The organism is Rahnella sp. ATs2, assembly GCF_051851855.1.
GTDB classification, from domain to species: Bacteria; Pseudomonadota; Gammaproteobacteria; order Enterobacterales; family Enterobacteriaceae; genus Rahnella; species Rahnella variigena.
Genome location: NZ_JBLYPL010000016.1, coordinates 1 through 55,892, shown reverse-complemented (window position 1 = coordinate 55,892; position 55,892 = coordinate 1). Strand labels below are relative to the sequence as shown.

At 52.6% G+C, this 55,892-nt stretch carries 55 protein-coding genes (1 of these 55 running past the window's edge); 19 read left to right on the top strand and 36 right to left on the bottom strand.

The window, feature by feature from the left end; all coding sequences use genetic code 11:
- The 6 genes from ACJY2G_RS17440 to ACJY2G_RS17415 form a co-directional block, all read right to left on the bottom strand.
- Nucleotides 1-281, bottom strand: partial view of a LuxR family transcriptional regulator gene (locus tag ACJY2G_RS17440; protein ID WP_430319378.1) — the start only. The gene continues 469 nt to the left of window position 1, outside the view; only the first 281 of its 750 coding nucleotides appear in the window; the start codon lies at nt 279-281; its stop codon lies off the left edge, out of view.
- Nucleotides 282-633: 352 nt separating this feature from the next.
- The gene (locus ACJY2G_RS17435) at nt 634-3,708 is read right to left on the bottom strand and encodes an efflux RND transporter permease subunit (RefSeq protein ID WP_430319379.1); all 3,075 of its coding nucleotides are present in this window, start codon (nt 3,706-3,708) and stop codon (nt 634-636) included.
- Entirely contained in the window at nt 3,705-4,805 is a 1,101-nt protein-coding gene (locus ACJY2G_RS17430) for an efflux RND transporter periplasmic adaptor subunit (protein WP_430319380.1), read from the bottom strand. Before ACJY2G_RS17430 ends, ACJY2G_RS17435 begins: the two co-directional genes overlap by 4 nt.
- Before the next feature lie 72 nt (nt 4,806-4,877).
- Nucleotides 4,878-5,492 carry a TetR/AcrR family transcriptional regulator gene (locus tag ACJY2G_RS17425; RefSeq protein WP_439291964.1) on the bottom strand — a complete coding sequence of 205 codons (615 nt, stop codon included), beginning with the start codon at nt 5,490-5,492 and terminating at the stop codon, nt 4,878-4,880.
- Nucleotides 5,493-5,740: 248 nt separating this feature from the next.
- On the bottom strand, nt 5,741-6,265 hold the full coding sequence (locus ACJY2G_RS17420; protein WP_430319382.1) for a phenolic acid decarboxylase: 525 nt from the start codon (nt 6,263-6,265) through the stop codon (nt 5,741-5,743).
- 180 nt (nt 6,266-6,445) lie between these two features.
- Nucleotides 6,446-7,303 (bottom strand): MBL fold metallo-hydrolase, encoded by an 858-nt coding sequence (locus tag ACJY2G_RS17415; protein ID WP_430319383.1) that lies wholly within the window; start codon nt 7,301-7,303, stop codon nt 6,446-6,448.
- Nucleotides 7,304-7,396: 93 nt separating this feature from the next.
- On the opposite strand from ACJY2G_RS17415, the gene ACJY2G_RS17410 reads away from it, so the two are divergent.
- The 3 genes from ACJY2G_RS17410 to ACJY2G_RS17400 all read left to right on the top strand — a co-directional run bounded on the left by ACJY2G_RS17410 (nt 7,397) and on the right by ACJY2G_RS17400 (nt 8,967).
- Nucleotides 7,397-7,801, top strand: a complete 405-nt coding sequence (locus ACJY2G_RS17410) for a winged helix-turn-helix transcriptional regulator (RefSeq protein WP_430319384.1) — start codon at nt 7,397-7,399, stop codon at nt 7,799-7,801.
- A 195-nt stretch (nt 7,802-7,996) separates the two neighbouring features.
- The gene (locus tag ACJY2G_RS17405; RefSeq protein WP_120163285.1) at nt 7,997-8,464 is read left to right on the top strand and encodes a DUF3237 domain-containing protein; all 468 of its coding nucleotides are present in this window, start codon (nt 7,997-7,999) and stop codon (nt 8,462-8,464) included.
- Nucleotides 8,465-8,490: 26 nt separating this feature from the next.
- Nucleotides 8,491-8,967, top strand: coding sequence for a glutathione peroxidase (locus tag ACJY2G_RS17400; RefSeq protein WP_430319385.1), 477 nt, complete (start codon nt 8,491-8,493; stop codon nt 8,965-8,967).
- 89 nt (nt 8,968-9,056) lie between these two features.
- Here ACJY2G_RS17400 and ACJY2G_RS17395 read toward each other — a convergent pair whose 3' ends face one another.
- The 7 genes from ACJY2G_RS17395 to yihU all read right to left on the bottom strand — a co-directional run bounded on the left by ACJY2G_RS17395 (nt 9,057) and on the right by yihU (nt 17,657).
- Nucleotides 9,057-9,500, bottom strand: a complete 444-nt coding sequence (locus ACJY2G_RS17395; RefSeq protein ID WP_112289631.1) for a PACE efflux transporter — start codon at nt 9,498-9,500, stop codon at nt 9,057-9,059.
- A 141-nt stretch (nt 9,501-9,641) separates the two neighbouring features.
- Complete coding sequence (locus tag ACJY2G_RS17390; protein ID WP_439291963.1) at nt 9,642-11,060, bottom strand: MFS transporter; 1,419 nt, start codon at nt 11,058-11,060, stop codon at nt 9,642-9,644.
- A 46-nt stretch (nt 11,061-11,106) separates the two neighbouring features.
- Nucleotides 11,107-12,492 carry an MFS transporter gene (locus tag ACJY2G_RS17385; RefSeq protein ID WP_439291962.1) on the bottom strand — a complete coding sequence of 462 codons (1,386 nt, stop codon included), beginning with the start codon at nt 12,490-12,492 and terminating at the stop codon, nt 11,107-11,109.
- Between the two features lie 56 nt (nt 12,493-12,548).
- Entirely contained in the window at nt 12,549-14,585 is a 2,037-nt protein-coding gene (locus ACJY2G_RS17380; protein WP_430319387.1) for an alpha-glucosidase, read from the bottom strand.
- Between the two features lie 17 nt (nt 14,586-14,602).
- Nucleotides 14,603-15,844 (bottom strand): sulfoquinovose isomerase, encoded by a 1,242-nt coding sequence (gene yihS, locus ACJY2G_RS17375; RefSeq protein ID WP_430319388.1) that lies wholly within the window; start codon nt 15,842-15,844, stop codon nt 14,603-14,605.
- 15 nt (nt 15,845-15,859) lie between these two features.
- Nucleotides 15,860-16,738, bottom strand: a complete 879-nt coding sequence (gene yihT / locus ACJY2G_RS17370; protein ID WP_430319389.1) for a sulfofructosephosphate aldolase — start codon at nt 16,736-16,738, stop codon at nt 15,860-15,862.
- A gap of 22 nt (nt 16,739-16,760) precedes the next feature.
- Nucleotides 16,761-17,657: a sulfolactaldehyde 3-reductase gene (gene yihU, locus ACJY2G_RS17365; RefSeq protein ID WP_430319390.1), complete on the bottom strand. Its 897-nt coding sequence runs from the start codon at nt 17,655-17,657 to the stop codon at nt 16,761-16,763.
- Between the two features lie 172 nt (nt 17,658-17,829).
- On the opposite strand from yihU, the gene ACJY2G_RS17360 reads away from it, so the two are divergent.
- From ACJY2G_RS17360 to ACJY2G_RS17350, 3 genes are read left to right on the top strand one after another with little or no spacing between them, the layout of a single operon-like run.
- Nucleotides 17,830-18,726 (top strand): sugar kinase, encoded by an 897-nt coding sequence (locus ACJY2G_RS17360; RefSeq protein WP_430319391.1) that lies wholly within the window; start codon nt 17,830-17,832, stop codon nt 18,724-18,726.
- A 36-nt stretch (nt 18,727-18,762) separates the two neighbouring features.
- Nucleotides 18,763-19,548, top strand: a complete 786-nt coding sequence (locus ACJY2G_RS17355) for a DeoR/GlpR family DNA-binding transcription regulator (RefSeq protein WP_430319392.1) — start codon at nt 18,763-18,765, stop codon at nt 19,546-19,548.
- 48 nt (nt 19,549-19,596) lie between these two features.
- Complete coding sequence (locus tag ACJY2G_RS17350) at nt 19,597-20,388, top strand: spermidine synthase (protein WP_430319393.1); 792 nt, start codon at nt 19,597-19,599, stop codon at nt 20,386-20,388.
- A gap of 59 nt (nt 20,389-20,447) precedes the next feature.
- On the opposite strand, the gene chbG is transcribed toward ACJY2G_RS17350, so the two are convergent.
- The 6 genes from chbG to ACJY2G_RS17320 form a co-directional block, all read right to left on the bottom strand.
- Complete coding sequence (gene chbG, locus ACJY2G_RS17345) at nt 20,448-21,206, bottom strand: chitin disaccharide deacetylase (RefSeq protein ID WP_430319394.1); 759 nt, start codon at nt 21,204-21,206, stop codon at nt 20,448-20,450.
- Nucleotides 21,207-21,250: 44 nt separating this feature from the next.
- Nucleotides 21,251-22,594, bottom strand: coding sequence for a 6-phospho-beta-glucosidase (locus tag ACJY2G_RS17340; protein ID WP_112289616.1), 1,344 nt, complete (start codon nt 22,592-22,594; stop codon nt 21,251-21,253).
- A gap of 65 nt (nt 22,595-22,659) precedes the next feature.
- The gene (gene chbR, locus ACJY2G_RS17335; RefSeq protein ID WP_147412497.1) at nt 22,660-23,496 is read right to left on the bottom strand and encodes a transcriptional regulator ChbR; all 837 of its coding nucleotides are present in this window, start codon (nt 23,494-23,496) and stop codon (nt 22,660-22,662) included.
- A gap of 14 nt (nt 23,497-23,510) precedes the next feature.
- The gene (chbA, locus tag ACJY2G_RS17330) at nt 23,511-23,858 is read right to left on the bottom strand and encodes a PTS N,N'-diacetylchitobiose transporter subunit IIA (RefSeq protein ID WP_113876517.1); all 348 of its coding nucleotides are present in this window, start codon (nt 23,856-23,858) and stop codon (nt 23,511-23,513) included.
- A gap of 63 nt (nt 23,859-23,921) precedes the next feature.
- Entirely contained in the window at nt 23,922-25,280 is a 1,359-nt protein-coding gene (chbC, locus tag ACJY2G_RS17325; RefSeq protein ID WP_439291960.1) for a PTS N,N'-diacetylchitobiose transporter subunit IIC, read from the bottom strand.
- 127 nt (nt 25,281-25,407) lie between these two features.
- Entirely contained in the window at nt 25,408-25,731 is a 324-nt protein-coding gene (locus ACJY2G_RS17320; protein ID WP_279630537.1) for a PTS sugar transporter subunit IIB, read from the bottom strand.
- Between the two features lie 344 nt (nt 25,732-26,075).
- On the opposite strand from ACJY2G_RS17320, the gene ACJY2G_RS17315 reads away from it, so the two are divergent.
- Complete coding sequence (locus tag ACJY2G_RS17315; RefSeq protein WP_120163301.1) at nt 26,076-27,110, top strand: LacI family DNA-binding transcriptional regulator; 1,035 nt, start codon at nt 26,076-26,078, stop codon at nt 27,108-27,110.
- Here the strand turns inward: ACJY2G_RS17315 and ACJY2G_RS17310 are convergent.
- On the bottom strand, nt 27,102-27,860 hold the full coding sequence (locus ACJY2G_RS17310; protein WP_430319395.1) for an AraC family transcriptional regulator: 759 nt from the start codon (nt 27,858-27,860) through the stop codon (nt 27,102-27,104). The genes ACJY2G_RS17315 and ACJY2G_RS17310 overlap by 9 nt on opposite strands.
- A 94-nt stretch (nt 27,861-27,954) precedes the next feature.
- Here ACJY2G_RS17310 and ACJY2G_RS17305 point away from each other — a divergent pair, with 94 nt between their 5' ends.
- Nucleotides 27,955-28,347: a nuclear transport factor 2 family protein gene (locus ACJY2G_RS17305; RefSeq protein WP_430319396.1), complete on the top strand. Its 393-nt coding sequence runs from the start codon at nt 27,955-27,957 to the stop codon at nt 28,345-28,347.
- A gap of 93 nt (nt 28,348-28,440) precedes the next feature.
- Here the strand turns inward: ACJY2G_RS17305 and ACJY2G_RS17300 are convergent, their stop codons facing one another.
- Complete coding sequence (locus tag ACJY2G_RS17300) at nt 28,441-29,643, bottom strand: MFS transporter (RefSeq protein ID WP_430319397.1); 1,203 nt, start codon at nt 29,641-29,643, stop codon at nt 28,441-28,443.
- Nucleotides 29,644-29,704: 61 nt separating this feature from the next.
- Between ACJY2G_RS17300 and ACJY2G_RS17295 the strand changes: the two genes are divergently transcribed.
- A complete protein-coding gene (locus ACJY2G_RS17295) occupies nt 29,705-30,748 on the top strand; it encodes an AraC family transcriptional regulator (RefSeq protein ID WP_430319398.1) in 1,044 nt (347 codons plus the stop codon).
- A gap of 55 nt (nt 30,749-30,803) precedes the next feature.
- Here ACJY2G_RS17295 and ACJY2G_RS17290 read toward each other — a convergent pair whose 3' ends face one another.
- The 3 genes from ACJY2G_RS17290 to ACJY2G_RS17280 are packed head-to-tail and all read right to left on the bottom strand — an operon-like array spanning nt 30,804 to nt 35,302.
- On the bottom strand, nt 30,804-32,174 hold the full coding sequence (locus tag ACJY2G_RS17290; protein ID WP_430319399.1) for a TolC family protein: 1,371 nt from the start codon (nt 32,172-32,174) through the stop codon (nt 30,804-30,806).
- A gap of 3 nt (nt 32,175-32,177) precedes the next feature.
- The gene (locus ACJY2G_RS17285) at nt 32,178-34,118 is read right to left on the bottom strand and encodes a MacB family efflux pump subunit (protein ID WP_430319400.1); all 1,941 of its coding nucleotides are present in this window, start codon (nt 34,116-34,118) and stop codon (nt 32,178-32,180) included.
- Nucleotides 34,115-35,302, bottom strand: a complete 1,188-nt coding sequence (locus ACJY2G_RS17280) for an efflux RND transporter periplasmic adaptor subunit (RefSeq protein WP_120163343.1) — start codon at nt 35,300-35,302, stop codon at nt 34,115-34,117. Before ACJY2G_RS17280 ends, ACJY2G_RS17285 begins: the two co-directional genes overlap by 4 nt.
- Nucleotides 35,303-35,931: 629 nt before the next feature.
- On the opposite strand from ACJY2G_RS17280, the gene ACJY2G_RS17275 reads away from it, so the two are divergent.
- Genes ACJY2G_RS17275 through ACJY2G_RS17265 form a run of 3 tightly spaced genes read left to right on the top strand, consistent with a single transcriptional unit; the run spans nt 35,932 to nt 39,760 of the window.
- Nucleotides 35,932-36,657 (top strand): gluconate 2-dehydrogenase subunit 3 family protein, encoded by a 726-nt coding sequence (locus tag ACJY2G_RS17275; RefSeq protein WP_120163306.1) that lies wholly within the window; start codon nt 35,932-35,934, stop codon nt 36,655-36,657.
- Nucleotides 36,658-36,703: 46 nt separating this feature from the next.
- Entirely contained in the window at nt 36,704-38,473 is a 1,770-nt protein-coding gene (locus ACJY2G_RS17270) for a GMC family oxidoreductase (protein WP_095925350.1), read from the top strand.
- A gap of 15 nt (nt 38,474-38,488) precedes the next feature.
- Nucleotides 38,489-39,760 (top strand): c-type cytochrome, encoded by a 1,272-nt coding sequence (locus ACJY2G_RS17265; RefSeq protein ID WP_430319402.1) that lies wholly within the window; start codon nt 38,489-38,491, stop codon nt 39,758-39,760.
- 56 nt (nt 39,761-39,816) lie between these two features.
- Here ACJY2G_RS17265 and ACJY2G_RS17260 read toward each other — a convergent pair whose 3' ends face one another.
- Together ACJY2G_RS17260 and ACJY2G_RS17255 are read right to left on the bottom strand one after the other, a co-directional pair.
- Nucleotides 39,817-40,206, bottom strand: a complete 390-nt coding sequence (locus ACJY2G_RS17260; protein WP_120163308.1) for a DUF4440 domain-containing protein — start codon at nt 40,204-40,206, stop codon at nt 39,817-39,819.
- Entirely contained in the window at nt 40,203-41,591 is a 1,389-nt protein-coding gene (locus tag ACJY2G_RS17255) for an MFS transporter (RefSeq protein WP_430319403.1), read from the bottom strand. Before ACJY2G_RS17255 ends, ACJY2G_RS17260 begins: the two co-directional genes overlap by 4 nt.
- A 114-nt stretch (nt 41,592-41,705) precedes the next feature.
- Between ACJY2G_RS17255 and ACJY2G_RS17250 the strand changes: the two genes are divergently transcribed.
- Nucleotides 41,706-42,629 (top strand): LysR family transcriptional regulator, encoded by a 924-nt coding sequence (locus tag ACJY2G_RS17250; RefSeq protein WP_430319404.1) that lies wholly within the window; start codon nt 41,706-41,708, stop codon nt 42,627-42,629.
- 19 nt (nt 42,630-42,648) lie between these two features.
- Nucleotides 42,649-43,176 carry a GNAT family N-acetyltransferase gene (locus ACJY2G_RS17245; protein ID WP_113876530.1) on the top strand — a complete coding sequence of 176 codons (528 nt, stop codon included), beginning with the start codon at nt 42,649-42,651 and terminating at the stop codon, nt 43,174-43,176.
- 9 nt (nt 43,177-43,185) lie between these two features.
- Here ACJY2G_RS17245 and ACJY2G_RS17240 read toward each other — a convergent pair whose 3' ends face one another.
- The gene (locus ACJY2G_RS17240; protein ID WP_120163311.1) at nt 43,186-43,815 is read right to left on the bottom strand and encodes a Vat family streptogramin A O-acetyltransferase; all 630 of its coding nucleotides are present in this window, start codon (nt 43,813-43,815) and stop codon (nt 43,186-43,188) included.
- Between the two features lie 123 nt (nt 43,816-43,938).
- Between ACJY2G_RS17240 and tehB the strand changes: the two genes are divergently transcribed.
- Nucleotides 43,939-44,538: a tellurite resistance methyltransferase TehB gene (tehB, locus tag ACJY2G_RS17235; protein ID WP_430319405.1), complete on the top strand. Its 600-nt coding sequence runs from the start codon at nt 43,939-43,941 to the stop codon at nt 44,536-44,538.
- A 56-nt stretch (nt 44,539-44,594) separates the two neighbouring features.
- On the opposite strand, the gene ACJY2G_RS17230 is transcribed toward tehB, so the two are convergent.
- From ACJY2G_RS17230 to ACJY2G_RS17200, 7 genes are all read right to left on the bottom strand, one after another.
- The gene (locus ACJY2G_RS17230; RefSeq protein ID WP_430319406.1) at nt 44,595-46,013 is read right to left on the bottom strand and encodes a gamma-aminobutyraldehyde dehydrogenase; all 1,419 of its coding nucleotides are present in this window, start codon (nt 46,011-46,013) and stop codon (nt 44,595-44,597) included.
- 13 nt (nt 46,014-46,026) lie between these two features.
- Nucleotides 46,027-46,833, bottom strand: coding sequence for an ABC transporter permease (locus ACJY2G_RS17225; protein WP_112289587.1), 807 nt, complete (start codon nt 46,831-46,833; stop codon nt 46,027-46,029).
- Complete coding sequence (locus ACJY2G_RS17220; protein WP_430319647.1) at nt 46,823-47,755, bottom strand: ABC transporter permease; 933 nt, start codon at nt 47,753-47,755, stop codon at nt 46,823-46,825. The genes ACJY2G_RS17225 and ACJY2G_RS17220 overlap by 11 nt, the downstream gene beginning before the upstream one ends.
- A gap of 15 nt (nt 47,756-47,770) precedes the next feature.
- Complete coding sequence (locus ACJY2G_RS17215; RefSeq protein ID WP_430319408.1) at nt 47,771-48,793, bottom strand: ABC transporter ATP-binding protein; 1,023 nt, start codon at nt 48,791-48,793, stop codon at nt 47,771-47,773.
- Between the two features lie 156 nt (nt 48,794-48,949).
- Nucleotides 48,950-50,107, bottom strand: a complete 1,158-nt coding sequence (gene ydcS / locus ACJY2G_RS17210; protein WP_113876534.1) for a putative ABC transporter substrate-binding protein YdcS — start codon at nt 50,105-50,107, stop codon at nt 48,950-48,952.
- Nucleotides 50,108-50,142: 35 nt separating this feature from the next.
- The gene (locus ACJY2G_RS17205) at nt 50,143-51,606 is read right to left on the bottom strand and encodes a gamma-aminobutyraldehyde dehydrogenase (RefSeq protein ID WP_430319409.1); all 1,464 of its coding nucleotides are present in this window, start codon (nt 51,604-51,606) and stop codon (nt 50,143-50,145) included.
- A 149-nt stretch (nt 51,607-51,755) separates the two neighbouring features.
- The gene (locus ACJY2G_RS17200; RefSeq protein ID WP_439291959.1) at nt 51,756-52,664 is read right to left on the bottom strand and encodes a LysR substrate-binding domain-containing protein; all 909 of its coding nucleotides are present in this window, start codon (nt 52,662-52,664) and stop codon (nt 51,756-51,758) included.
- 205 nt (nt 52,665-52,869) lie between these two features.
- Here ACJY2G_RS17200 and ACJY2G_RS17195 point away from each other — a divergent pair, with 205 nt between their 5' ends.
- Complete coding sequence (locus ACJY2G_RS17195; protein ID WP_112289578.1) at nt 52,870-53,103, top strand: type II toxin-antitoxin system Phd/YefM family antitoxin; 234 nt, start codon at nt 52,870-52,872, stop codon at nt 53,101-53,103.
- 37 nt (nt 53,104-53,140) lie between these two features.
- Entirely contained in the window at nt 53,141-53,488 is a 348-nt protein-coding gene (locus ACJY2G_RS17190; protein ID WP_120163317.1) for a type II toxin-antitoxin system RelE/ParE family toxin, read from the top strand.
- Nucleotides 53,489-53,546: 58 nt separating this feature from the next.
- On the opposite strand, the gene ACJY2G_RS17185 is transcribed toward ACJY2G_RS17190, so the two are convergent.
- Nucleotides 53,547-53,978 carry an OsmC family protein gene (locus ACJY2G_RS17185; protein ID WP_439291958.1) on the bottom strand — a complete coding sequence of 144 codons (432 nt, stop codon included), beginning with the start codon at nt 53,976-53,978 and terminating at the stop codon, nt 53,547-53,549.
- 133 nt (nt 53,979-54,111) lie between these two features.
- Here ACJY2G_RS17185 and ACJY2G_RS17180 point away from each other — a divergent pair, with 133 nt between their 5' ends.
- Together ACJY2G_RS17180 and ACJY2G_RS17175 are read left to right on the top strand one after the other, a co-directional pair.
- Nucleotides 54,112-54,291 carry a DUF2158 domain-containing protein gene (locus ACJY2G_RS17180; protein WP_113876646.1) on the top strand — a complete coding sequence of 60 codons (180 nt, stop codon included), beginning with the start codon at nt 54,112-54,114 and terminating at the stop codon, nt 54,289-54,291.
- 215 nt (nt 54,292-54,506) lie between these two features.
- Nucleotides 54,507-54,866 carry a hypothetical protein gene (locus ACJY2G_RS17175; RefSeq protein ID WP_120163318.1) on the top strand — a complete coding sequence of 120 codons (360 nt, stop codon included), beginning with the start codon at nt 54,507-54,509 and terminating at the stop codon, nt 54,864-54,866.
- A gap of 71 nt (nt 54,867-54,937) precedes the next feature.
- On the opposite strand, the gene metQ is transcribed toward ACJY2G_RS17175, so the two are convergent.
- A complete protein-coding gene (metQ, locus tag ACJY2G_RS17170) occupies nt 54,938-55,750 on the bottom strand; it encodes a methionine ABC transporter substrate-binding lipoprotein MetQ (protein ID WP_430319412.1) in 813 nt (270 codons plus the stop codon).
- Between the last annotated feature and the right edge of the window lie 142 nt (nt 55,751-55,892).

Here is a 55,892-nt window from a genome sequence, read left to right as displayed (position 1 = left end):
AATTTCAGTTCAGACATCAGCGTGATGTTTTCATCCCACGCAAAGGGAGAGGTTCTTTTGAATGCGGTGAGTATTACCGGGTCGGTAAGCTGAAGATTATTGGCCCGATAGAGATTGACCCACTCATCAGGATAACTGGAGATGATCAGGACTTCTGCAGGGTTTTTTTTCCTCACAACGGTATAGGCGTAGTCGGGACTGCCTAGTGGACACAGCTTACGGTCGATATAATCTTTCAATGTTTCAGTGATCGTGTGATTTTGTTCAAAAGCACTAAACATACTGACTCCCTGAGGGCTGCTTATCCCTTAATGCCGACATCTATACTTAAGTACAGGTTTTTTCAGGACTTAAGTACAACTTACGCCCCATTATAATGAATGGTACCTTCTTTAACGAAAAAGAAACCTCACACACTGCTCCGAACAATGTGTGAGGAGGCCAATGGACGGCCAACACCAGGGAAACACTCGTACTAAAAACCATAATAAATTAAATTTTAAGAATATAAAATTTTTTTGATAAAAGCGCCCATTGGGTGCTTTTTTTTTGCCCGATTAAGTCGGCTAAAAGACCGGCAGAACCGGCCATTATGCGGGCAGGTGATGCAAAACCTTTTTGCCTGCCCGACATTCATTCAGAAACCTTCTCACCGTCAGGTCGGATCCTGAACCAGATCGCATACATTGCAGGCAAAAACACGAGAGTAATAATTGTGCCGCCGAAAGTTCCGCCAATCAGCGTATATGCCAGTGTTCCCCAAAAAACCGAGTGTGTCAGGGGAATAAAGGCCAGAATCGCTGCCAATGCCGTCAGTAAGACGGGTCGCGCGCGTTGAACGGTGGCTTCCACAATGGCATGGAAAGGGCTAAGGCCTTCCTGCTCATTGTGGTGAATTTGACCTATCAGGATCAGCGTGTTACGCATCAGAATGCCGGACAATGCGATTAGACCCACCAGTGCGTTGATGCCAAAGGGTTGCTGGAAGAGAAGCAGCGTAGGCACTACCCCGACCAGCCCCAGCGGCGCCGTCATAAACACCATGACCATTGCCGTCATCGACCGCACCTGCACGATGATAATGAGCAGCGTAAGGGCAATCATTATCGGGAATAGCGGCAGCATTGCCTGGGTGGCCTTGCCCGACTCCTCGATGGCCCCCGCCTGCTCAATGTGATACCCCGGCGGCAGGGAGGCGATGACCGGCTGAAGTTCGCGCGTGATCGACGCCGACACATCCGGGGGCTGCAAGCCGTCGGCGATATCACCACGCACGGTAATCGTCGGCATTCTGTCGCGACGACGCAGCAGCGGATCTTCCATGCGAACTTCGGTTTCACCCAGTTGCGAAAGAGGAATGCGCTGCCCCTCAGCGCCAGCAAGCGTCAGTGCGCCAAGCTGAGCCGGATCGAGACGCACCTCCCCCGCCGCCCTGCCCGTGACTTCCACAGAACGAATATCTTCACGGACCGCAGTGACCGGTGCACCACTGAGCAGAAATTGCAACTGCCGGGCTGCGTCGGCGGGTGTCAGTCCCATAGCCTGCAGCCGGTCCTGATTTAACGCGAAATGTATCACCGGTACCCGTGAACCCCAGTCGGTATTAACCGTACGCATCATCGGGCTGGCCTGCATCAGCGCTTTCACTTTGGTGGCAAGCTGGCGAAGGACGTCAGGATCAGGTCCCGTTACCCGATAAGCAACCGGGTATGGGGAATACGGGCCAAACACCAGCTGGGTAACACGCACCTGTGCCTCAGGCGCGAGCCCGTCAGCCACGATGTCACGCAGGCGTTGTTTAAGCGCATCGCGTTCATGCTCACTTCTGGTGAGGACCACGATTTTCGCGAAAGATGGATCCGGCATCTCTGGCGCCATAGCCAGATAGAAGCGCGGCGCGCCCTGGCCGATATACGCGGTTACCGTCTGCGTCTCTTTTTGCTCACGCAGCCAGCGTTCAATCCGGGCAGACGTCATACTGGTCTGTTCAATTGAGGTGCCGTAAGGCATCTGGACTTCAACCAAAACTTCCGGTCGATCGGAGGTGGGGAAAAATTGTTTCTTCACCAGCCCCATACCCAGTATGGCGATGATAAAGCAGCCAATCACCGCGCCGGCTACCCACCACTTACGCCTGATGACCAGAGTCAGCCATTGTCTGAAGCGATTATAATGACGGGTGTTGTAAATCGCCGCGTGACCGCCTTCTATTGGCTTAATGTCAGGCAGCATTTTCACACCGAGATACGGGGTAAAGACCACTGCAACGACCCAGGAGGTGATCAGCGCAATCCCCACAATCCAGAACATGTTGCTGGTGTATTCGCCTGCGGTCGACTGCGCAAATCCGTTGGGCATAAATCCGACAGCAGTGACCAGCGTACCCGCGAGCATGGGGGCAGCCGTATGGCTCCAGGCATAGGCCGAGGCCTTGATACGGTCGTAACCCTCCTCCATTTTGACCACCATCATCTCCAGCGCAATGATGGCGTCATCAACCAGCAGTCCCAGCGCGAGGATGAGCGAGCCAAGCGTTATGCGATCGAAATTTTTACCGGTGGCGGCCATCACGACGAAAACCACGGCGAGGGTTAGCGGCACGGCGGCGGCGACTACAATGCCAACCCGCCAGCCCATGCTGACGAAACACACGACCATCACCACCAGCAGCGCCACAAAGAACTTGATCATGAACTCATCGACAGCAGCACTGATATTGACGGCCTGATCGGAAACGTTAGTCAGCGTCATGCCCAGCGGCATCCCTTCATTAATCGTACTGACTTCTTGTTTTAGTGCTTTACCCAGTTCGAGGCCGTTCCAGCCCTCACGCATCACCACGCTCAGCATTAGCGCGGGCTCCCCATCATTACGAATAAGAAAATCCGGGGGATCGATATAACCGCGCTCTACCTTGGCGATATCCGCCAGCCGTAAAGTATGATTACCGGCAACAACGGGGGTATTACGAATTTTCTCCAGCGTATCCAGCGCACCGTCAAGACGGATAAAGATTTCAGGTCCGCGCGTCTGTATCGAACCTGCGGGCGACAGAACGTTCTGTGCATTAAGCGCAGTAAAAATTTGTTCCGGTGAAATACCGAGTGTGGCCAGCCGGTCATGGGAGAAAGAGACATAAATACGCTCGGCCTGCTCACCAGTAATGGTGACTTTTTTCACGCCGGGCACATGGAGAAGTTGTTGACGAAGCTTCTCGGCGTCACGCGTCAGAAAGCGCTGCGGCTCCCCTTTTGCCTTAAGGGCATACAGCGCGAACACCACATCGGAAAATTCATCGTTAACCATCGGCCCGATCGCCCCCGCGGGCAGATTACGCGCCTCATCACTGAGCTTTTTACGCGCCTGATAAAACTGCTCCTGCACTTCTGACGGCGGAGTACTGTCCTTCAGGGAAACCATGGTGTAAGCCATTCCCGGACGGGTATAAGTCTCGGTACGGTCGTACCATTTCAGTTCCTGCAGGCGCTTCTCAAGAGGTTCCGCCACCAGGTCCTGCATCTCCTGTGAGGTAGCACCGGGCCACGCGGTGATCACCGTCAGCTGTTTGACAGTAAACGGGGGATCCTCAGCCCTGCCCAGTCCGAGAAAAGCCATTACCCCGGCCACGGCTATCAGGATTATCAGGAACAACGTGATTGCCCGTTCGCGCACGGCCAGCGCCGACAAATTAAAGCGATGGTGACTCATGGTGCGATCCCCTCAGGGCCAGCCATCGCCGTTCGCACGGTTTCGCCTTCATGAAGCAGATGCGCCCCCAGGGCTGCCACCTGCTCTCCGGCGGTAAATGCCCCTGAAACGCGCGCGCTGTCGTCGCTGATGCCGAGTATCGTTACCGCATGCCATTTCACTTTGGCGGGTTTGCCTTCCACCACCCATACGCCAGAACCCCGTCCGGCATCCCATATGGCACTGAGCGGCACCGACAACGAGGGTGAGGTCGCCGAAGATTCCGGGATATGCAGGGTCACGGTCGAGCCTAAGGGGGCACGGGCTGCCGCGCCGCTCAGCACATAGCGCGCCTCAAAGGTACGTGTCGCGTTATCCGCAGAATCCGACAGTTCCCGCAATCTGGCTTCACTGACACTCTGACTACCGTACATGACGGCAGACGCGACCGATCCGACTGGCGGACGCAATGTCTCCGGGAGACTCACCATCGCCTCGCGCTGTCCGGCACGCGCAAGACGCACTACCGTTTGTCCCGCGCTGACGACCTGCCCGGGATCTGCGAGTGTATCCACAACCACGCCATCAGCATCTGCGCTAAGCACGACGTACTGAGACGCGTTAAGGGCTACGCGCGCCTGCGCCTGAGCGGCACTCAGCTCGGCGCGTGCCGAGTCTGCCGCAGCACGCACCTGACTGTAAGCCGAAGCGGAAATCGCACCGCCACCCACCAGACTACGATAGCGTTTTTCATCCTCGCCGGTCTGACGGGCGCGAGCCTGGGCGACGGTCACTGCATCCTGAGCCGCGCGTGCCTGTAGCGCCAGGTCTGCGGGATCCAGCCGAAGCAGCGGCTGGCCTCGCGTGACGCTTTGCCCTTTATCCACCATCCGTTCAAGCACTTTACCTGATACGCGAAAACCGAGATCTCCCTGAAAACGCGCGGCCACAATGCCGTTAAAAACGCGTGATTGTTCCTGAGCAGGTTTGACCTCCGCCGTCCTGATAAGCGGTGGCCGGGTACGCGGATCGTCAGCTGCACTTGAAGGATCACCGCAAGCGGTCAGCAGGAGCGGAAGCAGACAGGTGGCGGACAAAAAGAGAGTGTGCCGGAGCATGGGTTGCCTTACTTAAAAAAAGTATGAGCCGCCATTCTCTGACTAGTGACCAATTATGTCAATGGTCACTAGTTAAGGTTTCAGGCTCCTGAGCACCACTGCTGTCAGCAGTGCGGCATCAGCTTCTGCGGTATCAAGATAGATTTGCAACTGAATCGGATCGGCGAAGGGTCTTAGCACCAGATAAACAGCGGCAGCCGTTTCATCGAGCGGTGTTATCTGCTCAAACTCACCGGCACTTCGTCCTTCCTGCAAAATATCGACCACGGTTTTGCGCAATCCGGCCTCATAATCAACCGCCGCAGCCCAGCGGTCACGGGATGAGACGGCGGCGATGTCATACAAACGCCTTTCGCGGAAAAACAGCTCAGTGCCGCCCAGCGCAATCACCTGAAAAAGGGTGCGAATTTTCTCTGTGGCGGAGGATGAAGCCGCCAGCGCGGCCTCCAGACGGCGGGCAATCTCCGTAAGGCAATTAGTGCAGATCACTTCTCCGATTTCCTGTTTGGAACTGAAAAATTTGTAGATATATGCCTTTGAAAATCCGATGGATCTGGCGAGGTCTGAAACGGTTGTTTTTTCAAAGCCATAATGGCTGAAGTACTTCATTGCGGCATCCACAATCTGATCACGGATAGTGTGATCAGACGGTCCTCGTGTTGTGGTGGACATTTTTTTATCGGTCATTTTTCAGCCTGGAATTTGGTTAATTACACAGATAGCTTGTGACCCTATTATATTTTGGTCACAAGTAAAAATCGTTAAAGTGTTTTTTATTTTCTTTATCGCTGAGAAGTGGTGATGAAGTGACAGGGGAATGGAACAGAAATACGTCGGGGGTGTTTCTCAAAATCAGGGGCGCATTCACTATCATTGGGGCGCACCGCGCCCCGGTTTAACAGTCAATACGCGCCAGTCAGGCATCGCTATGAAGATTACTTACCCTCAAAAAAGTCTGAAGGAAGTTGTCCCGGCGGCATATTGATCACCTGGTCATTATCCGGACCTTCATTTTTCATGTAGGTCACTTTGGCAAACTCAGGGATGACTACATAAGGATAAGCGGGGCCTTCATCGCGGAAACGGTGCATATCTTCAATAAACTCATTCTGATAACAGATGGTTTTCTCAGGATGCTGACCCTCCCCGGCTATCCACTGAGGGAAGAAAATGGTCCCGTGGATCACTTTTCTTCGAATATCAAACAGCAGGCTAACGCAGGTGCCCGTAGGTTCGTGCCAGTCGACTTTAAAAATGCCAGGCGCAAATTGCACCGCATTCATCTTCTGATTCGTGACCCAGCGTCCGCCAACTAACCCCTGATGAATTCGATAATCGCAGGTGTTGTCGTTGCGCGCATACCATTCATACTTCCAGCCATTGTCATAGGTATACACGAAGTGTGTACCGACAAACTCTGATAAATCACTCGCAAAATCTTTATCCGGGATTGTGTTCATGACATCTCCTTTCAGCGCTGTTGAATATTAAAAGTAAGAGAAAACGTCTGAGTTCGCCAGTCTGATTGTGTTGAATATCCTGCTCTTTGCCACACCCGTGAGCAAAACGCGCTGCCTGAGGGTATGCCTGCGGTAAGCAAAAAAACGCCGCGCCGCGCACGGCTGAATGAACACAATCGTTCAGAAGCCAGAAGGCATGTTTCTCAGAGAAAGTGGCCAGTCGCCGGGCCAAACGTATTTGTCTTTGAGGATCCTTGCGCTGTATTCAAGACAGATACGAACCGGATAGTCAGGATAAATACGATCCATCGCGTCTGTCAGCTGTTGTGCATTTTCACTGCGATTCAGCTGGCAGATAAAGTCCTTAATATACTGTCGGGTATAGCTGATAGCGCCGGGATGGAGTGTCAAAGCACGGGAGGAGTGTCCCGGAATAACGACTTTAGCTTCAAGAGCCTCGAGTTTGTCGAGAGTTTCAAACCATTTTTCCAAAAGTTCCGGCGTACGCATGTCTGCAATCCAGACATGACAGTCTGCGAACACCAAATCGGACGCAATCAGAGTGCGGCTTGAGGGGATCCATAACGGCGCAATATCAATACAATCCCCGGACATTAACCCGAGGATCTTGATAGTTTCCCCTTCCAGTATCAGTTCATCTTCACACCATTTTTCTATATCGAATTTAATATTCGCACCATTATTTTTGAGAACAGTATTTCCCCAATACTCAATCTTAAAATCATAGGCGTCATTAATATCTACAGCTGCTTTTTTATACGCAATGACCCTGGCGTCAGGGTAATGTTGTTTGATGACTTCAAGCCCCAGATAATGATCAGGATGAAGATGAGTAATGAAGATAAATCTGAGATTACGGTTAAGCTCAATAAGTTCCGCAAGTAACCTGTGGGCATTTGCGATGGTGAACTGAGCATCAACAAGAATTGCATCATTATCACCATAAATGATTGTCGAAGTGACGCCAAAGCCATCATTTTTATCGCTGCTTAAAAAAACTTTAGTATTAAGTGCCATGTTAATTCCTCCTGGTATTGATATTCCTGAAACTCTATATAATGGCCAGGAAATCATATTGTAAAGCAGATACCAGAAAGGAAGTTAGTATCCATGAAGAAACCCATACAAGATAAAAAAATAGATTATTCAATAAGTAATGATGCCAACAGCCCTCAAAAATTTCTTTTTGAGAGGCTGGCAAATAAGTGGTATCTGATGATTATATGTGATGTGGAGTTCGAATCGGGGCGGTTTAACCAGATACTAAAACGTAACGGAGAGATTTCACAAAAAATGCTTTCTCAAACTTTAAAAAACCTTGAAGAAGATGGCATGGTAAGCCGGAAGGTAAATGGGCAGAAGATGCCTGTCGAGGTGGTTTACAGTATTACAGATTTTGGCGCTGAATTGATTAAGGTAATAAGACCCCTTATTGGCTGGTCAAATGAGAATTTCAGCAGAGTAACCCAATGTCGCAAAGAATACAGGAAGAAGTACGGCATTGAGAATACCTGACCTGAGAGATATCTTAAACATTATGAGGCATCAAATTGACCATGATAATGCCTTATTGTGGTGACCATTCACATCTCTCCTGACAGGAGCACTGTGCCTAAAAATATATTCATTCAAAAATCCGATGAAATTCATTGATATTTTGCGTTTTTCAGATCCTCCCTGATGAACTATCCTTTTATTAAGGAGATTAATATGCAACCAAAACTAGAATTTAGCTTCAGCATTAGCGTTGTCGTCGACAAACCCATTGTGGTTTCTAATTCAGCGCGGTCTGGCAAGCGACAATTAATCCCCATTCTGGGCGGTCGGGTGTCCGGTGCACTCACTGGTGAAGTTTTGCCTGGTGGCGTAGACAGTCAGATTATTGAACCTGATGGCGTCTGCAGGCTCTCAGCAAGATATGCCTTACGTGTCAATGAGGGCACGATATACATTGAGAACAATGGCATCCGGCGTGTACCAGAAGCCTTTACAAATAAACTTTTCACTGATGATATGAGCTTCTTTGATCAGCTTTCTCCATCCGATATCTACTTCAAAACAGTTCCCGTTTTCGAAGTAGATACTTCCGAACTCATGTGGCTGACAAATTCTATCTTTCTCTGCTCCGCTACCCGTACTGAAGCGGGTGTGAAGCTTGATTTTTATCGCGTTGCTTAAGCGTCTGTCGACGTGAGGATCCCGATATGACCACTTTTTATCAACTTTCGGCCACCAGTCTCGAGGGTCAACCTGTCTCTATGGCTGACTACGCCGGCAAGCTGGTTCTGGTGGTTAATACCGCCAGCCATTGTGGTTTCACACCACAATACGCAGGCCTTGAAACTCTCTACAAGAAATACGCGACCCGGGGTTTTGTCGTGCTGGGTTTCCCCTGCAACCAGTTCGGTAAACAGGAACCCGGCGGGGCCGACGAAATCGCGCAAACTTGCCACATCAACTACGGTGTGAGCTTTCCGATGTTCGGGAAAGTGGAGGTTAACGGCGAAGCAGCGCACCCGGTGTTCCGTTACCTTAAGGATGAATTGCCCGGCGCTCTGGGCGGAAGGATCCAATGGAACTTCACCAAGTTTCTGATCGGACGCGACGGCAAACCCCTTAAGCGTTTTGCACCGATCACGACCCCGGAGAAAATGGAAGCGACAATCCTTGCTGCACTTTAAGCAATTTTTGGTTTCGGACTTCTCTTCACGAAATCTAATCCCGGAGCCCTGTTGTTCTTCATGATTTTGCCTTTAATAAAATCAGAATATCATTGCGCCGAAGCTTTATTGGCTACAAAACGCCAGCGGATATAATCATAAGTCCAGTTAAAGACTAACGTATAAGGAAGGAAGACAAATATTAACCCTATTTCGACCATGAAAGCCTTAGCTAATGACAAATCGAGTAAAAACATAGCGACTGGCGTCAGAGAAAGTACCAGTACAATTTCAAAAATCACGGCATGAAGAATTCTTACTGTAAAATTCCGTTCGAATGCAAAACGCCTTTGAATTGCGTCAAAAATCTTATTGAAGATATAGTTCCAGATTGTTGCGGTAATCGCGGAGATAACAGAAAGTTTACCAGACTGTAATAAAGAAACTTTCAGAACAGTAGAAATAAAAATGGCGATGACGACATTCCCAAGCAATTCGAAAAGCACAGCATGGAAAATCCTCTCGGCTGTGCTTTTATTCAACTCCACTTTCATCTTACCCGACTCCCGTTTACCGTAAATGACCTGACGTTAAACGTTGTAACCTAAACCAATACAAAACACAGCCTTAATCTATCCGATCATTAGCCCATTATCGCTGAACCGGCTTTAACGACCCTTGTTGTTATTATTTTGTTATTGTTGTGTAACAACAATAACACTGGTTTTTTCAGTTCCCAATTCGGTCGAATTCATTTTCTTTCTGGTATGGATTTCCTCAATAATTTTGGCGAAGCGTTCTTCATTAAGTTTATAAAACACCCCCATAATCACAGCCGCCATCACAGCCAGTACGCAGGGCCAGATAAAAATTAGCTGCCGTAAGCCGAGTAATGTCGCATTGCTTTGCACCACGTTAGGAATATAACCAATTTGCGTCAGCATAATTCCTGGCAGAAAACCCGCCAGCGCGGCGGAGATTTTGCGCGAAAAGGTGTAACCGGTATACACCGAGCCTTCAGCGCGGATGCCGGTTTTCCATTCGCCGTAATCCACGGTATCCGGCACCAGCGCCCAGTTCAGGCTGTTAACAAAGGCGGTGCCAAAGAACGCCATGCAGGAAAACAGCACAAAACTTAACGAGCTGTTTCCCCAGAGAAAATTGAAAATATCGCCGGTCGCCCACAACAGTAATCCGCCCAGATATACCTGCTTTTTGCCAAAACGTTTCACGCAACCGGGCACCAGAAAAACGCCGAGCAGAATACAGCCCATACTGAAAAAGCCCATCCACGACAGCAGATGAATATCATTGAGGACGTACTGCGTGTAATACACCTGGATCGCCAGTTTGATATTAAACGCCGCCAGCGTACAGAGGTTGGCCAGACACAAAACCAGCAACGGCGGATTGCGAAATATGGCGCGAAACGACCGCAGAATGCCGGATTTATGCCCCGCTGGCGTGAGTTCAACGTAACGTTCCCGGACGCCGCGATAACACCAGCCCATGCACAGAATGCCGCAGGTGGCGAAAATCAGCGCAGCGGAGAAATATCCCACCGGGGGAGAGTGACCCAATAACGCCTGCACCGGCATAAACCCCACGGTACACAGCAGTAACCCAAGCGTGGCACCGCCCTGACGCCAGGCCGCAAGTTGTGCCCTTTCATGCGGATTTTTGGTGATGGCGGGCACCATCGCACCGTACGAACAGTTCATCAGGCTGAAGAACAGGCCGAACAGCATAAACAGTACAGTGGCGAGCGCCGTTTTCACCGGCAGGCCAAAATCATTCGCCATAAACTGCGCAGTCGCCACCAGTCCCACCGGCACCGAGGCATACAGAATAAACGGCCTGAACTTGCCCCGCGCGCCGATATGGCGGCGGGAATCGAGCAATACGCCGGTCAGCATATCGGTGAAGGCGGTGAAAAACTTCGCCACCAGAAAGATGATGCCGCCATAAAACGCCGGCATGCCCAGTTCATCGGTATAAAACTTCAGCAGGTACAGCGTCCCGATACACAACATCAGGTTCGAGCCAAAATCGCCCATTCCATAGGCGCACTTCTCACGCAGGGTCAGCGGATCAGGGTGATGTAAATCCTTCATAGTCGATCCTCACAGCACCCCGCAGGGCGCTGACACAGTAAATGCCTTATGCCGTCTGCTTGCGCTGCTCGATTTCCGCCACGATGCGCACGTACATTTTCTCGTTAAGGTTATAAAAACAGCCCATCGCCAAGATAGTGATCGCTGCCAGCGCACTGGGATAAATGAAGATCAGCTGACGCAACCCTTCCTGCGTACCCGCCGACTGCACCACGTTAGGCACATAGCCGATTTGCGTCAGCATCAGGCCGGGGAAGAACCCTGCCAGTGCCTGCGAGACTTTACGAAAGAAGGTGAAACCGGTGTAGACCGTACCTTCTGAACGCACGCCGGTGCGCCATTCGCCGTATTCCACCGTATCGGACACCAGCGCCCAGTTCAGGCTGTTGACGAATGCCGAACCGAAGAACGCCAGGCAGGAGAACGCGACAAAACTGACCGATCCGCTGCCGTAGAAGTAGTTAAGAATGTCGCCGACAATCCACAGCGCCAGACCGCCGATATAGACTTTTTTCTTGCCGAAGCGGCGCACGGCGGCGGGCATCAGGAACACGCCGATGAAAATGCAGCCCATGCTGAAAAAGCCCATGTAGGAAAGCAGGATCGGATCGTTAAGCACGTACTGCGTGTAATACACCTGAATCGCCAGTTTGACGTTGAACGCGCCGAGCGTGCAGAGGTTCGCGATGCACAGGATGAACAGCGGACGGTTACCGGCGATCGCGCGAAACGACTGCAACAACCCCGGCTTTTGCGCAGGATCCTGCGGCTGCGCTTCGACATAACGCTCTTTCACACCGGCATAACACAGCCACATAAACAGCAAGCCCACCAGTGAGAACAGCGTCGCGGCAAAAATATAACCGCGCTGCGAACTGCCTTCGAGCAGATTCATTACCGGCACAAACCCGACGGTACACAACAACAGCCCCAGCGTGGCACCGCCCTGTCGCCACGCCGCGAGTGAGGCGCGTTCGTCGGGATTTTTAGTGATGGCGGGCACCATCGCGCCATATGAGCAATTCATCATGCTGAAGAATAAGCCGTACAGCATAAAGAGCAGCGTCGCCACCACGGTATTACCGGTAATCTCCAGTGGAGTGCCGACGAAATTGGCGACGGCCAGCAACGTCACCGGAAATGCAGCGTATAACACGAAGGGGCGAAATTTACCTTTCGGCCCGATTTTGCGGCGCGAATCCAGCATGATGCCGGTGCCCATATCGGTAAACGCGGTAAAGAATTTGGCGATCAAAAAGATAATGCCGCCGTAAGTTCCCGGCAGACCGAGTACGTCAGTGTAGAATTTCAGCAGATACAGCGTGCCGATATCGAGCAGGATATTGGAGCCTAAATCCCCCATGCCGTAGGCCAATTTTTCCCTGAAAGGCAGCCGCAGGGTCGCAGGGTTTTCCGGTGTTGTCTGACTCATTATTATTCTCCTTCACCTGCCGGAGCGATGTCCTGAACCCCGGCGGGTGAGCCTTATCAGAGGTAACGTAATTCGCCGAACAGCGCTGCCCACTCGCTGTCTGCACGATAAAAGACCGGTGGTTTTCCCAACGGCGCAACCACGGTGACATCGCCGCCATGATGAGTTTCGCCTGTCCAGGCGTTGATCCAGGTATCCTGCGGCAGATACAGCGACCACTCGCTGCGCCCTTCTTCATGCACCGGTGCCACCAGCAGATCGCGGCCAAACAGGTACTGGTATTTCAGCGTGTAAGTGCGGGCATCGTCTTCGTAATGCAGGAACAGCGGCCGCATCACCGGCACACCGCTCTGGCTGTTATGCTTCACGGCCTGTCTGATGTAAGGCTTGAGATGAGTGAACACGCCGGTCATGCGGGCGAAATGCGCGATGGTTTCGGCATCGCCGTCAAACTGCCAGTTGTCGCCCGGACGGTTGCCTTCGTGGGTGCGCATCATCGGCGTGAAAGCGCTGAAATCGCACCAGCGCAGCAGCAGTTCTTTGCTGCGTTTCATGTCGAACAGCGTGGTGTAACCGCCGATATCGCTGTGATGCAGACCGTGGCCGCTCATCGCCAGCGATAATGCCGCCGGGATCACCGAGGCCAGCCCGTCGTCCAGGCTCCAGTCAACGTTCTGATCGCCTGCCCACATCATGGTCGAGTATTTCTGGCTGCCGGTGTAACCAGCGCGCATAAAGAACAGCACCTCGCCGAGCTTGCCGGTTTCCTGCAAGGCTTCGTAGTTGCACTTCGCCCACAGCGCGGGCCAGGCGTTATGCATGATTTCCGCGCTGACGCCGTTATGCAGAAAAGTATCGGTTGGCAGATATTCGCCAAAATCCGCCATCCAGCCGCCGCAGCCCAGTTCAATCAGGTTCTTCTTGATGACGTTTTTAAACCACTCATAGGCCGCGGGATGGGTCAGATCGACCACGCCTGCGTAAAACTCACCGAACTCAACGTGGTAATCCGCGCCGCTGGCATCTTTGGTCAGATAGCCGTGTTCTGATGCTTCTGCGCACAAATCACGATCGCTGGCGACGTACGGATTGATGTAAGAAAGAAACTGCACGCCCTCTTCTTTCCACTGAGCGATACGTTCGTCGAGTTGCGGATACAGCTCGCGGTTCCACTTCCAGTTCCACATCACGCGTTTGCCGAACGAGGTCATGCGGATACCTGACCAGTCCTGCGCCCAGATGCCATTGACTTTCACACCGCCCTGGCGCATCACGTCGAGTTTTTGCTGGCAGATTTCCGTGCCGCCCTGAACGCCCAGCGTCACGCCGTCGTATACCCAGTCCGGCAATTCCGGCTGGCGACCTAACAAGGCGGTGAGTTTTTCCAGCAGACTGATATAGCTGTCGGCGCATTCAAAACGCAGTGTGGCGTTATCTTCCCAGAAGGCCAGTTCGTGATAGTCCGGCGCACTGAAATCGAAATTCATATAGCCGCTGTTTTCAACGTGGCAGTAAAACTTCTGCGTGCTGACAAAGGTTGGCTGCGGGAAGAACGTCCAGTAATAGTCGCCGCCTGCGTTCTCTTTGCAGTCGGCCTGCCAGGTGACATAGGTTTGTTTGTTACGCCCGACGCCCTGCTCGCTGGTCCACAACGGGAAGGGTTTGCCGCGCAAATCAAAGTAAGAAAACTGTTCACCGCAGCCGTAAATATGATCTTGCGGTTCTGCCGCCAGTCGCAGCCAGATGCGGTTATGCGCGCGGTCGTCGTTTTGCAGGTTAAGCTGTAAACGCCCGCTGTCATCCGTGGTGATCGCAATCCTCGCGCTGAGCGTATCGCCCCGGCTGAAATGCAGATCCCATCCGGCAGGATGCGCGGTGATTTTTACGTCCGTCAGGGCGACCTTTTCATTCAGGCGGTCTTTAATGCTGAAATTGCCACGGAACATGTCGATATCCGCCTCGCCAGCGCCAATCCATAAACAGGGCGCTTGCGCGGTATGACGTAAAATCTGGCGCTGCTGATAAATCAGCGAAAATTCATTATTACCGGCGATAAATTCAATCTGAGTATTTTTATTTTGTAGGGTACTCATGATGGTCTCCGTGATTTTTATTTTGCATTGATGTCCAGCAGACCGGCGGCCACGGCAGGTGCCAGCCCCGGCGCCAGCGGCAGACGCGGGATCACCAGGCAATGCAGAAGATGATAAATATCCTGTTTACCGTCCCAGACTTTGGTGGTCACTTTGTTGTCAGTATCCAGCTCCTGCCACCACGAGCCATTTTCGAAGTCCATCAGGTATTTCACGCAGTATTCCCACCAGGTCTGATACCAGGTTTCGTATTGCGCTTCGCCGGTCAGGCAATGCAACGCATACGCGGTACCCATCGCCTCCACAATGGGCCAGCGCACGCGTTCGCGCACGATAGGCTGCCCGTCCCAGTCAACGGAATAAACAAAACCGTCTGCGCCGTCCGGTGCCCAGGCATCGCGGATCGTGGCGTGGAACAGCCCTTTGGCATCTTCCAGCAACCAGTCCGGTGGCGTTTCAAAACGAGCCTCGAGCGCGGCGTGAAGGTGTAGCATCAGGCGCCCCCATTCGATCCAGTGCCCCGGCGTGCCGCCGTAAGCGCGGAAACGGTGCGCAGGATTGTCTTTGTTGTAATCGCGGATCGGCTTCCACTGCGTATCAAAATGCTCATTTACGCGATACTCGCCGCGACGGGCGACGTCATGAATGATCACCGAGGCGATTCTCAGTGCGCGATCCAGCCATTTGCGCTCATGCGTGACGTCGTAAACGATCAGGAAAGCTTCAACCGCGTGCATATTGGCGTTACCGCCGCGATAGGCTTCGGTTTCGGTGAAGGCTTCATCCCACGACTCGAGACACATCTGTTCGTCTTCACTCCAGAAGTACTTTTCGATCACGCCGATGGCCTGATCGAGTAATTTTCTGGCCTCAGGATGGCCGGTAGTGACGGCGCTGGCAGCGCCAAGCAGCACAAAGAAATGCTGATAGCCCTGTTTTGAAGCATCCACTACGCCTTCATCATTCACGCAGGCGTACCAGCCGCCGTGCTGTTTATCCGCCAGCGCGCCATTTAGCGCACGGATACCGTGATCGACCAGCGAATACGCGCCGGGACGCCCCATACCTGCGGCAACGGAATAGACGTGCAGCATGCGGGCGGTGATCCACAAATGCGTGCCCATATCCGGCCGCACTTGTCCGTTATTGCCCAGCCAGCCGAAGCCGGTGGGCACGGCGGCATTTTTGCCAAAATCGAAAATCCGGTCGGTTTCCTGCTCAAGCCAGCGGTGGTGGCTCATGGTGTTAAACCATTTCATTTTCCACTCCTTTCGTTAACGGCGGCGCGCCATCATTTCGTCCACAATGTCGCCCAGACGCTGCAATTTCGGCGCGGAAATATCCCTGAGCATGAGTTCGGTATCAGGTAAACCGACCACAGATGACCAGACCGCACGGCCTGCGAGAAAACCGGATGCGCCCGCCGTCATGGCGACGCTGACCGCACGCGGAAAAAGTTTTTCATCAACGCCGGAGGAGAGGATCACCCACGGCATATGAATATGTTCATTGAGGTGTTGCGAGGCGCGCAGCAGTTCAGCCTGCGTGCCGCGCCCGCTGAGGGGCATTTCGACTTTATAAAGGTCAGCGCCGCTGTCACCGAGTTCTTTCGCGGCATCAATAATCGCCTGTTCGCGGTCAAATTTATCGCCACGACGCGGCGGCCTGACGACCGGCTCGATAATGCTCAGCAATCCGTGCGCATGGCAGCGCTGATTGAATTCTTTCACCTTCTCAAGACGCTGTTGCGGGTCTTCATCGCTGCGCCACAACACCAGCAGTTTCAGCGCCTTGCCGCCGTTTTCCCTGACCTGCTGCGGATCCACATTTTTGTCGATCTCCACGCTGTCCACCGGAATGCCATTGCCCGGAATAAATTCGTCTGCCGCGACAATCATCGCGCAGTTCTTTGCAATGGCCTGCTGCTCAACAATCTGGCGGTAACAGAACTGCTGATCGACCAGAATCGCTGAGGCGTACGGTGATAGAATCCGTGCGGCATTGACTTTAAAATCAGTAAGAACCTGATCGGCGACCGGCGCTTTCGCACCCGCGGCCACGAACATTAAGCGCATCGCTTCGCGCTGATCGACCGCCAGCATGGCGAAACCGCCGGAAGGACGGGTGATATCGTTAAGGCTGTATTGAGTCATTTAACTTTCCTTGGTTAATGCGTTACGGATGTGTTTTCTGAGTCAGACCGGCGCTGGTGCGCACCTGCTCAAGAATGGCGGTCCAGTCCTGACGTCCGCGCCCGGCGGCACGCGCCTGGTTGTAGACTTCGCGGGAAGCCGCACCGAGCGGCATTGGCACATGCAACTGATTGGCGACGTCCAGCGCGATACCGAGATCTTTATGGGCGAGGTCAATCATGAAGGCCGGCGACAAATCGCCTTTCAGCACTTTGTTTGGCCATGAAGTGGTGAAGTGACCTTTTCCGGCAGGTGTTCCGCTCATGACCTGCAACGCCACTTCGAAAGAGAGATCCAGTGCTTCGCACAGCACGGCGGCTTCGGCGGAGAGCGCATTCAGGGCGATGCTCATGTAGTTATTGATCAGCTTGACGCGGATGCCTTTGCCCGGCCCGCCCGCATTAATCAGTTCAGATCCCATCGCCATCAGCACCGGCGTCGCCCGCTCAACCTGTTCCTGCGTACCACCCGCCAGCAGCAGTAAAGTCCCTGCTACAGCGTGATCCGAGGTTCTGCCGACCGGCACGTCTATCAGGCTGAAACCTTTTTCGTGCATCTGCGTGATCAGCTTGTCAGTTTGCAACGGATGAATGGTCGACATGTCGATAACCAGCGCCGACGGGCTCAGGGTTTCGCAGATACCGTCGCGGCCAAATAACACATCGCGCACCAGATCGCCGTTGGGCAGCATGGTGATGACAAATTCTGCGCCCTCCGCTGCCTCTGCCGCGCTCTTGCTGCCCGTTGCTCCCTGCTGCACCAGCGCTGCCACAGCCTGCGGATTAAGATCGAACACCGCTAACCGGTGTTCCTGTTTAATCAGGTTGGCCGCCATCGGAGCGCCCATTTGCCCCAGACCAATAAATGCCACATTTGCCATGCGTCTCTCCTTTGTGCTGATCAGCCATGTCACTTTTTGATAATCAGCGCTGTCTTTGTTTGTCGTTTTTTGATCGTATTTGTAATTTCAGGTCAAAAAATTGACAGCCATCACTTTTTTAACAATTCGCTTAATTAAAATAACCTCATCAAAACACGCTTAAGGAACAGCCATGATTCGCATTGCCTGTGTCGGGATCACCGTGATGGACCGGATCTATTACGTGAATGAATTACCTGCGGAAGGAGGGAAATATGTCGCTGAAAAATATCATGAAGTGGGTGGAGGTCCAGCAGCCACTGCCGCAGTGGCTGCGGCGAAACTGGGCGCAGAGGTGGACTTTATTGGCCGCGTGGGCGATGACGATACCGGCAACCGGCTGCTCGCGGAGCTGGGATCCCTGGGGGTAAATACCCGCTACGTCCGTCGCATTGATCAGGCCCGTTCTTCGCAATCTGCCATTCTGGTGGATCAACACGGTGAGCGGATTATCATCAATTATCCCAGCCCGGATTTACACGTTTGCGCCACGTGGCTACAGGCCATCGACTTTTCGCAGTGGGATGTGGTGCTGGCGGACGTGCGCTGGCACGACGGCGCGAAACAAGCGTTCACACTGGCGCGTCAGGCCGGTGTGCTCACCGTGCTGGATGCCGATGTAACACCGCAGGATATCGCCGATCTGGTGGCGTTAAGCGATCACAGCGCATTCTCTGCCCCTGGTTTGCAGCGGCTGACCGGAAAAACTGACGCCGGTGCTGCGTTAATTAACGCACAAACGCTCACAAAGGGTCATGTGTATGTCACGCAAGGCGGACAAGGTTGTCTGTGGCTGGAAAATGGCAGTCTGCATCATCAGCCCGGGTTTGCCGTCAGCGTGGTAGACACGACCGGCGCGGGGGATGTTTTTCACGGCGCGCTGGCCGTCAGTCTGGCCCAGGGCGCGGATTGTGGGGAAGCCGTGCGTTTTGCCAGTGGTGTGGCCGCCCTGAAATGCACAAAGCCAGGTGGCCGTGCCGGAATTCCCGACTGTGATCAGACACGGTCTTTTTTGTCACTTTCTGTATAGAATACGACTCAGACGCTCATTTTTAGAGGTATGCCCATGAGTCTTACTGAACTGACTGGGAATCCGCGCCACGATCAGCTGCTCGGGCTGATTGGTGAAAACGGGTATATGAACATTGAAGAACTGGCAGCCTTACTTGATGTCTCGACGCAAACCGTACGCCGGGATATCCGCAAGCTCAGTGAACAGGGACTGGTATCGCGTCATCACGGCGGCGCGGGTCGGGCCTCCAGCGTAGTCAATACTGCCTTTGAGCAGCGGGAAATGTCGTGGACAGAAGAGAAAAAAGCGATTGCACAAGCGATCGCCGATTACATTCCCGACGGCTCGACGGTATTTATTACCATTGGTACCACGGTTGAACAGGTGGCGCATGCCCTGCTCAATCATAACCATCTGCGCATTATCACAAACTGCCTGCGTGTCGCCCATATTCTGTATAAGAATCCGCGATTTGAGGTGATGGTGCCGGGCGGAACGCTGCGTCCTCACAACGGCGGAATTATCGGGCCCTCGGCGACGGCTTTTGTGGCGGGATTCCGCGCAGATTATCTGGTCACCAGCGTCGGCGCGATAGAAAGCGATGGCGCTTTAATGGAATTTGATGTCAACGAGGCCAGCGTGGCGAAAACCATGATGGCGCACTCACGGCATATCCTTCTGGCTGCGGACCATACCAAATATCATGCTTCCGCCGCCGTTGAAATCGGCAATGTCTCTCAGGTGACGGCATTATTTACGGATGAACTGCCTGCGGCGGGTTTACACAAGTTATTGAAAAACAACCAGGTCGAAATTGTTAAAGCCAGTCCGTCGGATTAACGGGCATAATCCCCTCCTCGTAAATTTTTATAAGAAATGAGTCTGCATATGACAAATAAGGATGTTTTTTCAAACAAATTCAATATTCAGCCTGAGGGCGATATTGTTTGCCATGTTACAGATGAGTACGGGGACATCATCGTCGCGGACACAGAAGAGCACCGGATATTGCGTTTTGAAGGCATTAATGAGCAGAGCAAAATGCTCAAAAAAGACGTTAACTTACCTGTTCATCACTATTCCAAAGCCATGTTGATGGCGACTGCGTTTACTTCCGGGCGGACTGCGCTTCTGCTCGGACTTGGCGGAGGCGCATTACTGCGCGCGCTTCATGCTCTTGATGAACAGCGGATTATGGATGTGGTTGAGCTGAGAGCGGGTGTGTTATCCGTAGCGCAGGAATGGTTTACGTTGCCCGGGTCGGACAAAATCTCTTATTACATTGAAGACGCAGAACATTATTTGCGCAGAGAGCATACGCATCAGTACGATTTGATTTTCTCAGATCTGTACTCAGCCTTTTCGATGGAGCCACGTCAGGGTACAGAAGCTTTTCTGAGATTGTGTCTGGAAAAATTGAGCGATCAGGGCTGGCTTGTGCTGAATTATTACGAGGTGCCACGAGCCGGAAGCGCATTATCTTGCGCACTGCGGGAGGTATTTGGTGAGGTACTTTATTGCCGGGTGCCGAGTGGGAATGTCGTCATTTATGCAGCCAGAAAACCACATCTGCAGACGATAAGTGAATTAAGAGAGAAGGCCCAATTGTTGCTTTCTCGTCTGAACATCGGCAACGAGATGGGTGATCTGTCGAAAAATATTGTCCCGCTGTACCCGTAGCCGCCTCTCAGGCGTGCCCCTGACCTCTGACATTTATGCCAGCGGCTGGGGCATTCCGGTCATAAATCTTTAAACGATCCCAGCCGGAATCCGCGTTCTGCAATGGCGGACTTCAGCGTTTCTGACGTCAGCACATCCAGTTCTGCCAGACGCGGATAGCAATATTTACTCGCCAGAATGGTGTTATCAATAAACGATGGATGCGTCATGATCTCAACAGAGCGATTGCCGCGCTGCGTCGCATTGTCCAGCGTTTGCAGAAACAGCGCTTCTGAAATGGCATCGCCGTAGAACGTGCTGTCGAAACCGTCGGTACTTTTCGCGCCACACAGAGCAATTTCACCTTTGCGGACTTCGTCACGGTCAATACGCACCGGAACGCCCTTCTCTTTAGCGAACGCTTCCACTATAGGGAATATTTCCGCAAACATATGCACGTGGTGGTGACTGTCGATATGTGTCGGCATTTTGCCAAACAGCTCGATAAAACGACTGAACTGACATTCCAGTTCACGGGCGATTTCATCCAGCGGCAGGGTTCCGGCCTCGGCCATTTCCCAGATCCATTTCCCCAGTTCGCCTTCACGGGTCAGATTTGGCATAGGCGAAAGCGGACGGCCTAACGTCAGGACAAAATGCATCCCGACGCTCAGTTGCGGACTGACTTTGCTGAGTACGGCGGCGTGTTCGATGCCCGACGCATTCATCATCGCCGTGGTAGATCGCACCACGCCGTGAGTAAACGCCTCAATGATCCCGTAATTTTGTGCTTTGCAAAGCCCGAAGTCGTCCGCGTTCACAATCAGTAATTTATCCATAAACACCCCTTCCGGAGAGCCTTCCCTTGCGGGAAGGCGATGGGTTATTTTAACGCGGCAATGGTTTTTGCAAAATTCGGCAGCAGTTTTTCATGTGCCAGCAACATTTCGCGTGCCAGTATTTCGGCATCTTTATCGGAATGGATCAGCGGGCTGAGGTTCATCGCCAGCAGCACATCGTTCAGCTCGCCGCTGATGGCGGCATTGCTTGCAGCAATCTCAAAACCTTTGATGGTGTAGATAAGCCCCAGCACTTTTTCGTCGAAGTGCGTGATGCGCGGATGGGGTTTTGCGCCGTCACGCCCGATGGTGCAGGTCATTTCCACCGCCCAGTCCGCCGGAATATTATCAATATGCCCGTTGTGCGGGAAATTGACGTACTGTTCAGTTTGCTTGTCGTTATAAATCGCGCTGATCACTTCACACGCCGCATCGGAATAATAAGCGCCGCCGCGAAGTTCCAGCTCTTTTGGCTTCACGTTCAGATCAGGATTTTTGTACAAATCGAACAGCTGCTTCTCGACTTTTTGCACCACAGTGGCACGCGCGCCGCCTTTGTAGAACTCACCCATTTCAATCGCCAGCATCTCTTTCTGCTTGAAGTAGTACAACAGGTAAGAACACGGCAGCAGATTCAGAGAGCGGATCAGGCCTTCGCTGAACGGCAGGTCGAAGATGTTTTTCACCGAACCGGCGGTCAGTGTGCCGGAAGCCACACCGTCGAGCAGTTCGGCAAAGCGTGATTCGCCGTTCACAATGACATCTTTGATGAACACCATGTGGTTCAGGCCAAAGAGGTCAATGGACAAGTCATCCTGCGGCGTCAGTTTCAGTACATCCTGAATGAACATTTTCATGCCGACAGGGATGTTGCACACGCCGATGAATTTTTTGAATTTGGTGTGACGGAATACCGCCTCAGTGACCATACCGGCCGGGTTGGTGAAGTTGATCACCCAGGCGTCCGGGCAGATTTCTTCGACATCTTTAATGATGTCAAAAATCACCGGAATGGTACGCAGCCCTTTAAACAAGCCACCTGCACCGTTGGTTTCCTGCCCCAGATAGCCGTGACTCAGCGGAATACGTTCATCAAGTTCACGCGCTTTTAACTGACCGACGCGCAGTTGCGTGGTGACGAAATCGGCGTCTACCAGTGCTTCGCGGCGGTTCAGCGTTTTATGCATGACAATCGGCACACCGGCGCGTTCCACCATACGCTGGCAGAGATTGAAGATAATATCCTGCTTCTCTTTTCCGCCTTCGACATCCACCAGCCATAATTCAGTGATCGGTAATTCTGCGTAGCGTTTAATAAAGCCTTCCAGTAATTCCGGGGTATAGCTGCTCCCGCCACCAATAGTGACGACTTTCAGTTTTTTAGTCATAGGGACTCCCGTGCAATAATCATGCACTGCAAATTAATACAGAAATATTGTTGAATGAACCGACATTAATTAATACTGCACAACTTCTTCCGGTAATGGTTCGGCGTAAAAGAAGTCAGTTTTTTAAAGTTTTTAATAAACATACTCGGGCTACTGTAACCGGAATCAAAAGCAATATCCGTGACCGAGTAGTTGGTGATCTCCAGCTGTTTTTTGGCAAAATCAATACGGATTTCATTTATAATCTGCATCGGCGTTTTGCCATAATGTCGCTGCGTCGCGCGCGTCAGGTATTCCTGCGACTTCCCGGAAAGCTCCACCATATTGGATAATGCTTTATCACCGAAGCGCGCTTTATCATGCATTTTCTCAATCGCCGTTTTCAGCCAGACTGGAATATCAGGCGTCACTTCTGATTCACGGTGATGACGTAAGCGGTTAACAATATAAAACGTCACCATCTCCAGAAATTCATTGAATTCACCGTTGCGGAAATTCAGTGAAGCAATGACCGACTCAATATAAGCCAGGAATTCCGTTTTTATCTGATAGACCTGCGATGCAACAAATCTGGCAGGTAATAAAGATAAATAATGTTGCTCGAAAAAAGCTTTACTGATCCCAACATTTAAAATCCGGGTGGCACCAAATTCATAAAAACTTTGATGGTTAGAACCTAACGGGATGAAAACGAAATCGCCACGTTCTAAAAGTACCCGTTTGCCGTTAACGTGTTGAAAATACCGGCCAGTCAGGACGATGGTGAACTCATAGTAGTCATGCTCATGCAACCCGGAGATGCTTTCTACCTTGTTGTAGATAAACATGTGGAAATTCTGACCGTCGAAGAGTTGATTTTCGCGCGCTGTCTTAATTTCCATACTGAGTACCGGTGGCTGCATTATGGTTCCCTACGTTATTTTATTTTCTCATGAAGCTCAATGAGTTCTGCAATCAGTTCGCGGGCGAGCATGGATGTCATCAGGTGATCCTGCGCGTGAACCAGCACCAGGCTGACTTTGGTTTTGCCTTCGCCCTGATCTTCTTCAATCAGTTTGGTCTGTATCAGATGGGCTTCATTGAGCGCCATTCTCGATTGCGCCATCACTGCACGCGCCTGCTCAAAATCGCCTTCTTTAGCTTTTTTCAGTGCTGAATACGCCAGGCTGCGGGCCTGTCCGGAGTTAATAATCAGCCCCATCACCACTTCTTCTAAATCCTGCAGTTCGCTTTCGGTATCAACAATGCTGTCTAAATCCATCATTTTTATCTCTCCGTGATTTACCGGGTAGCGGCAGGAAGCTTGCCCCGCCGCTGTCCGTTCAGATTAAAATTTCAGTGCTGCGGCAATGTCTTCTTCGCTTTCTTCTTCCTCGATTATCGCCTGCGCTTTGTTCGACAAGATTACGAAAGGCATATAAACCAGCGTGGCGATACCAAGGTTGAACAGAGCCACTAACAAGGCGGCGATGCTGCCGTTACTGTTAAAGAAGGCGCCCAGACCCGTCGGCATGGTCCATGGCGCAAGGTTCGTCACCGGTGGAATAATCCCCATGCTGTAAGCCGCCAGCGTAATCGCCGCCAGAATCGGCTGAACCAACACGAACGGAATAAACATCACCGGGTTCATGATAATCGGCAGGCCGAACAGGATAGGTTCGTTAATCTGGAAGATGCCTGACGGCAGCGCAAGCTTCGCGACCTGACGATGATCTGCACGACGTGATGCGATAAAGATGGCGATAATCAGACCCAGCGTCGCTCCGGAACCGCCCAGCAGGATGTAGGAATCCAGCATCGGTTTGGCCCAGAAGTGGAAGGTTTTACCCGCGTCAATCGCTGCGCTGACAGAACCGTACTCGGTATACAACGCAATGTTTTCCAGTGCCCAAGGCGTCATGATGCCGTTGTCCAGTGCGGTCAGCGCCAGTGAACCATGCACACCGAAGAACCACAGCAGGGAGTTGAAAATCACATACGCCCAGCCGACTACGCTGCCCATCGCCGCCAGAGGTTTGGAAATAGAATCCATAATAATCTGGTGGAAGTTATGACCGTATAATCCCAGCAACCAGGAAATGACCCCGAAGAAGAACAGAATAATAAAGCCCGGAATTAACGCAGAGAATGAACGGGAAACCGACGTCGGAACGCTCGCGGTTAACGTAATCACCCAGTTTCTGCGAATAACAAAGGTGAACATTTCGGCGACAACCAGACCGATTATCATGCCTGAAATAATATTCGCGCCGCCTAACCAATTTGCACCGACCGCATAAGCTTCACCCACGCTATAAGGGGTAACCGTCATAAATGCGGCGACAGCTAATAAGCCTGCGGAAAGCGAATCGACTTTTCGTTCTTCTGCTAATGCCATACCGATAAAGAACGGTGCCATTAGCGACATAATACCTAACGTTCCGTTATAGACATTAATACCAATCGTTTTTAAACCGGCCAGCGTTTCAATGGTTGATGGGTCTAAACGTACGCCCAGAGAATAAAAGAAGGAACCGGCACCGAAGTTCAGAAATACGTTATTAATTAAAACGAACATGGCGCCAGCCAGGGTCAGCGGCATTAATTTGATAAAACCATTTTTGATGGCATTAATATGCGGCTGTTTACCTATTTTGACGGCAAAAGGAAGAAGTATCTTTTCAAGTGAATCAATGGCTTTGCTCATTGGGATTTTCCTTTAATGCCGCCATCCGGCGGCCAGGGTATGAAATTCGCTCTTTGACTGGAGTTCTCTTTGACTTAAAAATTTCAATATAAAGACGTTCAATTTAAAAATAAGGAAAAACGGTAAATTACTGCGCTGCTGCTTTTTTGATCGCAGCAACCGCTGCTTTCAGTACACCTAACCCATCAATTTTGCCGTACAGAGCAGAATCGATCACTTCAACCGGTTTGCCCGGTAATACTTTTTTGATTTCGTCGAGCATGTAGGCAATTTGTGGTCCGAGTAACACCACATCTGCGGCGGCACCTTTTTCGGCAGCCAGTGTTTCTGGGAATGCTTCGATAATGACCGGTACTTCATATTTCTCGGCCTGGACTTTCATTTTAGAAACCAGCAACGAGGTAGACATTCCGGCGGAACAAAACAAATAAATGACTTTCTTTTCCATGATGAAACCCTCATATCCCGAATAAATTACAGCTCCGACAACGGTTCCTGGTAAACCAGTAAGAATGCTTTCAAAGCCAATCGATGAAAATGACCTATTGTCTCTGCCTGAATGGAGTATACGGCATCGCTTAGGCAGGGGATAATTCTCAACTAACCAAAATTGTCTCTCCTTGACCAACGCCTATGACTCCCTTCACGTTTTGGGCAAATAATTCGCGGGGATAAATAAGATTTCGGCGCCCATGAAGCAACAACAAATTAACATTTAAGCCTACCTAAGCCGGTTATGTTATGAGAAACTAAGAATGTTTGCGCAAACATTCTTGTATCGATCCCCGGACATCAGTGAACAACGTTTTGAATACTAAAATAAAAACCCAAAAAGGCCGTTCCCGTACGGCTACGCTCGAAGATGTCGCCCAGGCTGCCGGACTTTCTCCGATGACAGTCAGCCGCGCCTTAAACAATCCCAAAGTCGTTCGCCCTGCGACCATCGCGCGCGTGATGGAAGCGGTCAACAGCACCGGATACATCCCGAATATGCTGGCCGGTGGACTGGCGACCAGCCGCACCAAACTCATTGCCGTGGTGGTGCCACAAATTAACAACAACATGTTTGTCGATACCGTTCAGGCGATCAGCGATCAGCTGGCGGCACGCGGTTACCACATGTTGCTGTGTATTGTCGGCTACGAGCCGGAAGACGAAACCGATATTGTCTCGACGCTGCTTTCCCGCCGGCCGGATGGCATCGTGCTGACCGGTATTCATCACACGTCAGAACTGAAAAGAATCATTCTTAACGCCAATATTCCGGTGGTAGAGATTTGGGATCTCACGCCAACACCGATTGATATGCTGATTGGCTTCTCGCATGAAAAAGTCGGTAATGCCATCGGGGAATACTTCGCCGCTAAAGGGTTTACGCATTTTGGTTTTATCTGCGCCTCAGACCGCCGCGCGATGGTACGTAAAAACGGAGCGATAAGCGTATTGCGGGCAATTCCTGAGCACGACATAAAAGAAGTGATTGTCTCACGTCCCGCTAATATGGAAGTCGGACGCCAGGCACTGCGCCAGTTGCTTGAGAGCGGTCACCGGTTCGACGCCATCATTTGCAGTTCCGACACCCTGGCCCAGGGCGCCATTATGGAAGCTGAAGCGCATGGCTTACGTGTTCCCGATGATTTCTCGGTGATCGGTTTTGCGGATTTGAATTTTGCTGCACACAACCGCCCTGCCATTACCACCGTCAGCGTCGATAAATGGGATTCAGGCATCCGCGCGGCGGACATGCTGGCGGATAAAATCGAAGGCATCGCGGTTGAGGAACCTATAGTCGATATCGGCTACCGGCTTGTTATCAGGGAATCAGCCTGATGCCTTTTGTCGACTCTCCGTGCGAAGGAGGGCATTTTGAAACTGCCCCGGCGTCTTTCCAAAACGTTGCCGGAAGACGTCGATATAAGCACTGACGTTGCTGTAACCACTTCTTAACGCCACCTCGCTGACCGGCAAGCCGGCAAGCACCCATTGCAATGAAGTGACAACTTTTGCCTGCTGTCTCCACTGGCTAAAACTGAGGCCGGTTTGTTGAGTAAACAAACGACTCAGGCTGCGAACGCTGAGTCCCCATTGTTGGGCAAGCTGCGTCTGGTCCAGCGCGCACGCGGGGTTTTTCAGTAATTCATTCGCGACATTACGCGCCCGGCGATCGACGGGCAACGTCAACTGAAGCGGCAAGTCAGGAGCTCCGGCAATTTCAAAGCCTAATAATTTGAGAAGATGACGTTGATATCCCGCAGGGGATGAAAAATCACCTTCCCGGCACAGGCGTTCCAAAATCGCCATCACGAAGGCATCTGCCCCATAGACACCCGGATGAGCGGGAAACGGTGGGCAGGAAGCAGGTTCAAGGTAAAGGCTTTGACCTTTCACGCCTGCCGGAACCCAGGCCCTGTGGCTGACATCAGCGGGAAACCATCCCAGTGATCCCGGTGTAACAGTCCACTGTACTGACGTCGTTTCAATGACAAGAATGCCATGATTCAACCAGTACAGCTGACCGGATGCGTGTTTATGCCAGGGCGTCGAATGCAGACTGTCGTAGTCGAATTTTTCAATTTTCATCTTCTGGCCGGTTAACCGTATATCTTGTCCAGATACGGATAATACCCTCATCCGCTCTTCCCGTACTCTTTCTGCTCTCAAAATGGAGGAACCGATGAAAAAGACAACTCAGACAGTCATTGATGCATTGCAAAACGTGGTCTGCAGCCCTGAACACAGCGAGCATGACATTGCCCTTTACTTTGACCCGGGCTATCAGCAGGTGGTCGATGGTCACCGGCTCGATTACCGCGAATTTATTCAGCATATGGCGCTGCTTAAATCACACACCACACAAATAAAAGTCTCTGTTCTTTCAGCTGTCACGGAGGATCAGACGGTGTTTACACACCATCATGTCAACGCAGCAAAAATTCAGGGTGAACACTGTGAATTTGAAGTTTTTGCCCGCTTCACGTTGTCATCTGGAAAGATCATCCGCTGCGAAGAACTCACCCGGATGATTCGCGGCACATCAGGCGACCGCGATCTTGGGGGCAGACATTAACAGTCCCCCACTCTTTGCTTAGGGGTGGGGACCACCACCCGATAACCAGGCTTAATTGATAGGTTACCCTTCACTCGCTACCTGGTCTGGTGGTCAGGTCAGCGCGCCCCTCACCTTTAGTCCAATAACGAGCGTGGCAAAAAACATGATGCAACTGGCGGTGATGAAAACACCTGTTACACCGCTGATACCAAAGAGTAATCCTCCCAACGCCGCACCCGCAGCAATTGAGGACTGAACGGCTGCGACTACCATGCCGCCAGCGGTTTCAGCCTGATCGGGAACCGAACGCGCTACCCAGCTTGACCACGCAACCGGTACGCCACCAAATGCCATCCCCCACAACGCGACGAAAAACATTAATCCCTTTTCCTCCAGTGGCAGCAAAATCATGCTTAATGCCGCGAAACCGACAAGTGCTGGCATGAGTATCAGGGTAAGACGCAGGCTTCTCTCCATCAGCCACCCGGCCAGCAGCGTACCGATAAAATTAGCGATGCCAAATCCAAGCAGTATCAAAGACAAACGATCCACATCGAGTTGGGCAATATTTTCAAGCGCCGGGCGAATATAGGTAAACAGCGCATACTGACCCGTATGGGCGATTACACACCCCGTCATTCCCATCGCAATGCCTGGGCGGCGGAGTAAATCCATGACAGATGACGTTATCGTCATTCTACGCGGCGCCATTCCAGGAAGGGTAAACAGCTGAAAGATCAGTGTCAGCACGCCGACTGCGGTTGCAGCGATAAAAGCACTACGCCAGCCATAAAGCCCACCTAAATAGCTCCCCAGCGGGATCGAAACCACAGTACCGACAGCAATACCGCTAAAAATAATGGAGAGAGCACGCGGAACGCTTTTAGCAGGGACCAGTCGCATCGCTACGGCAGCAGCCATACTCCAGAAACCTCCCAGCGCGATGCCCAGCAAAATGCGCATGACTAACAGAACAGCCAGACTGGATGAAAGTGCGACAAGCAGGTTGGAGGCAATCATCAGCACGGTAAAACCCAGCAAAACATTTCGGCGATCATAATTACGCGTCAGGCGGGGAACCATCAGACCCGCAAACAGGGCCACCACCGCCGTTACCGTTACAGACTGACCAGCCAGAGCTTCGGTCACACCGAGATCGGCGGCCATGGGTGTCAACAGGCTGGCAGGAAGATATTCTGCAGTTAGCAAGCCAAACACACCCATCGTCAGTGATATCACGGCCATCCATGCAGACTCTTTGGGTTCCGCCCTCTTCAAACTCGCGGATACAGCTTCAGTTGCTTCATTTCTCATAACACACTCTTCCTGGGAAAAATCACAACACCAAGTCTAGAGTTGAGCAGCTGGACGATCTATGATGCCACATCCTGATTTTTTACCCGAAACGCCGATTATGTATGTGAATAAACATTTTGCCCTGTCATCCGAGCTCATCAGTGAACTGCTGCTGGAAATGCGCCTGCGTGGCGTGCAGTATCGCCGTTTACAGACTGGCTCTGAATTTGGCGTCGGTTTTAGCAACAGACCGGGACATGCCTATTTTCATTACATCGCTGTGGGCACTGCTGTGCTTCGTACGCGCGACGGGACGTTGCACGAACTGAAAGCCGGAAGCATGGTATTTATGCCGCAGGGTGAGGAGCATCAGCTTTTATCGGATGTCAGCTGTTCATTTCAACATATCGACACGTTAGGCTCTGCGCCTTTGGGCGAGGCCGTCAGCGGAATCAATACTTGTCCGAGTTCGCATCCGACACCCAGCACGGTTCTGTTTTATGGCTGTATGGAGTTCGATCTTGGTGGAATGCAGGGGCTTGGTAAACTGATGCCGCAAGCCATAGTGGTTGAGGCAAATGAACAGGTCTATCCGGGACTGGTTCCTATATTGGGCGCGATGAAATTTGAAATCTGTTCCGGACGCGCAGGATTTGCGGGCATTCTGGCACGCCTCGCAGAAGTGGCGGCCGCCATGATTGTGCGTGGATGGATCGAAAACGGCAGCGAGAACGCCGCTGGCCTGATCGCTGCGTTACGTGATCCCCGACTCGCCCGTGCTATTCTGGCCATTCATCGCGATACGAGTCGGGAGTGGTCTGTTGCAGAGCTCGCTGCACAGTCGCATGTGTCACGTTCTGTTTTTGCTGAACGCTTCAAATCAATCATCGGCATACCTCCCCAGCGCTATGCAAGGGAGGTGCGAATGCGCATCGCAAGTCACTGGATTATTCACGATAAGATCTCAATTGACACCGTTGCTCTTCGCCTCGGTTATGCCTCACAGGCAGCGTTTAGCAGAGCTTTTAAGCGCATCAATGGATATCCGCCGGGCGCTATGCGTCAGCGACCCGCGAGACAAAGGGGAATCGCATCAATCACCCATCCGGGCTCTGCCGGTTAAATGGATATACCAACGGGGATCCGTTCCATCCTATTAAGAAATGAGTTATCCGTATTTATGGGAACGTCGCCGAACCCCCGAATTCCAGATAGATTTTCGCCAGATTTTGGAACTGATCAAAGCGGTTTTCATCCAGTGATAGCTCCGCCTGGCGACGCTTCTCCTGAGCATCAAGCCAGAATGAGACAGGCACAGCGCCCTGGCGATATCGTACTTCGTTCAGTCGCTCAGACTCCCTTGCCAGTTCAAGTCCTTCATGCAGCCTTTTTTCCTGCGCCAGTAACTGGTTACGCAGGGACAGCTCGTCTTCAATACTGCTCATCGCTTTATAAAGCGACTGCTTAAACTCCAGTAATCGCTGTTCGTAGTCGTTGCGGGCAATTTTTACTTCCACGCCCTGTTGCCTCCACTCGAGAAACGGCAGTGTCAGGTTGGCGCCAACGGAACCGACAGGATTTTGCAAGAAAGCCATCAGCGAGCTGCTGCTGGTACCCAGAGAACCGGTCAGACTGAAAGCGGGATAGAATTCGGTGCGCCTGATATCAACGGTGGCCAGAGCTTCACGCACCCGCCACTCTTTAGCACTGATATCGGGTCGGTGTCTCAGCACGCTGGCCGGAATGTTCGCATTAACCGCGGGCATTCCCCCTTTTGGCAACGTCATCGGTTCAGCCACGGGGCTGCCTGGCGCGGTACCCAGCAATACCGCCTGCTGATTCAACGCCTGCAAACGTTCACGCTGCAACCCGGTGAGTCTGTTTTCCTGGGTCAGCAAGCTTTGCCGGGCATCAACCACATCAAGTGATGAAGCACCACCCGCGTGGTAGCGAGCCATCGCCAGGCGTAGCGTTTCTTTTGCATAACCGATGCTCTGCTGAAGGACGCTTATCTGTTGGTTAATAAAACCAATGCGCCAGTAGTTGTCACTGGCCTCTGAGAGCAAGGTCAGGCGTGCTGCACGCAGATCCTCTTCTGTGGCCTGACTTGCCCAAACCGCGGCATCTCGCTGCCGGGCTATTTTGCCCCACAGATCCAGTTCATAACTGGTATTCAGAGTGGTGGAGCTGCCCTTTTCCCAGCCAGATGCGCCGCTAAGTGGTTTTCTGCTGTCCATGCCCAGCGTCCCTTTTAACCCAGGATCGCTTGCAATGCCCACTCTCTCGGCGTCAAGCCTTGCCCGGTACATCCTTAACACGGCTAAAGCCACGTCATTATTGCTTGCCATCACCTGGCGTAACCAGCTATCAAGCAGGGGGTCATTAAACGCGTTCCAGTCAAACGGTGCGGACTCCCCGTCGGCATCGTCGTGATACCAGCTGGCCGGATACTCTACGGCAGGCGCGTGATAGTCGCTTTTTAGTAAGTTTGCGCAGCCTGCGCTGAGCGTGGCGGCAAGGCATAAAGCCAAAGGGGATAATATTTTCATAGGTTACTCGCTGGCCAGTGAAGCGACCGGATCCATCCTTGCCGCCTTGCGGGCGGGGAGATAACCGAAGATCATGCCAATGATTGTTGAACAGACAAATGCGGCGGCGGCAGCCTGCCAGGAATAGATGGCGGTAAACATTCCGCCTGCCAGTGCGGTGAAAAGAGCGCCTGCGGCATACGACAGCGCGATGCCTAATGCCCCCCCTATCAGGCACACCAGGACGGCCTCAATCATAAATTGCTGCATGATATCGCTTCGACGCGCTCCCACCGCCATCCGCACGCCAATTTCATGGGTACGTTCGGTAACGGACACCAGCATGATGTTCATCACCCCAATACTGCCGATCATCAGTGAGATGCAGGCAACCATAAGAATCAAAATGCTGAAAGTCATCGAAGTACTTTCGATGGATTTTCTTATCTGTTCAAAATTATAAAGCTGGAAGTCTTTTACGCGGTGACGCTGTGTCAACAGCTGAGATATAGCACTGACAGCGGCCTCGTTAGCCACATTGTCCTTCAGCCGGACGCTGATGCTGGTCAGTACCGGTTTACCTGCCATTCGGTACATTACCGTACTGTAGGGCATCCACACGGTAATACGGTTAGGTGCATAGCTACGGTTATTGCTCTTAGCGATGCCCACAACGCGTGCAGGAACGGAACCGAGGAATACAATTTGCCCCAGCGCCTTTAACCCCGCCTCATCAAATAACGCTATGCGGGCATTTTCATCGATGATCACTTCCTGCAGGGCGTTACGATCGTCCCTGAACGTTGCCCCCTGCAAAATCTCGATGCCATTAACGCGGAAGTGATCTCGCCCAACGCCATTGATTGAGGCGGTTGCGGATTTTCCGCGAAAACGAATGGTGTCTGAGGCACTGACTTCCGGGCTTACGCTGTCAATAAACCCCTGCTTCGCCAGTGCTGCAGCATCTGCAGGCACCAGCGTACGAATGCTTTCGGCGCTGTCGTCGAAGAAATCGCTCCCGGGATAAATGCTCACTACGTTGGTGCCCAGATCTTTAATATTCTCCAGCGTCCGCTGCTTCGCCCCTTCACCGAGCGCCACCACTGTGACCACGGCAGCGATGCCGAAAATAATTCCGGTCATGGTTAAGGTTGTGCGTAAACGGTGTGCGTTCATCGCTTTCAGCGCCATTCCCAGCGATTCACGTGTACGATCGAGAAAACTTTGCCAACGACTTTGCCGGGTCCTGTTGGCGGGCGGCAGTTTTTCCGTCGCGGTCAGGCGGCTGCCGCTGTCTGAGATAATTTCGCCGTCGCGCAGTTCGATAATCCGCTGAGCATGTTGCGCCACCTTCATGTCGTGGGTCACTATCACCACGGTATGACCCCGCTGGTGAAGTTCGCTGAGGATGGCCAGCACTTCCTGCCCTGACTGTGAATCCAGCGCACCGGTCGGTTCGTCCGCCAGAATTATCTCCCCGCCATTAATCAGCGAGCGGGCAATACTGACGCGCTGTTGCTGACCGCCGGAAAGTTCACCGGGTTTATGATGCTCCCGCCCTTCCAGCCCGAGCCTGCCCAGCAGTGCTGCGGCTCGCAGCCGACGCTGGTCACGCCCGCTGTTGGCGTAAATCGCAGGGATCTCAACATTGCCCAGTGCGCTGAGGTCTGGCATCAAATGATAGCGCTGGAAGATAAAGCCGATATGTTCCCGGCGTATTCTTGCAAGCTCATCCGGTGAAAGCTGGGCAGCATTTTGCCCGCCGATGTAATAATTCCCGCTGTCGGGGACATCAAGGCAACCCATGATGTTCATCAGGGTCGATTTACCCGACCCTGAGGCGCCGATAATCGCCACCAGTTCACCTGCCGCGATCGTCAGACTCACCTCTTTGAGGACGGTAAGCGTCTGGCCACCATTACGGTAGGTACGGCTAATGCAGTTAAGCTCAATAATATTGCTCACAGCACGAACCCTTCCCCAGGTGCTTTTTCACCCGGCTGCGACAGCACCACCTTTTCCCCGACTTTCACGCCATCAAGGATCTCAATATCCACGCTGTTGGTTATTCCGGTTTTTACCTGTCGGGTTTCAAGCTTGCCGTTACTTGTCAAAACCTGCACCTGCTGCTTATTGCCATCTGCTTTATGCACCGCCTGAATGGGCACCAGAAGCGTATTTTTACCTTCACCGGCAAGCAGCGTGACCTGAGCAGTCATGGCAATTCGCAGCCGGTTTTCCGGATTGGGCACGTCCAGCAGCGCGTTGTAGTAGACGGACGCATTCGAGGTACCTGAGCCTGATGCCGAACTGCTGCTGGCAAGCGTGTCGTCTTTCATTACCGATTCCGGCGCCAGTTCAACGGTGCGCAGTATCGCGTCATACTCTTTGTCAGGTTCCGAGAAAATGGTGAAGCGCGCTTTTTGGCCGATGAAAATACGGGTGATATCGGCCTCAGAGATCTGCGCCTTAATGGTCATCACATCCAGTCGTGCAAGCTTGATAATTGTCGGTGCACTTTGGCTGGAGTTAACCGTCTGCCCTTGCTGGGTCACTACTGCGATAACGATGCCGTCCATCGGCGCGACGACACGTGTATAGCTCAGGTCGACCTTTTTCTTATCCACCTCGATCTGCGCCTGCACCAGACGCGCGTTAAGCGACAGTAGCTCCGCACGCGTGGTCGCCAGCGTGGCTTCTGCGGACTCAAAATCTTCACGTGAGCTGGCTTCTTGGTTAAGCATCTGCCGCTGCCGTTTGTAACGGAGTTCAGCCTGTTTTAAGAGCGCCTGCTTGGCTTGCAGATCGGCTTTGACCACGTTAAGTGCGGCTTCTGCGGTGCGCAAATCATTACGCTGCGGCACATCGTCAATGTCAGCTATCGGTTGCCCTTTAATGACCTGATCGCCAGGCTTAACTTTCAGAGATTTTACCTGGCCTGAGACCTGAGCACCGACGTTAACGCGCTCAATCGCATCGATTCGGCCGGTAGCCAGTACGGTATTTTCAATATCCCCTTTACGCACCGGAGCCGTGACATACTCCGGGACCGGCGCGCTGCGCAGGAAGAACAAGGAGACGGTGATAAGAACAGTAAGCATCACCGCAGCAAAAATGGCGACGCGACGTGAAGGGAGTTTCATTAACATTGTGCGGGTTTTCCATAACATTAAAACGCAGCGATATAAGATATCATTTTGCCCCCCTGAGTCTCTACGGGAGTTAAACACGGGGTTAGCGGCTATCCCCTTGCACAAAGTCGGAGATAGCACATTCCCGGATCCCTTTTGGGATTAAAGTGAACGGGTAGCCTCATTGGAGATTGTCGTTAATCATCTTCACCCTCTCTTTGCCGGGGAAGGGTTAACTTGTAGCTTATTTCAACTTCACTTTTGTCCCACAAATAGATATCACCCTAATTGAAACCCATTCCTATTTGTTAAAAATGTTAGCTAACATTCACAACAACAAATAACAGAAACTTTCCGTGCGAAATTAGATTGAACTAAATCCAGCCAATGGAATTATAAAGAAGACTTTGATAAACAATGCTATTCCTCTTCTCATCCGCAATAATCAGATAACAGCATATGATCTTGATTAGTATGACTTTTAATTCAAATTAATCCTGTGAAAATCATTAAGATATTTTCCACCTCATAGTTCATGTGGAATTTATTCATTTATTTTAAATGTAGCGGTGATATTATCGGCTTGTACCCAAAAATAATAATAATTAACCCAAACTTAACATCAGGCATGTGAGAGTCGTAATTCTATGCTCCTTCAAAAAAAAACAACCCGTCGCAAGTTTTTACTTGGGTCGCTGATGGCTTTGCCTGTCGGGACCATCATGATGAAAGGGCTGTCAGCGGCACAAGCTGCGGAAATGGCTGCCCCGGATTTGCTCGATTATAAACCGATATTTTTCAGCGCCGATGAGTGGCAATTTATTATGGCTGCCGCTGACCGTCTGATCCCTGCTGGCGGCAAAGGTAAAGCGCCGGGCGCACTCGAAACCAACGTGCCGATTTTTATCGATCAGCAAATGCACGGTGATTTCGGTGAAGAAATTTACATGCAGGGCCCGTTCAACGTGCATGCACCGGCGACAATGGGATATCAGATCCCGTTCCGTCCGCAGCAAATCTACAAAACCGGCATTCGTATCGCGAACAGCTGGTGTCAGCAAAATCATCAGAAAGCCTTCCATGAGCTTAACGATCAGGACAAAGACAACGTACTGACGCAGCTTCAGAAAAACGGCATTAAGTTTGCGGACGCAGGCGAAGAGAATCTCGTCGCTTCGCAATTCTTCAGCGAACTGCTTTCAGACACCAAACACGGTTATCTGGCAGATCCGATCTACGGCGGAAACAAAGGGATGAAGGCGTGGATCGCCATCGGATTCCCCGGCGCTCGCGCCAGTTTCACCGAGTGGGTTAAGCAGCACAACGTCCCGTATCCGCTGGGGCCAGTGAGCCTGCAAGGCGCGCGTGCCTGATTGCCGCGCCCTAATTCCCCTTTTCTGATGACTGACAGGATTTAAGATGGCAAAAGTAACTAAACCAGAAGTCGACGTCGTTGTTGTCGGCCTCGGCTGGGCTGGCTCGCTGATGAGTATCGAGCTGGCGATGGCAGGCCTGACCGTTCGCGCCCTCGAACGCGGCGGCGATCGCGGCTACGAAGAATTTGCATACCCGAAACCGGCAGACGAGTACGCCTATGCGGTGCGTAACAAAGTCATGGCGACACCGGCTGAAGCCGCGGTCACCGTGCGTTACAACATGAGTGAAACCGCCCTGCCGACCCGTAAATGGGGCGCGTTTGCGCCGGGTACCGGCGTCGGTGGTTCTGGTCTGCACTGGACGGCGGTACTGATCCGCCCGACGCCGACCGATTTAAAACTCAAAACGTATGCAGACGAAGCGTATAAGCCGGGCATCTTGCAGGAAGATATGCGGATCATGGACTTCCCGTTCACGTGGGACGAAATCGAGCCGTATTACACCAAGTTTGAGCACATCTGCGGTCAGTCCGGTAAAACCGGTAACCTGCGCGGTCAGATTATGGAAGGCGGCGACCCGTTCGAAGGGCCACGTTCCGAGCCGTATCCGCTGCCAGCGCTGGAAGATACGCTCAACAGCAGCATGTTTGCTGAAGTCACCAAAAAGATGGGCTATCACCCGTTCCCGAACCCGTCTGCCTGCGTGTCCCGCGCGTGGACCAACCCTTACGGCAACCAGATTGCGCCGTGTAACTACTGCGGTTATTGCAGTAAATATCCGTGTCTGAACTACTCAAAAGCCTCGCCGCAAACCGCCGTGATGGACGCACTGAAACGCATGGATAACTTCTCTTATGAAGTCCACGCTAACGTACTGAAAGTCGAGTTGCACGATGATAAGAAAACCGCCAAAGGCGTGATCTACATGGATGCAGACGGCAACGAATGCTTCCAGCCGGCAAAAATCGTGGTACTGAGCAGCTTCCAGTTCTGTAACGTGCGCCTGATGCTGCTGTCCGGGATCGGCAAACCGTACAACCCGATCACTGAAGAAGGCGTGATTGGCCGTAACTATGCGTTCCTGAGTAACGGCGGCTCGACGCTGTTCTTCAAAGACAAAAACTTCAACCCGTTCGCCACCGCAGGCGCTACCGGCCAGATGTTCAACGACATCTCTCCGGGCAACTTCGACGGCCCATCTTTAGGCTTTATCGGCGGCGCGAAAATCCACAGTTCTCAGGCCACCGGCACACCGATCAGCACCTCGCTGCCAAAAGGCACGCCTGCGTGGGGCACCGGCTGGAAAGAAGGGATGGAAGAATGGTACGGCCATTCGATGAAAATCAGCATCACGACGACCTGCCAGTCATATCGCGATATTTATCTGGATCTCGATCCGAACTACAAAGACGAATACGGCTATCCGTTGCTGCGCATGACCTTCGACTGGAAACAGAACGAGCTGAAGTTGCAGCAATACCTGAAAGGCATCGTCGGCAATATCACCAAAGAGCTGAACCCGGACAGCTACAGCGAAAGTTTCCTGCCGATGGACGCGCATTTTGACCTGACCAAATACGTTTCCACGCATAACGTGGGCGGCGCAGTGATGGGCGATAACCCGAAAACCTCGGCACTGAACAAGTTCCTGCAAAGCTGGGATGTACATAACGTGTTTGTGCCGGGCGGTAATGCGTTCCCGCAAAACTTCCAGGCCAACCCGACGGACACCATCGGCGCGATCACCCTGATGGCGGCGCAGGCGATTAAAGATCAGTACCTGAAAAACCCTGGTCCACTGGTTCAGGCATAAGCGGAGATGAACAGGATGAAACTTAAAAGTTTATTTATCGCTAATGCTCTGCTGCTGGGAGCAGGTTTTATGGCGAACGCGCAGGCGGATACCAATACACAATCCGGTAACGCAGCGCTGATCAAACAGGGCGAATATGTGGCGCGTCTGGGCGACTGCGGCGCGTGTCATACAGTCGCGGGCAAACCGGCGTTTTCCGGCGGACTGGCGATCAACTCTAATCTGGGCACCATTTATTCCACCAACATTACGCCAGATAAAGACCACGGCATTGGCGGTTATACCGAAGCACAGTTCTCCGATGCCGTGCGTAAAGGCGTTCTGCCTGACGGCACCCGTTTGTATCCGGCGATGCCTTATCCGGATTACGCCAAAATTAATGATGAAGATATGCACGCGCTCTATGTTTACTTTATGCAGGGCGTAAAACCGAGCGCGGAACAACCGCCGGAAACGGATTTGAGCTTCCCGTTCAGCCAGCGCTGGGGGATGCGTTTCTGGAACTGGGCGTTTGCCTCGGATAAGCCTTTCAAGCCAATCGGGGGGGCTTCTGAGCAGGTAAACCGCGGCGCGTATCTGGTGGAAAGTCTGGGTCACTGCGGCAGTTGCCATACTCCGCGCGGTTTCGGTATGAACGAGAAAGCGCTGGACAGCAGCGACTCTGATTTCCTGGCGGGCGGCAGCCTGAATAACTGGGACGTCCCTTCCCTGCGCGGCGTCGCGCACTGGAATGAACAGGAGATCGTCGATTATCTGGGCAAAGGGCGTAATGACAAAGCAGCAGTTGGCGGCGAAATGACGTCTGTGGTGGAAAACAGTACTGCCCACATGACCGATGACGACCTGAAAGCCATCGCGGCCTACATCAAATTCCTGGGCGGCAATCCGCCGGTTCCGGCAGAGGACACGCAGAAAGCCAGCGCGACCGAAGCCAAACTGACAGCGGCGAAAAACCTCAGCGAAGGCGAGCGTTTGTATCTTGATAACTGCGGTGCATGTCACTTCGTGACAGGTAAAGGCGCACCGGGCGTATTCCCGCAGCTGGATCAGGCAACGATTGTGAACGCCAAAGACCCGACCGGATTGATTCACACCATTTTGGCGGGCGCACAGCAACCGTCCACCGCGCGCGCACCGTCCACGCTGGTGATGCCGGGCTTTGCAAACCGTCTGACGGACGAAGAAGCGGCGCAACTGTCGACCTTTATCCGTCAGGGCTGGAGCAACAATGCTCCGGCAGTGACCGCAAAAGACGTCAGCGAAGTCAGAAAAACCCTGACGAAGTAATCACTTTTGCAGACTCAAACGGCTTTCCTCGCGGAAGGCCGTTTTTTTATACGCGATCAGGCGGCTGGTGTTTCATGCAAATGACGCCACAGAATTTTCCCTTCTGCATCAGTCACAAACAACACCGTCGAATAACGCAGCGTTTCCGGCTGGCCGGGCAACTGCTGGCGTTCCTGATACGCAACGACCGCGCCTTTTTCACTTTCAGCAATCAGCACCGGCTTTTCGACCTCAATCTTCAGCCCGCTTTTCGCGCCCCGCTGCGCCCTGAAAAAAGCACATAACGCCGGATGATCCAGCCGGTGGCCGGTGATGGTTACCATCGAATAGGCCGGACTAAACCGCGCCAGCAGTTCATCACAAACCTGCTCAGGTGCAGCGGAGTCTGTAAACCAGCGCTGAATTAATACATGCGCATCAAACACTTCTTTCACATAACGATTCATCTTCTTTCCTTTTGAGCTTCCTGCTGATGCAGTTCCTGCACAATTTCACGGCCCGGCAACCGCAGACACAATATAACCGGAACAATAACGCTGGCGGCGGCAAAAATGAACGCCAGCCTGAACGCAGATGGCGGGAGGTAAATCTGCAAAATATTGAGCATAACGCTGACCAGCGTCACGCCCAGGCAAAAACTTAGCTGGCGGTTGATGTTCCACAAGGCGCTGGCATCGGCCAGTTTCTCCGTCTGAATATGTAAAAACGCGCCACTTTGCGCCGTGCTGCTGCACAGACTGCTGCCCGCACCCATCAGCGTAAACGCGGCGATCGCCAGCCAAGGCTGTGCGGGAAACCCGCTGAGCAGCGCCAGCAAGCCAATACCTGCGCCATGTATCAGACACCCGGGAATAAACAGCGACCGCGGCCCGATCCGGTTAAACATTTTGCCGGTAAAACTGATGGCAGCAAACGACGCCAGCGACCAGGGCAGCATCAGCCCCCCCGACTGCGTTGCCGAGAAATGATGTTCATTTTGCAGATACAGCATCGCGATCAGGCTGACGCCGGTAAACACGCCGGGAACCCACTGATAAACCAGCATGCCGGTGCGCAGCAGCGGATCTTTCATCAACGTCAGATCCAGCAAAGGCTCAGGCTGTTTTCGGGATACGCCAACAAACATCGCCATCAGCCCTGCGCCCGCCAGCAAGAATGCGCTGCCGCTCAGCCATTCACTATTTTCACCCAGCGATGTCAGCCCCCATAGCACCAGCGTCAGCCCGCCGTTAAGCAGCGCGAATCCCTTCACATCAAACCGCTCCGCCGGTTCCCGCGGCGTTTGTGGCAGCCAGCACAGTGCCAGCACCCAGGCCAGCAGCGCCAGAGGCAGACTGGCAATAAACACCCAGCGCCAGCTGAAACTGTCCACGATAATGCCGCCGATGGCCGGAGAAAGCGCCGGTGCCAGCAGCCCGACCAGCATGATCACTGCCGACAGTCTGGCGCGTTCAGGACTGCGGTAAAGCGCGTACGTCAGCGTCTGCCCGAGCGGGATCAATAATCCTCCGCCCAGCCCCTGCAAAACCCGCCAGCCAATCAGCGTGGTCAGATTTCCGGCGCTTGATGCACCAACAGAGGCGAGCATAAAAATCGTCAGCGAAAGGATAAATACCCGCCGCGACCCGAAACGTGCGGCCAGCCAGCGGCTGAGCGGGATAACCAGCGTCAGCCCGAGAATATATCCGGTGCTGACCCACGCCAGCGCGCTGACCGGTGCATCAAACTGCCGTGCGATGCCGGGATACGCCACGTTAGCGATAAACATGTTGATCAGATCAACGAAAAAACCGAGCAAATACACCGCGGCAACCCGCGCTCTGTGACTCATCTGCACTCATCCATAATCAGTTAAGACGTGCAATCTAACGGAGATATTATCCGGGATAAACGGGCGCGGCGCAGTTACACTGTCAAAAATATTTTGACAATCAGGAAGTATGAAATGCTGAATTTGCAGCGGCTGGAGATTTTCGTCGCGGTGGTTAACGCAGGCAGTTTTACTGGCGCGGCGGCTTCGCTCGGGCTGACCAAGGCAGTCGTCAGTTTCAACGTCAAACAACTGGAAAGCGAAACCGGCGTCGCGTTGCTGACCCGCAGCACGCGGCGGCTGGCGCTAACTGAATCCGGCGAACGCTTTTATCAGCGCTGTCAGGATTTATTGCAGGAAGCCGAATCGGTACTGGATGACGTACGCCGGGAACACGGCGGTCTGAGCGGACAGCTGCGCATCACCAGCACGCCTGAATACGGCGCGCGGGTGGTGGTTCCGGCGCTGGCCGCGTTTTCTGCGCTGCATCCGCAACTGCGCATTCAACACGTTGCGTCTTCGAATCACGATGACCTGATTTCCGGACGCTTCGATCTGGCGATCCGCCTCGGTCAGTTAGCCGATTCCAGTCACCACGCCGCCACGCTGGGGAGTTTTGAAATCCTGCCGGTCGCTTCTGTGGCATATTTGCAGCAAAGGGGAAGTATTCAAACGCCGGAAGAGCTGGCTCAGGCCTCGTGGATTGCGCACAGCCGGTTGCCGCTGCCGATGAGCTGGCCGGTAACCCATACCCGGGGGGAGCAAATTCCGTTTCGTGTTTCTTCGCCTCCGGCCGTGACCGCCGACAGCGCATCGGCGTTATTATCTTTTGCGCTCGCAGGAGCAGGCGTTGCATTGCTGCCCGACTGGCTGGTGCAACCGGAAATCGACGCACAGCGTTTATGCCATTTGCTGCCCGATCACCGGTTCCCGACACAGGGCATTTTCGCGTTGTATCCCAACACCCGCCATGTTCCTGAGAAGGTGCGGCGGTTTATTGATTTTTTGCAAAAACAGATGGCGGAGTTTCCTGCTCAGTCTAAGATTTACTTCAGCTAACAGAAGGAAAACGCTGACTATGATCCTCGAAACATCGCGGTTGTTGCTCCGGCCTGTCGAGGCTGATGACATCGGTTCATTTTTTGCTATTTACGGCGATCCCCAAACTAATCTGTTTAATCCGCGCGGTCCGCTCAAAGACATGGCGGCAGCGAAGGAAAAACTTAGCGGCTGGTTACAGGAATGGCCGGAACACGGTTTCGGCCATTGGGCGATAACGTTGAGTCATAAGCCGGATGAGATTATCGGCTTCGGTGGGCTGGGAGTTCGCGAAGGCTACGAAAATCACCGGGTATTTCTGGGCTATCGCTTTGCGACCATCGCGTGGGGAAAAGGGCTGGCAACGGAGTTTGCCAGCGCATCGCTGAACGCAGGTTTCGAGAAACTGCATCTTGAGCGGATCTCCGCCACCGTGCGCGAAAATCATCTGGCTTCGCAGCGTGTGCTGGAGAAAATCGGCATGCAAAAAGTCGGTTTTGAAGGTGATCCGGTACATGGCACCGGTAGTTATCTTTACCGGCAGACGGATCACCGCACAATCCGCTGATCGCTAAAATCAGCAGGCGGCCAGCGCGTCAACGTCACCTGCGGTGATCAACGCCAGATTTGTGGAAATTTTATCTGCTGGCCAGTTCCACCAGGCGATCTGCTCCAGGCGGGCGATCGTCTCATTGTCGAAACGGTATCTGATGACCTTAGCCGGATTACCTCCCACGATGGCGTAAGCAGGGACATCACCGGTGACCACCGATTTCGATGAAACAATGGCTCCGTTCCCGACCTTAACGCCGGGCATAAACAGCGCTTCATAGCCAATCCACACATCATTCCCGATCACCGTATCGCCTTTATAAGGCAGGTCTTCTGCCGCAGGCATCACCTTTTCCCATCCGTTGCCAAATATCTGAAACGGATAGGTCGAAATGCCAGAGAGCTTGTGATTCGCCCCGTTCATGATGAATTTCACCCCGCGGGCCAGCGCGCAGAACTTTCCAATCACCAGCTTATCGCCAATAAAAGGAAAGTGATAAAGGACGTTGCGCTCGAAATCTTCTGAATCAACAGGATCGTCATAGTAGGTGTAGTCGCCAATAATAATATTGGGGTTGCTGACGGTGTTTTTGATGAAGCAGACCTGAGGAAATCCCTCCATCGGATGCTTGTTATCGGGGGACGGACCAGACATGTTATCTCCTTATAAAAATGACCCGGCGGGATATGATGCAGACCCCATTAAGAGTCATGGTGCCAGCACTCTATTTTAGAGGATAATCGCGGGTATACGATTCACTATTCAGGAAATCCGCGAATGACACAACACCTCGCACCAGAAGACTATTACAGCGAAAAATACGGTCTGACCCGTACCCATTCCGAAATTCTCAACGCGGTAAATTATGTTCAGCCGGGTAAAGCGCTGGATTTGGGGTGTGGCAGCGGACGTAACTCGCTGTATCTCAACCTGAAAGGCTTTGATGTCACCGGCTGGGACAACAATGCGATGAGCGTCGCAAAAGTGCATGACATTATTGCCGCAGAATCCCTGCAACACATCAATATCAGCGAACAGGATCTGAACAAGCACCGTTTTACCGGCGAATACGATTTTATCTTTTCAACGGTGGTGATGATGTTCCTGCAACGCGACAGCATCCCGCATATTATTCAGGATATGCACGCTGCGACGAAAACCGGAGGCTACAACCTGATTGTCGCCGCGATGGACAGCCCGGATTTCCCGTGCCCGTTGCCCTTCCCGTTCACCTTCCAGCCTGAAGAACTGCGCGAGTATTACCGTGGCTGGGAAATCGTGAAGTACAACGAAGACGTCGGCGAGCTGCATAAACGCGACGAAAACGGTAACCGCTATAAACTGCGGTTTGCGACGATGCTGGCGAAAAAGATTTGATGTGAAATAAGCTGGCGGGAACGCCGCCAGCCCTGTAAATCTGCTGAACCCGGATGCTAGTGTTTAATCATGACATGCCGGATTGCCGTGTAATCTTCCAGTCCGTACATCGACATATCTTTGCCGTAACCGGATTGCTTTTGTCCGCCGTGCGGCATTTCGCTGACCAGCATGAAGTGCGTATTCACCCAGGTACAACCGTATTGCAGACGGGCGCTGAGGCGATGGGCACGACCGATGTTTTGCGTCCAGACCGACGAAGCCAGCCCGTAATTCGATTCATTTGCCCAGTCGAGAACCTGCTCTTCGGTATCGAATTCGGTGATGCTGACCACCGGCCCGAACACTTCGCGCTGCACAATTTCATCTTCCTGACGCGCTCCCGCCAGCACGGTAGGCTGGAAATAATAGCCTTCACCGCGCACGCGTTCGCCGCCGGTGACAACCTGAATATGCGCCTGCTGTTTTGCGCGTTGCACGAAACCTTCCACCCGTTCTAAATGCGCAGCCGATACCAGCGGCCCCATTTCGGCGATTTCATCCGTCCCGAGTTTGATCGTAGAAACGGCTGCGCCGAGCGCGTTGACCAGCCGCGAATAAACCCCTTTTTGCACATAGAGTCGACAGGCCGCGGTGCAGTCTTGTCCGGCGTTGTAGAAACCGAACGTGCGCACGCCTTCCACCACCTGATCGATATCCGCGTCATCAAACACGATCACCGGCGCTTTGCCACCGAGTTCCATATGCGTGCGTTTGATACCACTGGTGGCCTGCGCAACAATTTTCTCGCCGGTTGCGACCGAGCCGGTCAGAGAAATCATCCGCACTTTATCGTGATGCGTCAGCGCGTTACCCACCGTCTGACCGTCGCCAAACAACACATTCAGCACACCCGCCGGGAACAAATCCTGCGCCAGTTCGCCCAGCTTCAGCGCCGTAAGCGGCGTGATTTCAGAAGGTTTGATCACCACACAGTTGCCCGCCGCCAGCGCCGGAGCAATTTTCCAGGCAGCCATCATCAGCGGATAATTCCACGGCGCGATGGAAGCAATAACTCCCAGCGGATCACGGCGGATCATGGAAGTATGACCGGTCAGATACTCGCCGCTGGCCAGTCCGTTCAGGCAACGGCTGGCACCGGCAAAGTAACGAAACACATCGGCCACCGCCGGAATTTCATCGCCCAGCGCCAGATGAAAAGGTTTGCCGCAGTTCAGCGATTCGAGTTTCGCGAGCACTTCGGCGTTAGCTTCGATGCGGTCAGCCAGCGCCAGCAAAAGTTCAGAACGGGTTTTCGGCGTGGTTTGCCCCCATTCGGTAAAAGCTTTGTGCGCCAGATCGACAGCCTGTTTGGTCTGCTGCTCGCTGGCCTGCGCCAGTCGCACTATTTCCTGCCCGTTATGCGGGTTGTAAACCGGCAACGATGTCCCTTCTCCGGCAACCAGCTCACCATTAATCAGCATGTTTGTTTGCATTATTTTTTCCTTATTATTTGCCGTCACCGGCCACATCAGACCCGTTTCTTGTCAGATACCATGCGCCCAAAATCGGGATCATGGTCAGTACCATCAGGCACAGCGCCACCACATTGGTGACCGGCACTTCGCGCGGACGTCCCAGCTGATTGAGCAGCCAGATAGGCAGCGTGCGCTCGTGTCCGGCGGTGAAGGTAGTGACGATGATTTCATCGAAAGACAGCGCAAACGCCAGCATTCCGCCCGCCAGCAGCGCGGTGCTCAGGTTGGGTAAAATGATGTAGCGGAAGGTCTGCCAGCCGTCGGCGCCTAAATCCATCGATGCCTCGATCAGGCTGTGGGTGATGCGACGGAAACGGGCGATGACGTTGTTATAAACAATCACCATGCAGAACGTGGCATGACCGATAACGATGGTGAGCATGCCCGGTTCGATTTGTGCGGCGTGAAACGCGTTGAGCAGCGCCAGCCCGGTGATGATCCCCGGTAAGGCAATCGGCAGCATGAACAGCAAGGTGATACTGTTTTTGCCGTAGAAATTGCGCCGGTACAGCGCCGCTGCTGCCAGCGTGCCCAGCACCATCGCAATCACCGTGGCGTAACAGGCAATTTGCACCGAGAGCCAGACGGCGTCGAGAATGTCATGTCTCCCCGCCGCCACCGCGAACCAGTGCAGCGTGAAGCCTTTTGGCGGAAAACTGAACGCCGCGTCTTCAGTGTTAAAGGCGTAGACCGCGATGATCAGCAGCGGGAAATGCAGGAAAACCAGCCCGCCCCATGCGGACAGTTTGAGTAACCAGGGTGCGCGTTTAGAGTGCATCGAAAGCTCCCAGTCGTTTAACCACCGACAGATAAACAGCAATCAGCACAATCGGCACCAGCGTGAACGCCGCCGCCATCGGCATATTGCCAATCGACCCCTGCTGGGAATACACCATATTGCCGATGTAATACCCCGGCGGCCCCACCAGCTGCGGGATGATGTAATCGCCCAGCGTCAGGGAGAAGGTGAAAATCGAACCCGCGGCAATACCCGGCACCGCCAGCGGGAAGATGACATAGCGCAACGTCTGCCAGGGTTTTGCGCCCAGATCTTCGGATGCCTGGATCAGGGACGGCGGGAGACGTTCAAGCGCTGCCTGGATCGGCAAAATCATAAACGGCAGCCAGATGTACACGAACACCCAGAAGCGCCCGATCCCCGACGTTGACAGCGTATTGCCGCCGATACCCGGCAGACTCAGCATCGCAGTCAGCAGCGGTTCCAGCCCGAGATGTTCAAGGAACCATTGCAGCACACCGCCTTTGGAAAGCAGCAGCGTCCACGCATAGGCTTTGACGATGTAACTCGCCCACATCGGCAACATGATCGCGACATAGAAGAAGGCTTTTTTCTTGCCCGTAATGTAGCGCGCCATGTAATAAGCAATCGGAAACGCCAGAACCGCGCTGAAAAACGACACCAGCAGCGCCATGCTCACCGTGCGGATAATGATGTCGGCGTTCACCGGATCAAACAGCGCGCGCAGGTTCGCGGTGGTCAGCGTCGAAGACACCGTCATGGTGAAATCGTCGAAGGTATACAAACCCTGCCACAGCAGCGCAAACAACGAACCTAAATAGATGGCACCGAACCACAACAGCGGCGGAACCAGCAGCAGCGCCAGATAAAATCCGGGGCGATGATGCAGGAAAGTGATCAGCGCCCGGCCACGCCGCGCCCGCTTCTCGTAAGGAGTCATACTGATATCCATCGTTTAACCCTCAAGCAGCGCCACCATGGCGTCCCGGTTCCAGCACGCCACCACCGGTTGCCCGGTCTGGAAGTGGGTTTGCAGGCTGGCCGCAAGATTATTCGGTTCACTGGCAAACAACCGCTCACCGCCATCCAGCGCCAGTTCGTAGCGCGTCGCCGCCCCCTGAAAATGGATATCTTTCAGGATGGCGCTGACCTGCACGATACTGCTGTCAGCTTGCGGTTGCGGCGTCAGGCGGATATGTTCCGGACGAATCGAACGGCTGCCGGCAAGGCCGGTGAGCCTGAGGGAGAGATCAGAATTAAGCACATTGGCGGTACCGACAAACTGCGCGACAAACGCCGTGCGCGGATTGAGATACAGCTCGCGCGGTGAATCCACCTGCTCGATGCGCCCGTTGTTAAACACCGCCACGCGGTCCGACATCGACAGCGCTTCACTCTGATCATGCGTGACGAAAATGAAGGTAATGCCCAGTTCGCGTTGCAGTTTTTTCAGCTCGCCCTGCATCTGCTCTCGCAGTTTGAGATCGAGCGCGCCGAGCGGTTCATCGAGCAGCAGAACGCTGGGCTGATTGACCAGCGCACGTGCCAGAGCCACGCGCTGACGCTGACCGCCGGACAAAAATGCTGGTTTGCGCGCCGCTGTAAAGCCGAGCGCCACCCGTTCCAGCGCTTCCATCGCGCGAATATTGCGTTCTTTTTTGCCCACGCCTTTCACCATCAGGCCATACGCGACGTTCTCCAGCACGGTCATGTGCGGAAACAGCGCGTAATCCTGAAAGACGGTATTCACATCCCGCTCATACGGCGCGAGTTTTGTGGCCTCTTTGCCATGAATGCGGATGGAACCGGATGACAGCGTTTCAAACCCGGCAATCAGGCGCAGACAGGTGGTTTTACCCGAGCCAGATGGCCCGAGCATGGAAAAGAATTCGCCGTCCTGAATATCGATCGACACATTATCGACGGCTTTGGTTTCCCCGAATATTCGGGAAACATTGATAAATTGTACGGCGGGCATAGTCAGCTCCCGGTTTCAAAGTTTTCACTGGAATACGCAACATCATTTGAGTCGCAGGAAGGCGGCAAACTCACGAATCCCGATGAGCTGACACAGGTCAGTGATTCGGGTGAGAGAGTGCAGCCAACGCATCTGCGGCGCAAAGGATGCCGCGTATTAACGGCCGCCCATGATGGCGATATAGTCTTGTGTCCATTTACTGTATGGAACGAACTTACCGCCTTCGGACTGTGGCGTTTTCCAGAATGAAATCGACGCGAATTTATCGAAGCCGTTGGTCTGACAGCCTTCTGCGCCTAACAACGGGCTGGCTTTACAACCCGCCGGAACCGCAGGCACGGAACCAAACCAGGCGGCGACGTCGCCCTGCACTTTCGGTTCAAGCGACCAGTTCATCCACTGATAAGCGCAGTTCGGATGTTCGGAATCTGCCGCGAGCATGGTGGTATCCGCCCAGCCGGTAACGCCTTCTTTCGGAAACACGGTGGCAATCGGCTGCTTCTCGCCTTTCAGTGAGTTGGCCTGATACGGCCATGAGGAACTGGCGACCACACCTTCGTTTTTGAAATCGCTCATCTGCACGGAGGCGTCGTGCCAGTAACGGTGGATCAGCGGATGCTGGGCACGCAGCAGTTTCAGCACGGCCTGATACTGGGTTTCATTGAGCTGATACGGATCTTCAATTTTGAGATCTGGCTGGGTACTTTTCAGGTACAGCGCGGCATCGGCAATGGCGATCGGACCGTCATAGGCCTGAACGCGCCCCTGATTCGGTTTGCCATCTGGCAGGTTTTGCGGGACAAAAATCACCGCCCAGCTGTCCGGCGGTGTCGGGAATGTTTTGGTGTTGTACATCAGCAGGTTCGGCCCCCACTGGTACGGCGTGCCGTAAACTTTGCCGCCAACGTTAAACCATGCGCCCTTGGTCAGGCGCGGATCGACGTTTTTCCAGTTAGGGATCAGCGCAGGATTGATCGGCTGCACGCGTTTACCGTAAATCAGACGCAGCGATGCGTCGCCGGACGCCGTCACCAGGTCATAGCCGCCCTTCGCCATCAGGCTGACCATTTCATCGGACGTCGCCGCGGTTTTCACATTCACTTTGCAGCTGGTTTGTTTTTCGAACTGCGTCACCCAGTCATAATTTTTGTCACTTTCGCCGCGCTCAATATATCCCGGCCACGCAACAATATTTAACTGGCCTTCGCCTTTGCCAATACTGGTGGGTGCGTCGGCGGCCAGCGCGCTATTTAAGAAACTCAGCAGGCCCAAACAAATAGCAGATAAAGCGTAAACACCTTTGTTCTTATTCATCGCTTACTCCTGTCCTGTCGTCGTAAATGTTGTTTTTAGAATTGAGGTTTGAACTTCGCCATGATGTGTCTGACTACGCTGTAGTCCTGTAAGGAATAACTGGAAAGATCGTTGCCGTAGCCGGAGCGTTTCAGTCCGCCGTGCGGCATTTCACTGACCAGGGAAAAGTGGGTGTTAATCCACGTGGTGCCATATTGCAGATGCGAGGAAATCTGCATGGCGAGGTCGATATTTTGTGTCCAGACTGAGGAAGCCAGTCCGTATTCAGATTCGTTGGCCCAGCTGACGACCTGCTCAAGCGAGTCAAAACGCGTCACGCTGACCACCGGCCCGAACACTTCGCGCTGGACGATTTCATCACTTTGCAGACAACCCGCCAGCAGCGTTGGCTGGTAATAAAAACCGGAACCGGAATGGGATGCCGCGCCGGTAATCCGCTCGATATGCGGCTGACTCAGCGCCCGCTCGACAAAGCTGGATACGCGGTCACGCTGTCTGGCACTGATCAGCGGTCCCATAAAGTTTTCGCTGTCGTTCTTTTTGGCGAACGGCAACTGAGCAATGGCGTCGCCCAGTTTTTCCACCAGACGTTCGTAGATCCCGGCCTGCGCATAAACGCGGCAGGCGGAGGTGCAATCCTGTCCCGCGTTGTAGTAGCCCCAGGTGCTGACGGCGTGGACCACATCGTCAATATCCGCGTCATTACACACAATTACCGGCGCTTTACCGCCCAGCTCAAGATGAGTGCGTTTTACGGTTTTAACTGCGGCCTGCAAAATCCGTTGTCCGGTGACGATATCGCCGGTCAGGGAAATCAAACGAACGTGAGAATGGCTGACCAGTGCGTTGCCGACGCTTTCTCCGCTGCCGGTGATCACGTTGAGCACGCCCGGCGGCAGGATGTCCTGCAAGGCAGGCAGTAAGGCAAGAATGGTCAGGGGAGTATGTTCAGAAGGCTTGAAAACGACGGTGTTTCCGGCGGCCAGCGCTGGTGCGATTTTCCAGGCCGACATCATCAGCGGATAATTCCACGGGGCGATAGAAGCGACAACGCCAAGCGGGTCACGGCGTACCATCGAGGTATGTCCGGGCAGATATTCACCGGATAATTGCCCCTGCTGACACCGGACAGCACCGGCGAAAAAACGGAAGACATCCACGGCGGCAGGCAGATCGTCATTCAGCGCCTGATGCAGCGGTTTGCCGCAGTTTAAGGCTTCAAGACGCGCCAGCTGCGACGCCTGCTTTTCGATAGCATCGGCAATGCGCAAAAGGAGAGTGGCGCGTTCGGCGGGTGTGGTGCGTGACCAGCGGGTAAATGCCTGACTGGCGGCATTAACGGCCATATCGACCTGCGCCAGAGACGTTTCCGCCACTTCTGCAATGATGTCGCCGGTGGCGGGATTAAAAATACTCTGCGTTGCGCCCTCGCCATGCAGAAGGTCGCCGTTGATCGCGTGTTTATCAGAGAAACTGGCAACAAATTCTGCATCCGACATCGTACTGCCCCTCAGAGAAGTCAGTCATAGGGAATTAACAAAAATGTTATTAGCTAGTAACAAAACTGCTAATTCACATTAGGTAATTTCTCTGAGGGCAACAAATAGCAATTACTGAAGGCTGCGTTCGGAAAAAACGAATGCTCCGGTTAAGACGGTTTTCTCTTGGCGCTGTTTTCACGAGCGATCGTCAGAAACGGCGTCACCAGTTCAGGCCGCGCACTGCCGCGACGCCATGCCAGTCCGATGTCCAGCGGTTCGATGGAATCCTCAAGCTTGCTGGCTTCGATCATATTCCCTTCCAGTGACCAGGCGCGGTAAGCCATGTCCGGCTGTACTGATACGCCCAACCCGGCAGCCACCAGACTGCGCACCGCCTCGGTTGACGCGGTTTTCATCGCAATATTGGGCTTGAGTCCGACCCGCGCCCACAGCCGCTGCGCGTGTTTTTCCATCTCATCCACGTTGAGCTGGATCAGCGGTTCATTGGCAATATCCGCCAGAGAAATACTTTCCCGCTCCAGAAGCGGATGCAACGGCGGCAGCCACAGACGGTACGAAGAATGGGTCAGAACCTCGGTTTGCAGCGCGTCACGATCTTCCAGATTTGAGAGGATCAGCACACCGATGTCGATCTCGCCGCTGACCAGCAGATGCTCGATATACTGGCGTTCATCCTCGACCACTTTGACATCGACATTCGGGTAATAGGCGTTGAATTGTTTGAGTAAATCCACCAGAAAGTATCCGGCCACCAGACTGGTCACGCCCAGCGTCAGCTGACCGGTGACATTTTCGGTCCCCATTTGCAGGCTGCGTTTGGCGTTATCGACGGTGGCCAGAATAAGATATGACTGGCGTAAAAACTGATGCCCCTGATGGGTTAGCGTCATCCCTTTGGCATGGCGGTCAAACAGCCGCGCCTCGGTTTCCGTCTCAAGTTGCTGAATCGCCTGTGTCAGCGAGGACTGTGAAACAAAAGAGGCCTGTGCGGCAGCGGATATCGATCCGGTTTCAGCAACGGCAATAAAATGGCGGATCTGGCGCAGTGTCAGCATAACGGCTCTCTCATCGCATTAAAAAACCGAATCCTGTGCGGCAGCATTCGGTTTTTGGGAATGATCAAGTAATGGCAGAGAGGGGATTTTTGTCAAACCGGGTACAGGCGTTTTGCGAGGCGTACCGGAGAATGGGAAACTTACTTTGCAAGCAGTCTTTAAAAGAACTATATTTAGACCGTAAAACTTGGCGGAGAAATTAAATATGCAAATACAGACTATCAGCTTCGTAAAGAAGCATGCTGCTGTACTTGATTTATCACAACCGATACTGGTCACTCAGAATGGTGAACCGGCTTACGTGATTGAATCCTTTGAAGACAGACAAAAAAGGGATGAAACCATTGCTTTACTCAAGCTGCTTACACTGGCAGAAAATGATAAAGCAGAAAGCCGGACATTCACGAGAGAACAGTTGTTAGCAGATCTTGCCAGATGAATCTCTCATCTGATCTGCTGATTATTGGGATCAATTTATGTCTGCGACGAAAAGTAAAATCACTATTGAGTACCTGCAAACTGTAAAGTTGTCTATTGATGAAATTGCGTCGTTCCAGACCTCACAGGGAAACGATGCGCTAAAAATCATCAACGAAGTGTTGGATGAGTTTGAAGCAAAAGTGAAAGTTTTTCCTTTATCCTGCCCGGTTGCACCCGATCTCGCCGCGCTGGGTATCATCAAATTTCGCGAATGTAATACATTGAATGGTTACCGCATCATTTATACCTATGATGAATCGGCAAACCTTATCTACGTGTACGTGCTTCTTTCGCAGCGGCAAAATGTTCAGGAACTGTTGTTTAAAAAGTTGATCATGGGCTAACAACAGAAAAGCCACGCAAACTTCGCGTGGCTTTCAGATTCAAAACTTCATTCTTTCATCAATTTTCAAGCTGATACGTCAACGTGATTTCCGCGTTCAGTACCTTAGAAACCGGGCAACCGGCTTTGGCTTTTTTGATGATTTCGTCAAATTTGTCTTTATCGATACCCGGCAATTTCACTTTGCTGTCGAGCGCGATTTTAGTGATCGCAAAGCCGCCATCCACTTTATCCAGTGAAACATCTGCGACAGTATCAATGCTTTCTGGCTTGTGCCCTGCTTCGCCGAGCATGAGCGAAAGTGCCATTGAGAAGCAGGCAGAATGCGCTGCTGCTATTAATTCTTCCGGGTTGGTGCCGGGTTTTCCTTCAAATCGGGTGTTGAAACCATAAGGCTGATCCTTCAGCGCGCCGCTCTCAGAAGAGATGTGACCTTTACCGTATTTAATGTCACCTTCCCAATGCGCTTGCCCTTTCTTATGAATGGTCATGTTTTCCTCCTGTTTGTATTACATTCACTTTAAGTATAGCTTCAGATCCGTGTTTCGCGAGGATGGCGCGGCTATGCGGCCTGCGGGCACGTTTTTCCATCATTACAACGTCATTGAAAACAGAGGAAAAAATATGTTTAACCCCCAAGATATCGTTCAGTCCAAAACCGGCGGCCCGAAACTGGTCGTACAGCGTGTTGAAGGCGACACCCTATGGTGTACGCGTCAGGACGACTTCGGCGCAACGGAAATTGAAGTGAAAGCGGATACCGTGAGCCTGTACCACGAAGAAGGCGATTTCGGCGTTTGCTGATCCCGTTTTGCTTCCTGCCTTTGGCTGCCACTGGCGGCCTTTTTGACTGCCTGTGAATGGCTGAAACTCAGACTGGAATAGTCCTTCCTCGGGGATGGCCGGAATCATGCGTATGAATGTATTGATTAGCCATAATCATAATTTCCAATTATGTAAGATTCTGAATATAGTAGTCGGAAATTACTGAGAATTATCGGATGAAGGAACCGGCCATAATGAATAAGCATTTTGCGTGGATGTCTGTCGTTGTCGCTGCCGCATTTTTAAGCGGATGTGCGCAACAAACAGTTAAAAACGCCGAGCAGGATCAGTCAGCACTTAACTCCCGTTGCTATACTGAGTTCAAAGCACTTCAGACGCTGGATAAAAACGCTTTCAATGTCTACAAACAGCAATTTAATCAGCTCAATGAGGCGTATGCCGTTTATAAAACCAATGCTTCGCTGATCAACAAAGACTCTAAGGAAATGTTTGCTCTTGAATTAAAAGACAAGCAAACCCTTATCTGTGCCCGTGTTAAAAGCGCCGTGTTCAATAACATGAATCAGCGTTCTCAGATGCTCAACGATATCTAAAAGATTTCAGTATTGAATCCTGAGATTCCACAATCTCAGGATTCAATGATTCCCGCCTTACCAGATATCCATTACCAGCCTTTCACCGCATCGCCGTGATAAATAGCATCTGCCGCTTTGATAGTGGCGTCAGTCTGATAGGCTTCCACCAGTTCCTTCACTGCCTGACTGTCTTTATTATCTTCACGCGCCACAATGATATTCACGTAAGGTGAATCTTTATCTTCCACAAAGAGCCCGTTTTTACCCGGCGTCAGTCCGACCTGGCCTGAATAGGTGGTATTGATGATCGCCAGCTCGATTTTGTCATCATCAATAGCGCGGGTCAGCTGAGGCGCTTCGATCTCAACAATCTTCAGATGTTTTGGATTTTCGGTAATATCCAGCGACGTCGGCAGCAAACCTGTGCCCTCTTTCAGTTTGATCAACCCGACTTTTTGCAGCAGTAACAATGAGCGGCCAAGGTTAGTCGGATCGTTAGGTACAGCCACCTGTGCGTTATCACTCAACTGGTCGATGGATTTAATTTTGCGCGAGTAACCGGCGATCGGATAAACGAATGTTTTACCCACTTCCACCAGCTTATAGCCACGCTCTTTGATTTGTTTATCCAGATAAGGGCGATGCTGGAAGGAGTTAACGTCGATATCGCCGCTGCTCAGCGCGGAATTAGGCAATACGAAATCGTTGAATGTCACCACTTCGACATCCAGATTGTATTTGTCTTTGGCTGTTTGTTTGATGGTTTCCCACATCTGCTGATCGATACCGGCACTGATCCCGACCTTGATGTGATTCTCATTAGATTTTTGATCACAGGCAGTCAGCGCCAGAACGCCCGCCAGAGATAAGGCCAGAACAGATAATTTTAATATTGTGCGCATAAGGTTTACTCTTTCCGTGAATAAATTTTCAAGTTGAAACAGACTGTTAAGCCGACAGTGTTTCAAATCACTTCCCGCGCGGCAAATACGAAAAAGAAATAACCTAATGCAAACCCGCCAGAAATAAACAAAGCCCGCAATA

What these genes read in the sequence shown, in the direction of transcription:
- yihU (WP_430319390.1), bottom strand. Translation starts at nt 17,657, where the DNA reads ATGGCAAATGTGGCATTTATTGGTCTGGGGCAAATGGGCGCTCCGATG.
- ACJY2G_RS17245 (WP_113876530.1), top strand. Translation starts at nt 42,649, where the DNA reads ATGATCCTCGAAACATCGCGGTTGTTGCTCCGGCCTGTCGAGGCTGAT.
- ACJY2G_RS17400 (WP_430319385.1), top strand. Translation starts at nt 8,491, where the DNA reads ATGACCACTTTTTATCAACTTTCGGCCACCAGTCTCGAGGGTCAACCT.
- ACJY2G_RS17360 (WP_430319391.1), top strand. Translation starts at nt 17,830, where the DNA reads ATGATTCGCATTGCCTGTGTCGGGATCACCGTGATGGACCGGATCTAT.
- ydcS (WP_113876534.1), bottom strand. Translation starts at nt 50,107, where the DNA reads ATGAATAAGAACAAAGGTGTTTACGCTTTATCTGCTATTTGTTTGGGC.
- chbR (WP_147412497.1), bottom strand. Translation starts at nt 23,496, where the DNA reads ATGCAGCCACCGGTACTCAGTATGGAAATTAAGACAGCGCGCGAAAAT.
- chbC (WP_439291960.1), bottom strand. Translation starts at nt 25,280, where the DNA reads ATGAGCAAAGCCATTGATTCACTTGAAAAGATACTTCTTCCTTTTGCC.
- ACJY2G_RS17220 (WP_430319647.1), bottom strand. Translation starts at nt 47,755, where the DNA reads ATGACTCCTTACGAGAAGCGGGCGCGGCGTGGCCGGGCGCTGATCACT.
- ACJY2G_RS17380 (WP_430319387.1), bottom strand. Translation starts at nt 14,585, where the DNA reads ATGAGTACCCTACAAAATAAAAATACTCAGATTGAATTTATCGCCGGT.
- ACJY2G_RS17270 (WP_095925350.1), top strand. Translation starts at nt 36,704, where the DNA reads ATGGCAAAAGTAACTAAACCAGAAGTCGACGTCGTTGTTGTCGGCCTC.
- ACJY2G_RS17430 (WP_430319380.1), bottom strand. Translation starts at nt 4,805, where the DNA reads ATGCTCCGGCACACTCTCTTTTTGTCCGCCACCTGTCTGCTTCCGCTC.
- chbG (WP_430319394.1), bottom strand. Translation starts at nt 21,206, where the DNA reads ATGGATAAATTACTGATTGTGAACGCGGACGACTTCGGGCTTTGCAAA.
- ACJY2G_RS17175 (WP_120163318.1), top strand. Translation starts at nt 54,507, where the DNA reads ATGAATAAGCATTTTGCGTGGATGTCTGTCGTTGTCGCTGCCGCATTT.
- ACJY2G_RS17390 (WP_439291963.1), bottom strand. Translation starts at nt 11,060, where the DNA reads ATGAAGGATTTACATCACCCTGATCCGCTGACCCTGCGTGAGAAGTGC.
- ACJY2G_RS17265 (WP_430319402.1), top strand. Translation starts at nt 38,489, where the DNA reads ATGAAACTTAAAAGTTTATTTATCGCTAATGCTCTGCTGCTGGGAGCA.
- ACJY2G_RS17185 (WP_439291958.1), bottom strand. Translation starts at nt 53,978, where the DNA reads ATGACCATTCATAAGAAAGGGCAAGCGCATTGGGAAGGTGACATTAAA.
- ACJY2G_RS17420 (WP_430319382.1), bottom strand. Translation starts at nt 6,265, where the DNA reads ATGAACACAATCCCGGATAAAGATTTTGCGAGTGATTTATCAGAGTTT.
- ACJY2G_RS17200 (WP_439291959.1), bottom strand. Translation starts at nt 52,664, where the DNA reads ATGCTGACACTGCGCCAGATCCGCCATTTTATTGCCGTTGCTGAAACC.
- ACJY2G_RS17355 (WP_430319392.1), top strand. Translation starts at nt 18,763, where the DNA reads ATGAGTCTTACTGAACTGACTGGGAATCCGCGCCACGATCAGCTGCTC.
- chbA (WP_113876517.1), bottom strand. Translation starts at nt 23,858, where the DNA reads ATGATGGATTTAGACAGCATTGTTGATACCGAAAGCGAACTGCAGGAT.
- ACJY2G_RS17395 (WP_112289631.1), bottom strand. Translation starts at nt 9,500, where the DNA reads ATGAAAGTGGAGTTGAATAAAAGCACAGCCGAGAGGATTTTCCATGCT.
- metQ (WP_430319412.1), bottom strand. Translation starts at nt 55,750, where the DNA reads ATGCGCACAATATTAAAATTATCTGTTCTGGCCTTATCTCTGGCGGGC.
- ACJY2G_RS17280 (WP_120163343.1), bottom strand. Translation starts at nt 35,302, where the DNA reads ATGTTAATGAAACTCCCTTCACGTCGCGTCGCCATTTTTGCTGCGGTG.
- ACJY2G_RS17305 (WP_430319396.1), top strand. Translation starts at nt 27,955, where the DNA reads ATGAAAAAGACAACTCAGACAGTCATTGATGCATTGCAAAACGTGGTC.
- ACJY2G_RS17240 (WP_120163311.1), bottom strand. Translation starts at nt 43,815, where the DNA reads ATGTCTGGTCCGTCCCCCGATAACAAGCATCCGATGGAGGGATTTCCT.
- ACJY2G_RS17195 (WP_112289578.1), top strand. Translation starts at nt 52,870, where the DNA reads ATGCAAATACAGACTATCAGCTTCGTAAAGAAGCATGCTGCTGTACTT.
- yihS (WP_430319388.1), bottom strand. Translation starts at nt 15,844, where the DNA reads ATGAAATGGTTTAACACCATGAGCCACCACCGCTGGCTTGAGCAGGAA.
- ACJY2G_RS17260 (WP_120163308.1), bottom strand. Translation starts at nt 40,206, where the DNA reads ATGAATCGTTATGTGAAAGAAGTGTTTGATGCGCATGTATTAATTCAG.
- ACJY2G_RS17410 (WP_430319384.1), top strand. Translation starts at nt 7,397, where the DNA reads ATGAAGAAACCCATACAAGATAAAAAAATAGATTATTCAATAAGTAAT.
- ACJY2G_RS17425 (WP_439291964.1), bottom strand. Translation starts at nt 5,492, where the DNA reads ATGACCGATAAAAAAATGTCCACCACAACACGAGGACCGTCTGATCAC.
- ACJY2G_RS17215 (WP_430319408.1), bottom strand. Translation starts at nt 48,793, where the DNA reads ATGCCCGCCGTACAATTTATCAATGTTTCCCGAATATTCGGGGAAACC.
- yihT (WP_430319389.1), bottom strand. Translation starts at nt 16,738, where the DNA reads ATGACTCAATACAGCCTTAACGATATCACCCGTCCTTCCGGCGGTTTC.
- ACJY2G_RS17290 (WP_430319399.1), bottom strand. Translation starts at nt 32,174, where the DNA reads ATGAAAATATTATCCCCTTTGGCTTTATGCCTTGCCGCCACGCTCAGC.
- ACJY2G_RS17255 (WP_430319403.1), bottom strand. Translation starts at nt 41,591, where the DNA reads ATGAGTCACAGAGCGCGGGTTGCCGCGGTGTATTTGCTCGGTTTTTTC.
- ACJY2G_RS17340 (WP_112289616.1), bottom strand. Translation starts at nt 22,594, where the DNA reads ATGACTAAAAAACTGAAAGTCGTCACTATTGGTGGCGGGAGCAGCTAT.
- ACJY2G_RS17180 (WP_113876646.1), top strand. Translation starts at nt 54,112, where the DNA reads ATGTTTAACCCCCAAGATATCGTTCAGTCCAAAACCGGCGGCCCGAAA.
- ACJY2G_RS17310 (WP_430319395.1), bottom strand. Translation starts at nt 27,860, where the DNA reads ATGAAAATTGAAAAATTCGACTACGACAGTCTGCATTCGACGCCCTGG.
- tehB (WP_430319405.1), top strand. Translation starts at nt 43,939, where the DNA reads ATGACACAACACCTCGCACCAGAAGACTATTACAGCGAAAAATACGGT.
- ACJY2G_RS17230 (WP_430319406.1), bottom strand. Translation starts at nt 46,013, where the DNA reads ATGCAAACAAACATGCTGATTAATGGTGAGCTGGTTGCCGGAGAAGGG.
- ACJY2G_RS17405 (WP_120163285.1), top strand. Translation starts at nt 7,997, where the DNA reads ATGCAACCAAAACTAGAATTTAGCTTCAGCATTAGCGTTGTCGTCGAC.
- ACJY2G_RS17385 (WP_439291962.1), bottom strand. Translation starts at nt 12,492, where the DNA reads ATGAGTCAGACAACACCGGAAAACCCTGCGACCCTGCGGCTGCCTTTC.
- ACJY2G_RS17275 (WP_120163306.1), top strand. Translation starts at nt 35,932, where the DNA reads ATGCTCCTTCAAAAAAAAACAACCCGTCGCAAGTTTTTACTTGGGTCG.
- ACJY2G_RS17190 (WP_120163317.1), top strand. Translation starts at nt 53,141, where the DNA reads ATGTCTGCGACGAAAAGTAAAATCACTATTGAGTACCTGCAAACTGTA.
- ACJY2G_RS17435 (WP_430319379.1), bottom strand. Translation starts at nt 3,708, where the DNA reads ATGAGTCACCATCGCTTTAATTTGTCGGCGCTGGCCGTGCGCGAACGG.
- ACJY2G_RS17350 (WP_430319393.1), top strand. Translation starts at nt 19,597, where the DNA reads ATGACAAATAAGGATGTTTTTTCAAACAAATTCAATATTCAGCCTGAG.
- ACJY2G_RS17250 (WP_430319404.1), top strand. Translation starts at nt 41,706, where the DNA reads ATGCTGAATTTGCAGCGGCTGGAGATTTTCGTCGCGGTGGTTAACGCA.
- ACJY2G_RS17295 (WP_430319398.1), top strand. Translation starts at nt 29,705, where the DNA reads ATGATGCCACATCCTGATTTTTTACCCGAAACGCCGATTATGTATGTG.
- ACJY2G_RS17415 (WP_430319383.1), bottom strand. Translation starts at nt 7,303, where the DNA reads ATGGCACTTAATACTAAAGTTTTTTTAAGCAGCGATAAAAATGATGGC.
- ACJY2G_RS17225 (WP_112289587.1), bottom strand. Translation starts at nt 46,833, where the DNA reads ATGCACTCTAAACGCGCACCCTGGTTACTCAAACTGTCCGCATGGGGC.
- ACJY2G_RS17205 (WP_430319409.1), bottom strand. Translation starts at nt 51,606, where the DNA reads ATGTCGGATGCAGAATTTGTTGCCAGTTTCTCTGATAAACACGCGATC.
- ACJY2G_RS17300 (WP_430319397.1), bottom strand. Translation starts at nt 29,643, where the DNA reads ATGAGAAATGAAGCAACTGAAGCTGTATCCGCGAGTTTGAAGAGGGCG.